We start from the raw sequence: 57,671 nt of genomic DNA, 5'->3' as shown, positions 1-57,671 counted from the left end.
CGACCGGCAATTGTTGAACCATGCGTGTGGTCTGACTACCGCCGTCTCACGTCCCACGGCACGTGCGGATCAATTGTCGAAGGCGGAGATTCAAGCCGCCGCGGCGCAGTTCGAACTGAAAATTCGACACTATGCGCCGAGGTTCATAGCGTTTCTTGGCAAGGTGGCGCTCTGCGAAATGTCCGGCCAGCGCAATATCGAATGGGGCTTGCAAGCCCGTGATTTTGGCGGCGCACGCGCTTGGGTCCTGCCAAACCCAAGCGGCCTGAACCGGTCGTTCAGCCTCGATGCACTCGTGATTGCCTATCGCGAACTCAGTATTGCGGCGGAGTCATCGAACCTCGACTAGGCGAGCGTCGTTGCCGTGCGCTTTGTTGCCTTTAATCTGCGCGCACTGGCCTTCGGGTGTCACCTCGTTCGCACATCGAAGGTGGGTGTTCTCGCGCAGCGTAGCTCTTCGAGCCTCCCTAAGCCGAGTCTGTCGCTTCGGCCAGAACACATACGGGTCGATTCCAGGCAGCCTGGTTCGGCTGGTCGCGCGTCAGCGTTTCGATTCACTCAAAACAGCGCATAAATGGCCCGTGACGAACCACTCCGGTTTGTCGCGGCGCACTGTTGCGTCGATGCCCGGCTCGCCGCGCGCAACCGGTGAACACAGCGCGGCCTGGCAAAATTTTCGTATTGGATGGCCCAAAACCCGACAAGCCGAAGCTTTAAGAAATCGGGTTCATCTCTGACAATAAAGCACTTGCTGAACAGCAGCAAACAGCGGTGAGCCAATGGCCGACTATCCACATCGACCAGTACAGCTAACTAAGCGACAGCGGTCGAAATGTCTTCCGCAAGCAATGCCTGGCTCAGCATGAGTATCTGATTCCTATGACCACGAACTCTATGACGACTGCAACGCAAGCGCCGAGTGTCCCACAATCGCTGGAGCAGGGTCTGTTGCGCGTGATAGCGGCGCCGGCCCAGCCGGCTCCCGCGCGGGTGACTTTTACGGCGCGCATTGCGGTCGGGCTCGTCGGCATGTTGTTCGCGTCGTTACTGGCGATCCTCAACGAGCAGGTCACTGCCGCCGCGATGGCCGATATCCAGGGCGCGTTTCTGATTGGACATGACGATGGCACCTGGCTTACTGCGCTGTTCGAAGCAGCGAACGTCGCGACGATGGTGTTTGCTCCATGGTTCGGCATCACGTTCACGCTGAAGCGATTCACGATCGGCGCCGTGCTCGCGACGATGTTCTTCGGCTTGCTGTGCCCGTTTGCGCCGAATTTGCCGACGCTCTATATGTTGCGCATCCTGCAGGGAATCGCGGGCGGATGTCTTCCGCCGATGCTGATCATCGTGGCGCTGCGCTATCTACCGCCCGATCTGAAGCTGTATGGCCTCGCCGGATATGCGCTGACGGCGACCTTCGGGCCGGCCCTCGGCACGCCGCTCGCCGCGTTGTGGACCGAGTTCGTCAGCTGGCGCATGGCGTTCTGGCAGATCATTCCGCTCGGCGTGTTGTGCTGCGTTGCGATTCAGCAGGGGCTTCCCGCGGATCCCGTGAAGCTCGAGCGGTTTCGCTCGTTCAACTGGATCGGCTTCGTGACCGGGTTTCCCGCTGTCGCGATGCTCGTGACCGCTCTTTTGCAAGGCGATCGACTCGACTGGTCCAATTCGGAGTTCATTCGCGTGATGTTCTGCGCGGGGGCGCTGCTGCTCATCGCATTCCTGGTCAACGAATGGTTTCAGCCTGCGCCGTTTTTCAAGCTTCAACTGCTTGCGCGCAGGAATTTCACGCATGGACTTTCAACCTTGCTCGGCACGGTGATCCTGCTGGTCGGCATTGCGGCGATACCGGGCCAGTATCTCATGAGAGTCCATACATACAGGCCGCTGCAGACGGCGCCGCTGTCGCTGTTGCTGGCCGTCCCGCTGTTGATCACGCTGCCGTTGACGGCCGCTCTGCTGAATACGCGCCGCGCCGATCACCGCTGGGTGATCGCGACGGGTCTTGCGCTGATGTTCGCGACGTGCGCGATGGGAAGCTTCATGACGTCCGAATGGATTCGCGACAACTTCTACCTGCTGCAAGCGTTGCAGATCATCGCGCAGCCGATGGTGATCATGTCGATCCTGATGGGTGTGACGACGGGTCTGCCGCCCACCGACGGTCCGTTCGCTTCGGCGATGTTCAATACGGTCAAGACGTTTTCCGCGGCGCTGGCAACCGGGCTCATCGAAGGGGTGGGGACCGTGCGCGAGCATTTTCATTCGAGCATGCTGGTCGACCAACTGGGAAACCGCGCACTGGTGGCGAACCAGGGCGTCGATGCGGCCTACGGTCTGAATCAGCTCGCGCACCGGATTCACGAGCAGGCAATCGTGCTGACTTCCGCCGATCTGTATCGCGTGATGGCGTGCGTTGCCGTCGCGCTTCTTCTGCTGGTTCCCGTGCTGCCGGTGCGCATCTATCCGCCGTGGAGCACTACGCCGTCCTCTTCGCATTGAAAAACGAATCCCATGTCATCCACCACTCCATCCCCGTTGAAAATCTTTCGCATAGCCGCAGTCATCGTCGTCGGCCTGGCTGCATGGGCGTGCACGAGGCTCTTTGTCAGCCCGAATTCGGAATCCACGAACGACGCCTACGTCACCGCGGACTTCACGCTCGTTGCGCCACGAGTCCCAGGGCAGATCACGGGCGTATTGGTCAATGACAACGAGGACGTGAAAGCGGGCCAACTGCTCGTGCGCATCGATGACCGCGACTTTCGCGCCGCATTGATGAGCGCCGAGGCGGAAGTGGTCGCGGCGAAGGCGTCGGTTGCGAACTTCGAGGCGCAGATCGCGCGTCAGCCGTCGCTGGTCGAACAGGCGCGCGCCACGCTGCGCTCCGACGACGCATCGATCGGTTTTGCGCGGGCCAACGCGGCGCGCTACCAGAATCTTTCCGACGCCGGCGCGGGCACGGCGCAGGAACAGCAACGGGCATCGAGCACGCTCGCGCAGCAGCTCGCGCAGCAGTCGCACGACCAGGCTGCGTTGACGGCCACCGAGCAGAACCTGGACGTGCTGCGCACGCAGCGCGACAAGGCCTCGGGCGCACTCGAACACGCCGAGGCGGCGCTCGAGCAGGCGAAGCTCAACCTGTCCTATACGGAGATCCGCGCGCCGGTCGACGGCAAGGTTGGCCGCCGTTCCGCCCGGGTTGGCGCGTTCGTGACGCCCGGCGCGCCGGTTCTGGCAATCGTCCCGCTGTCGGATGCATATGTGATCGCCAACTTTCAGGAGAGCCAGATCACCAACATGCGACCGGGTGAAAGCGTGCGCGTGACGGTGGACAGCCTGCCCGGCGTCGTGATCCGCGGCCGTATCGATAGCCTCGCGCCGGCGACGGGCGTGAGCTTCGCGCCGATCGCGCCCGACAACGCAACAGGCAACTTCACGAAGATCGTGCAGCGTGTGCCTGTGAAGATCACGATCGATCGCGGGCAGGCGGCGGCACCGGTATTGAGCGTGGGGCTCTCGGTCGAAGCGGAAGTGGCGATGGGCCGCAGCGGACAAGCGACGGCCGAGGGAGCGGAAAGGCAATGAACGCGAGCCAATACTCTGTCCGCGCGATCGTCGCGGCGGTTCTGACTTGCGTCGCGATGACGGGGTGCACGGTGGGTCCCAATTTCGCACGTCCGCAGACGGCCACGCCGCAGGTCTTCGACCGAACGCAAGCCGCGCAGTCGCCGAGCAAAGCCGTGGAAGCTCAGTTCGGTCCGGATTGGTGGACGCTGTTCAACGATCCGGTATTGAACGATCTGGAACAGCAGCTGGCCGACGCAAACCTCGACGTGGCGGCGGCCTCCGCGCGTTTGCTGCAGAGCCGTGCCGAGCGCCGCGTGGCCGGCGCGGCCGAATATCCGACGCTCGACGGCGCCGCGTCGTACAACCGCGAACGCGGCAGCGAAAACGGCATCCTGTCGCTGCTCGGCGTCACGCCGACGCAAAGCCAGCCCCAATCGGCTTCCGGTAGTGCGCCGCTCGGCGTGGCCCCGTTGCCGGGCTCCGCGGGCTCGCCGGCCTACAACCTGTATCAGGCCGGTTTCGATGCGTCGTGGGAGATCGATCTGTGGGGCCACGTGCGACGCAGCGTCGAAGCGGCGACCGCGCTTTCCGAAGCCTCATACGAGGACCGCAATGCGGTGCTGTTGAGCGTGCGCGCGGAGCTGGCGCGGGACTATATCGAGTTGCGCGACACACAGGATCTGCTGCAGATCACGATACAAAACCTCGAGATCGCCAACGATGTGCTGAAGCTCACACGGGTTCGCGCGCATGAAGGCGTGACGACGGATCTCGACGTGTCGAACGCTGCGGCGCAGGTGGAGAACATCGAAAGCCTGATTCCCACGCTGGAGTCGCACCGCGACACGACGATCAACGCGGTCGGGCTGCTGCTCGGCCAGCAACCCGGCGCGCTGCGGCAGACGCTTGCCGAACCGCGCGAGGTGCCGGTGCTGCCCGCGCAGGTACCGATCGGTTTTCCGTCCGAGCTCGTGCAGCGCCGGCCGGATATCCGCAAGGCGGAGGCGGAACTGCACGCGGCTACCGCGACGATCGGCGTCGCGAAGGCCGATTTCTATCCACGCATCACGCTGAACGGCAGCGCGGGCTTTCAGAGTCTTCAATTGTCGAACCTCGGCAGTTGGGCGTCCGGGCAGTTCGTCGTTGGGCCTTCGATTACGCTGCCGATATTCGAAGGCGGCCGTCTGAAGGGCACGCTTGCCCTGCGTGAGGCACAACAACAGGAAGCCGCGATCGTCTACAGGCAGACGGTGCTGCATGCGTGGCGCGAAGTGGACGACGCGCTCGTCACCTACGATGCCGAACAACGTCGCCGCGATCGGCTCGTCACTGCCGTCAGCATGAACGAGCGAGCGCTCGCGGTCGCGCGGGAACGCTACAAGGGGGGCGCGCTCGACTATCTCGACGTGCTGAATGTGCAGAGGCAATTGCTCGAAGCGCAGAGCAATCTCCAGAAAAGCAAAGCCACCGCCGCGACGAATTTGATCACGCTCTGTAAAGCGCTGGGTGGGGGTTGGGAGTCGACCTACGGCCGGTAGCTCGCGATGGCCTGAAACGAGCCAGAAATGTCCCCAAAGCGACGCAGCTAGCCCATTCTCGCAAAGCCATAAAACGTAGACTGTTCTCGTCGGCGATTGATGTGCCGATGCTGGCGGGAAAGTCACAAACATGACCAGCCACCCGAGTTGATGCGTGCTGTGACGCGGGACTCTGCAGATGCCGGAGTGAATCACCAACAAGGAGATTGCCGTGCGCGGCTCAACTACCTCAACCAACTCAATCACCTCGACCGATAGTCCCGCTACGCCCGCGGTCGCATCGCGCGGCAAGATCGTCATGATGGCGATCATCGCCGGAGCGGTGATCACCAACATCTACTGCACGCAGCCAATCCTGCCGTTGATCGCCGCGAGCCTGCGCGTCAACGTGACGACGGTCGATCTCGTCGCCGCCGCGGCGCTGCTCGGTTTTTCGACCGGGCTCGCGTTGCTGTTGCCGCTCGGCGACCGCTTCGACCGCCGCAAGCTGGTGCTGATCCAGATCGCGCTCGCCTTCGTGTTCGGCGTGGCGGCGGCCTTTGCACCCGGCATCTGGGCGCTCGTCGCGGCGTCGTTTGGTCTTGGCATCGTGAGCTGCGTTCCGCAGCAGCTGGTGCCGTTTGCCGCCGTCATGTCGTTGCCGAGCGAGCGCGGGCGTAACGTCGGGACCGTCGTGAGCGGGATCATGGTCGGCATCCTGACCGGTCGTACGATCGCCGGCGTGATCGGCGCGGCGTATGGATGGCGCGCGGTGTACGGCGCCGAAGCGGCCTTCATGGTGCCGGTCTGGATGGCCGCCGCATCGCTGCTGCCGCGCGGCGTGCCGTCGACCAACCTCTCGTATTGGCGCCTGCTCGCTTCGCTGTGGCCGCTCGCGCGGGACAATCGGCCGATCCGCGAATCGATGCTTATCCAGGCATTGCTGTGGGCCTGTTTCAACGCGTTCTGGGTCAATCTCGCCGCGCTTCTCGCGAGCGGACCCTGGCATCTCGGCAGCGCGTGGGCGGGCGGCTTCGGCATTATCGGCGCGGCCGGCGCCTTTGCCGCTTCACTCGGCGGCAATGCGACCGACCGCGTCGGATTCCGCAAGGTGATCGGTGCAAGTATCGGCATCGTCACGCTCGCGTACGTGCTTCTGTCCGGCGCCGCGACTTCGCTGACGCTGTTGATCGTGGGCGTGATCGTGCTCGACATCGGCGTGCAGTCCGGTCTCGTATCCAATCAGACGCGTGCGTTCGCAGTCGATCCGAAAGCGCAGGGTCGCATCAATAGCCTCTATATGACGGCGACCTTTTTCGGCGGCGCGGTCGGTGCGACGCTCAGCGGCTGGTTGATGACCCGCTTCGGCTGGACTGGCATCGTCGCGTTCGGTATTGCGCTGGGCATTCTCGCTGCCGCGATTCACTGGGTCGGCGCGCCTCGCCACACGGCGGTCCGGGTCGCGGCAAGCCCGGATTGAGGTGAGTCTGGGGATGCCGGAAATCGTCGTTTGTTCTGAGCGCCGATAGCATCGGCACCCGTTTCCATGGGAGTCAGGTATGACCCAAAACCCGAAAATTGCCCTACCGAAAATTCAGCGAGCACCGCTGTCCGGTGAATCGATGTCGGGTGCCGATATCATCTTGCGCGTGCTCAGCGAACAGGGCGTCGACACCGTGTTCGGCTATAGCGGCGGCGCGATCCTGCCGACCTACGACGCGGTGTTCCGTTTCAACGAGCTGCATGCGGACGAGCCCGGGCGGCAGATCAATCTCGTCGTGCCCGCCAACGAACAGAGCGCCGGGTTCATGGCCGCGGGCTATGCGCGTGCGAGCGGAAAAGTGGGCGTATTCATGGTCACGTCCGGACCGGGAGCGACGAACGCAGTGACGCCGATCGCCGACTGCAATGGCGATTCGGTCCCGGTCGTCCTCATCTGCGGACAGGTGCCGCGCGCCGCGATTGGCAGCGATGCGTTCCAGGAGGCGCCGGTGTTCAACATCATGTCGGCGTGCGCGAAGCAGGTGTTTCTCGTCACCGATCCGGACAAGCTGGAACAGACGCTGCGCACCGCATTCGAAGTCGCGCGCAGCGGGCGTCCCGGCCCCGTTGTCGTGGACGTGCCGAAAGACATCCAGAACTCGACGCTCATGTGGCAGGGGGCCGGCACGCTTGCGTTTCGGGGTTACTCGGAGCGTCTTCGCAAGGTGGCCAAAGGCGCGCGTCTCGAAGACAGCAAGCGCAGCGAATTCTTCGCTCTGCTCGCCCAAAGCAGGCGTCCTCTGTTGTACGTCGGCGGCGGCGTCATCACGGCCGATGCGACCGACGAGCTGCGCCAGTTTGGCGAACGTTATCGGATTCCCGTGGTGAACACGCTGATGGGTCTCGGCACGATTTCGGTGAAACACGAGCTGGGCCTCGGCATGCTCGGCATGCATGGGGCAGCGTGCGCAAACTACGCAGTGGAAGATTGCGATTTTCTGATTGCGGTGGGCGCACGGTTCGACGACCGGGTCGCAGGCGGTCGCCCGCATGCCTTTGCGCCGCGAGCGCGCCACGTCGCGCACATCGATATCGATGAGGCGGAAATCAACAAGGTGAAACGGGCGCACTGGAGCCATGTGGGCGATGCGAAGGATACCTTACTGTCGTTGATGAAGCACGATGCGCATGTCGAGGCTCCGTCGATGTGGCTCGATAACATCAGGGAACTGAAGCGGCGCTACGGTATGAACTACGACCGCAACAGCCCGCTGATCCAGCCACAGTTCGTCGTCGAAAAGCTCAGCGAGATCACTGGCGGGCGGGCCATCGTGACCACTGGCGTCGGCCAGCACCAGATGTGGGCTGCGCAGTTCTTCGACTTCGTCGAACCACGCAGCTTCCTGAGCTCGGGCAGCATGGGTACGATGGGCTTTGGGCTGCCCGCCGCGATCGGCGCGCAGATGGGCCGCCCGGATGCGCTCGTGATCGACATCGATGGTGATGGCAGTGTGCGCATGAATATCGGCGATCTCGAGACGGCAACCACGTATCGCGTACCGGTAAAAGTGCTGCTGCTCAACAACGTCGGTGACGGAATGATCCGGCAGTGGCAGCGTCTCTTTTACGACGGACGGTTGTGCGTGAGCGACAAGTCGCTTCATCGGAAAGACTTTGTGATGGCGGCACAGGCCGACGGTTTCGAGTTCGCGCAGCGTGTCGAATCGCGCGCCGAGCTCGAACAGAAACTGAGGGCATTCATCGAATTCGCGGGACCGGCTTTCCTCGAAGTCATGATCGACCAGAACGCCGATGTGTTTCCGATGGTCGGGCCGGGACAAAGTTTTTCGGACATGATTACCGGGCCTTTCATACCGTCTCGCGATGAGCGCGAACCTGGCGGCAGGCATGCAGCGCATCAAGCGGCATCGGACATGTTCTAGATTCAGTGTATGAACAGGCTTTGGGTCGCTTAACGGTCGCTCGCGACACGACCGGTGCCGATGTCAGCATACAGGCGAGGGGATGCCTCCAGGCGACCCGAAACTGCCTTGAGCGCTACTGTTGGAACAACGGCCACTTCGGACGGGTACTGTTGAAAAAGTCGCTGCGTGGCTTTTTTCAATTCGTTCGCGGGAAAATCGTTATTGGTTCAGGAGGAAAAGCGAACGAACAGGGCACGGGCACACTTGTGCAGACGATTGCCGCTGCGAAAACGCTGCAGCCCGCCTCCGGAACCTCGAAGCAATGAAGCGCGCAAGCGATGGGTTTCAATGCATCAGCAACATGCATGACCGATCGCACGATCGCGCTCGAGAACCAACCTGTATTTCCATTGCCATCCGTATTCACGAACCACCGTTCGTGTGTGTTGAGTTGGAAGACACCGATGCGCACGGCCTCGAATCATCGAGACGCGTGCGTGCGCCGATTTTGCAAGGAGGTCACCATGAGCAACCACAGTAGCTTTTTCCGCTGGGTCATTTCGACCTGTGTAGCGCTCGCGGTCACCCCGGCACTTGCAGACGTGTGGATCTCGAATGTGCGATGTCCCCCCGCGGCTAGCCTGGCGAATGAGCAGCGGGCCCTTGTCGGCGCGAGAATAAACTATCGAACCCAATCTGCCGCGCAACTGCAAGTCTGGGTAGAGGAATACCCGAGCGGGTCCGGCTGCAGCGGATCCGCCCACCACACAAACGGCGGCCGAATCATCCAGGTTAATCCTGGGGATAGCTGGGCGGATGTCGGGGTGCCCTGGTTCGGACACAGCAATTATCCGGGAGGGTTTCTGCAGGTCGGAGCGCGCCTGAACGGCTCTACTTCCTTTGCGATGTCATGCTGCCGGTTTGGATCGGAAATCCGGTGAATCGCCGAGTTCCGAGTGGGCCGACTGTACGCGTTTAGCCCCGGTGACGAAAAATCAATAGCCGAAAACATTCGCCCTGCGCCGGCCGCAGCTTTGTTCCGGCATACCTCAGCGGGTGCAACCGGTCGTGAGACGTCATTGGCTTTGAAAGAGAAGTATCGCTCGATGGCGAACGCCAACTGACGGGCGATGGAGCCTCCCTGACAATCACGACGCTGCACCACAACTAGGGGAAATCCACGAGACAATAACATCAGACGTCTAATGTAAATTGACGCTCAACATAGCCACCAATGGCAACCACGCGCCTGAGCGTATGATTCCCCACGGCTTGCCCACGCGCGTGCATGGCAAGTGCGCCGTCGTCAGACAGATCGCGCTGAAGCTGCAAGGCGGCCTTGATGATCTGATGTCCGTGACGGACATGATCCGGAGCGTCGGCGCGGGGCCTTCCACGAACCGTCTGCAGGTGAAGACGATGGTAGCTTCCGCGAGTCTCCCGCAGAGGCTCGGTCTCGCCAAGGCGATCCCTGCGTGCGGCTGGAGCGTGTGCGCGGCGCGACTTGCCGGAGCTGTAGGAGAGCCTCGTTCTCTTTCTGCTGATCGACGAAATGGATTTCCATGACAATGGACGCGCGGTCTGCTACAGCAACGACTACCACAACGTCAGCACCTTCAGGTTCGATGTCGCACGCGAACGAGTCAGACGGGCCCGCGGGTCCACTTTCCGGACGAAAAAACTATGCACTTCGAGGCGTTCAGCTCTTCCGAACTGGCGGAATACCTGAGGGGTATTCCAGCCGTCAATGCACGGCTCGGCGACGACAGCGAACTGCAGGTCGTCGAAGTGGGCGATGGCAACCTGAACTACGTCTATTTCGTGAGCAGCGTGCGCGACCCGCGGCGCAGCGTCGTCGTCAAGCAGGCGCCGCCGTTCCTGCGGCTCGTGGGCGAAGCCTGGCCCTTGCCGCGCGAGCGCATGGAGCGCGAAGTGGCGGCGTTGCGCCGCTACGGGACGTTGTGCCCACAGCACGTGCCGAGCGTCTATCACGCGGACAGCGAAAAGTACCTCATTGTGATGCAGCGGCTCGCCTCACATCGTGTGTTGCGCCAGGGGTTGACCGAGGGCATCGTCTATCCGCACCTTGCCGATCACATCTCGACCTTTCTCGCGCGCACGCTCTTTCACGGTTCCGACCTGTATCTTTCGCCCGAGGCGAAGAAGGCGGCGGCAAGCGGCGGCATCAACACGGAGTTGTGCAGGATTACGGAGGATCTTGTTTTCACGTATCCGTTCGAAGATCACGCATCGAATGTGTACAACGCTGCGCTGCCTGCGGCCGCAATCGAGCGGCTGCGCACGAATCAGCCGCTGCGCCGCGCGGCAGCCGAGATGAAATGGGCGTTCATGAACCATGCGGAGACGCTCGTGCACGGCGACCTGCATACGGGCTCAATCATGGCGAACGAGCACGAGACGTACGTGATCGACCCCGAGTTCGCGTTCTACGGGCCGATGGGCTTCGACACCGGCGCGTTCATTGCGAACCTGCTGCTCGCGTATTATTCGCTGGACTGGCACGATCGCATGGCCGGCCGTGAACCGATCGCGTTTCAGCGCTGGCTGCTCGAGCAGGTCGAAGCGGTGTGGAACGGCTTTGCGCAGAAGTTCGCGCAGCTCTGGCGCATGCACGAGCGCGAGGCTGGCCGTGCCTGGATCGGCGGACCCGCCGACTCGTGCGCGGCCGATGCGTTCCGCGAAGAATTCATGCGGCGGCTCCTTGCGGATACGCTAGGCTTCGCGGGCTGCAAGATGATCCGACGCATCGTCGGCATGGCGAAGGTCGCGGAGATCACCACGATCAAGGACGAAGCGGTGCGCGCAAGCGTGGAAGTGCGCTGCCTGCGCCTGGCCGAAGCGCTTCTCGTACAGCGGGGCGAACTGGCTTCGATCGAAGCGGTCACCGCGCTTGCCGCTCAGGTGCTCGCGCAGACGGTGGACCTCTGCGCGAGCCCGCGTAACTGAAACAATCCGCCGCCTAAGCGGCATGGTCCGGCTTACCGGAATCGACGGAGATCCTATGGCTTTGCAGCCACTCAATTCGAGTCTGCCACCCACCATCGAGTGGCACGACGACACCCTTTATCTGCTCGACCAGACGCGTCTGCCGCAGGTGTGCGTCGTCGAGGCGGCCGACAGTGTCGATGCGGTGTGGCGAGCGATACATGAGTTGCGCGTGCGGGGCGCGCCCGCAATCGGCGTTGCGGCGGCGTACGGTCTGTGCGTGGCGATGCAGCAAGAGCGGCAGGCATCGCGCGACGCGTTCCTCGCGCGGCTCGAACATCACGCCGCCTATCTGGACAGCGCGCGGCCGACAGCAGTGAATTTGCGCTGGGCGCTCGAGCGGATGCGCGCGCACGCGCGTGGCGTTGCGGCCCAGACGAGCACAGAGCTCTACGCCGCGCTCGTTGCCGAGGCAATGCGCATTCATCGCGAGGATATCGAACTGTGCGCGCGGATCGGCGAACAGGGGCGTGCGCTGATTGCGGCCGGCAGCGGCGTACTCACGCATTGCAATGCGGGTGCGCTCGCGACGACGGGCATCGGCACCGCGACCGCGCCGCTCTATTGCGCGCATCGCGACGGCGAATCCTTCCGCGTCTATGCGGACGAGACGCGTCCGCTCCTCCAAGGCGCCCGGCTCACCGCGTACGAGCTGCAGCAGGCCGGGCTCGACGTCACCCTGATCACCGACAGCATGGCACCCACGCTGATGGCGCAGGGGCTCATCGATCTCGTGATCGTCGGCACCGACCGCGTGGTCGCGAACGGCGACGTCGCCAACAAGGTCGGCACGCTCGGCGTGGCGATCGCGGCGAAGCACTTTGGCATTCCGTTCTACGTGGCGTGTCCTTCGTCCACGCTGGATCTGCGCACCGCATGGGGCGCGGACATCGTGATCGAAGAGCGCGGCGCCGACGAAGTGGCGCAGTTCGCGGGCCGGCGTATCGCCCCCAAGGGCATACAGGTGCGCAATCCGGCGTTCGACGTGACGCCGCATGCGCTCGTCACGGGCATCGTGACGGAGCTGGGCATCGTGCGTGCGCCGTTCGAAGCGAATCTGGCGGCGCTCTTCGCGAAGGGAGAGGACGCATGAGCGACACGAACGAGGGAGTCAGCCAGTGCCGTGCAGGCGAAGCGGCGGCGCGTGCGCACGACGCGCGGGCCGAAGCCGAATTGCGTCAGCAGATCGTTGATGCCGTTCTTGAGATGGAACGCCTCGACATCAATCAGGGGACCTCGGGTAACGTCAGTGTGCGCTGGCGTGACGGGCTCCTGATCACGCCGAGTGGTGTGCCGTGCGCGGCGCTCACGCGCGATCGTATTGTCTGGATGCCGCTCGATGTGCGCGAGGACGATCCGCTCTTCGAGGCGCACGGCCCGTCTTCGGAGTGGCGCTTTCATCGTGACATCCTGCGTGCGCGGCCCGATGTGAGCGCGGTTGTCCATACGCATTCGAATGCGGCGACGGCACTGGCGATCCACGGCCGCGGCATTCCTGCGCATCACTACATGGTGGCCGCGGCGGGCGGTAATTCGATTCGCTGCGCGCCGTATGCGACCTTCGGCGGCCAGGCGCTCTCCGATCATGCGCTGGAAGCGCTGCGCGACCGGCTCGCGTGCCTGCTCGCGCATCACGGTGTGATTGCACTGGGGCGCGATCTCGCTCGGGCCCTGTGGCTCGCGAACGAAGTCGAGGTGCTGGCGAAGCAATACCTGCTCGCGTGCCAGCTTGGCGAGCCACCGCTGCTGTCGGACGCGCAGATGGACGAGGTCATCGAGAAGTTCAAGGGCTACGGCCTGCGCAAATGATCAAACGGAGATACAGGGCACACGGGTGACCGCAGCGGGAGGCTCGCTTCTCATCCCGCCTCGAATTGGGCACGGGCTTCGGCATGCACCCACTACGACTGGTCAGACTCGCATGCACACTTTGCTAGCCTTGGCTAGCGTCTAACGGTGGGTTGCCGCTCGTTGCTGCTGCTGAATGGATCGCATGGCCAGCGGCGAGCCTCCCACTGCGCCGGCTGCGCTGACCATGGCCGCCACGCGGGAACGGATTTCCGGATACTCGACCAGCGCCTCGAGGATGTCGGGGGAGCCCTTCGAGTAACCGATCAGCACGAGGCGTGGTGCGCCGGATTGTTCGGGCATGGCCATCACCTCGTCGCGTATCTGGCGCGCGTTGTGAGTCGAACTCGATAGCGCATCGACCGGAAGCAGCATCGCGTCATAGCCGAAACGGCGCAAATGGAGGGCGACCGTGCCCGCCGGATTCAACCAGTTTTCGAAACAGTCGTACCCGATGCCCGGCACGATTGCGGCGACAAGCCCGTGCCTCGACGGGCCCAGATCGACAGGCTTGCCATTGCCGGCCGGTTCGTGACCCACGCGGGTCAGGGCGTCGTCGCATGGCCTGCAGTCGGACAAGTCACGGCCATGCGAGTCCAGCACCGCACAGTAGATCTCGCGAAAGCGCCCTCGTTGATCGAGCACGCTCGCCTGCGAGGCCGGAACGAGTACACGGGTTAGAGACAGTTATTGATGGAGCCGGCTGCACTGCTGCTGCCTCCCCGGAAGCCGACCGAGGACCCGGGACCGCTGGTGGCGGGCCGCACGACGGCCGCCGCACCGCTCGGCGGTTGCTGGCCCGGTGCGTAGACGTCAAACGCCCGGTTATTGGCGAGCACGTACTGCATATAGACAGTCTGACCGGAGCTATTTGCCCAGTTCGATGCGATGCATTGCGCCACCGCCGCTGGCGTATGTCCACTTTGACCAACGGACTGAGTATTTTCCGGCATTGGCGCAGCGCACGCAGCGAGCGCAAGTACAGGGATAACAATAAGATGTCTCATTGCAGAGGTCCTCCTTCAATTATCCAGACACAAAGTCCCTTCACGCTCTGAGACAACGATCGAGCCCTGGTGTCGTCTCTTGCATGTCGATCCCGCCAGACCGAGTCAATTCAGTTCATCATCCGCGTAGTACTTCGTGCATTTGGAAGTCAATTCAACCGCAGGATCTTTGCCGGTCAGCTGATGAAGCCAGACGCGCCGTCCAACCGCTATCGCACCCCGGTACGCTCTTCCTGTGTCTCCTGTAGGTCATACCCTTGGGCTTGTTGACGTCGATCCCTTCACCTTTGCCGCCGCCTGCCAGCAGGAGCTTCATGTCCAAGTTGCTGAACGCGTCGTAGCCTGCCGCTGATTCCACAGCCTTGCGCGCCGACGGTTGCGCCTGATAGAGAGCGTTCAGCACATACGATCCGGACGCTGGGTAGCCAGGTCGAATTCAAAACCGGGAGTTGTATCTTGTCACGCGTGCACTGAAGCACAATCAAACCTTTGTTCCACAGAGTTTAGGTCAGCGTTGTACCGACGTATTACTTTGTGAGGCTGGCGGTAACGTATTCTTTCCACCTCTACTTTCTGGAATGCGAACCAGCCTCTTTCAACAAGGCCACATAAGCGTGTCCGGTGCCTCGGTGACGGACGATTGCGGCATCTTATATCGTTTGGTTTCCAAACGATATGATCGTGAACAAGACGTAGCCGATATGCGCCATGTCCATTCATCCGTGTCCGATAAAGCGGCGTACTGGCCAACAACAGGTCGGCAATAGCGCTTATCAGCATCCCGTGAACCAGGGAGATCAGGTTTTCCCGACATGAATCGCTGATACGATCATCCATACGCAGTCGATAACACTGCAATGAATCGAAGATGGTGCGGAGGGAGAAATTGGTTATACACTAAGAATACATCACGGCAGTGCTTGAATGCGCCCAATCCATGGAGAACATATCATGCTCAAACGTCTGATGTTGACGCTCACAATCCTGCTGTTGTTGCCTGTTTCTGCTGCTCGGGCCGACGACTATACGGCCGCACTCAACCTGTTCAGGAACGCGGGAGAAAGCGGCAGTCTTCTGCAGAGTGCCTATGGCTACGCTTTGTTTCCGAAGATTGCCAAGGGAGGGGTCGGTATAGGCGGTGCCCATGGCAAGGGCCGCGTCTATGAGCAAGGAAAACATATCGGCGATACGTCGATGACTCAGGTCACTGTGGGCTTGCAACTAGGCGGCCAAGTGTACAGTGAACTCATCTTGTTCGAGGACGAACGAGCCCTCAAAGAATTCACCGCTGGCAACTTTGAATTCGGCGCAGATGCCAATGCGATCGCGATCACTGCGGCAGCCGGCGCTAAGGCAGGCACGACGGGCACGTCCGCTAACGTCAGTGGTGGACAGAAAGACGCCAAAACTGCGGGTGACTATCGAAAAGGCGTGGCCGTATTTACAGTGGCCAAGGGTGGGCTGATGTACGAGGCAAGCGTCGGCGGCCAGAAGTTCTCTTACAAGCCGCGGTGATTTTCGCCGAGTGTTCACGTACGCCCTTGAAGCAACCGTTTTCGTACAGTGATTCTTGTGTCGAACGTGGATATACCCTCGTCTACAACGAGAAGGCATCTTCCGAGGTTAGGAACGCGGTTCGGGCGTTGGTCATCGAAGTCCTGAAACCGCACTAGCGCAACTGAATACTGAGCTAGCCACACAGGGGCGGCCCTGCGTTGGCCAGGGTGGTCGAGCAAAGGCTGATGCACCCTCGAAAGCGCCCGTTGGGATGGCGCTGGTCGAACGGCCGCAGTGGGTCGAGAGTACGCATTCGCTCGAAGCGAGCGCGACATTCGCCACCGCCGACATGCGAATGCTGTTATGAGCAGCTCGATCGTAACAGGCACCTTTCGGCCTTCCGGCTTCTGACATCTCACGACCATCAAAAGGCCGGGGGTATTAGCCGCACCGATAGTCCGGCTCAAAACGATGACTGCCTATCGCGGGGCACTCGTTTGCATGCTCTGGCGACAGAGTTCGAAGCGCCGCTGGAAGTGGCACTTGCATGGACGGCTTCTATTCTTCATCAGCAATGACCACATGCTTTCGCGGCGCTTATGCCGCCGCGTTGACGTGAGATGCCTTCGCGCCGACGCTCGATTCCCTGACGACGAGTTCCGGCACCGCAAAGTATTGCACTGGCGGCTTCTCGTCTTCTGATGTTTCACTCAGTCGGGCCAACAGTGTCTCGCTTGCAATGGTGCCGAGCTTGTCCGCACCTGCGAACAACGTCGTCAAAGGCGGATTGGTGTGCTCAGCCGCGATGATATTGTCACAACCCACGACCGCCAGAGCCTTACCCGCGCGCTTGCCCATTCTGTCGAGTTCGTGCAGCACGCCGATTGCGACCTGGTCGTTGTAGCAAACCACCGCCGTCGGCCGCGGCTTCATGTCGAAGATCGCACGGACCGCATCGCGCCCACCCTCAGGTGTCAAAGGGACATCGATGATCCAGTCGTCATTGACAGGCAATGAGTGCTTCGCCATTGTGGACAGATAACCCTGTCTGCGTTGGTTGGCGACTGCATAGCCCTTCCGGTTGCCGGCGAAAGCGATGCGCGTATGTCCTTGCCCGACCAGATGCTCGGTAGCCAGCGCAAATCCGTAGCTGTTGTCGACACCGATCGTATCGACGTCGGGCCCCATCGGACGCATGACGAGTACGAGCGGAATTCCCCACGACTGGATCTCGGCAGGCAACTCATCTGTCGTTCCTAGCGCGGGGGACATGATCAGGCCAGCAACATTCTGCTCACGCATGGATCTCAGAACCCTCGTCTGTGTTTCGAGACTTTCGGCTGTGTGGGCCATCAGCGTCGTATATCCGGCCTGGGCCAGCACGCGCTCGATTGCCACCAGCAGTTCGACAAAAAACGGGTTGGTCAGATCATTGATCACCATTCCGATCGTCGTGCTGCGCTTTCCCCGCAGGTTGGCCGCCCCGCGGTTGTACACGTAACCGAGCGCGCGAGCCGCCTCGCGCACCTTTTCCGCAGTCTCGGCCTTGATGAGCGGACTCTCCTGCAAAACTAGCGACACCGTCGATTTCGATACGCCAGCGGCGGCGGCTATGTCCTGTATGGTCGGGCCTGATTTCATGTTGCTATGCACAATTGGAACGTTCCAAAAAGTGTTTGACACCGTGAAATGAGTCTACTACAGTTTATTGGAACGATCCAACGAGCGCTAATTGGAACGTTCCAATTGAGAGACATGAGATCCACAATCCGCTGGGCGCTGATCGGCGCCAGGGCGGGCACGTGACGGTGCCGTCCCGTTTCGCTGCATAAAAGTTTGAGGAGACTGACTGTGCGTTCCAGCAAGGTTGTTTCATTGGCCCATGCGGCGAGCCTGATTGATGATGACGACACTGTCACTGTCAGCTCGTCGAGCGGTCTGGGTTGCCCCGACGCGATGCTTGCCGCTATCGGCGCACGCTTCGAGGCGCAAGGCCATCCGCGCAATCTGACGATGCTGCACCCGATCGCGGCCGGCGACATGTACGGCATCAAAGGCATCGACCATATCGCGAAGAAAGGGCTGCTCCAGACGGTCATCGCCGGCTCGTTTCCGAGCGGCCCATCGAGCCTGCCGATGCCCGACATCTGGCATCTGATTACCGATAACGACGTCCGCGCATACAACCTGCCGAGCGGCGTCCTGTTCGACATGCATCGTGAAGTCGCGGCAAAGCGTCCGGGCGTGCTGACAAAGGTCGGACTCGACACGTACGTCGATCCCGACCGCCAGGGTGGCGCGATGAACGCACAGGCCGCCGAACATCCCATCGTTGAAAAAGTGACGTTCGCGGGTGACGAGTGGCTGCACTACAAGAATTTCGTGCCGCGCGTTGCTATCGTTCGCGCAACGACGGCCGATGAACGCGGCAACCTGTCGTTCGAACATGAAGGCGCGCTGCTTGGCGGTCGCGATCAGGCGCTGGCCGTGCGCAATAACGGCGGGATCGTTATCGCTCAAGTGAAGCGCGTCGTGAAGGCCGGTTCGCTGCATACGCAGCGGGTGCACATTCCGTGCAATCTCGTCGACTACGTGGTCGTCGCTCCTGAGCAGAAACAGACGACGCAGATCGAATACGACCCGGAGATCAGCGGTGAAGTGAAGCTGCCCGACAGCGCGTTCGCGTTCGCCGAATGGCACGCGGACAAGGTCATCGCCCGCCGGGCAGCGATGGAACTCGCGCAGAACGATGCGGTGAATCTGGGCTTCGGCATCTCTGCAAACGTGCCGCGCGTTCTGCTCGAAGAAGGCTACCGTGATGACGTCACGTGGGTCATCGAACAAGGTGCTGTCGGCGGCGTGCCATTGCTCGGCTTCGCCTTTGGATGCTCAGGCAATGCCGACGCGATCATGCCTTCGCCTTCGCAGTTCGTGTACTTCCAGGGCGGCGGGTTCGATGTATCGCTGCTGTCGTTCCTGCAAGTGGACCGATTCGGCAACGTGAACGTGTCGAAGCTGCCGAGCAAGCCGTATCTCACTGCCGGTTGCGGCGGCTTTATCGACATCACGACGCACGCGAAGCGCATCGTCTTCTGCGGCTATTTCACGGCAGGCGCAAAGATCGAAGTGGGCGATGGTCGTCTGAAGATCGTGAAGGAGGGCAAGAAGAAGTTCATCGCCGATGTAGATCACGTGACCTTTAGCGGACGCATGGGACAACAGCGTGATCAGGAAGCGCTGTATGTCACGGAACGCTGCGTGATTCAGCTCAGGGACAAGGGTCTCGAAGTGATTGAGATTGCGCCCGGCATCGATCTGCAAAAGGACGTGCTCGATCAGTGCGATATCGAGCTGGCCGTGTCTCCCGCTCTGAAGACTATGGATGCGTCCATTTTCACTGACTCACCCTTCGGTCTGAAACTGAAGGAGGCGCGTCATGGCTGACCAGAGATTGATCCAGATCGAAAAGACGAATGCCATTGCCGTCGTCACGCTCAATCGCGCGGAGAAGCTCAATGCGCTGACGCCGGAGATGCTCGATCAACTCGAAGCCGCGGCGGCCCAGCTTGAGTCGGATGCAAACGTGCGCGCTGTCGTGCTGACAGGCGCAGGCGAACGCGCATTCTGCGTGGGCGCCGACATCAACCAGTGGTCGGCACTCGCACCGCTCGACATGTGGCGAGTATGGGTCTCGCACGGCCATCGCATCTTCGACCGCTGGGCGGCATTGCGTCTGCCTGTCGTCGCGGCGATCAACGGTCCCGCGTTCGGCGGCGGTCTCGAATTGGCAGCAGTGGCTGATGTACGTGTCGCCGACCCGATTGCCACGTTCGCGCTTCCCGAAGCGAGCATCGCAACCTGTCCGGGCTGGTCCGGCACGCAACGGCTGGTTTCGCTGCTTGGTCCGAGCCACGTCAAGTCGCTTGCGCTCACCGCGAAGCGGATCGATGCGCAACGCGCATACGCGATTGGTTTGATCGACGAAATCTCCCCGCCGAAAGAGTCAGTCACTACAGCTATCGCAATCGCTGAAAAGATCGCGACGCTCGCGCCCGTCTCCGTGCAACTGACGAAGCAACTGATCAACGCCGCCTCGGGATTCGGGGCTGGCGCAACCCTGGAAGCCATGGCGGGCGCGCTGTCCGCGTCGACGCACGATGCCCGCGAAGGCATGGCCAGTTTCCGCGAACGGCGCACGGCGCAATACGAGGGTCAATGACATGACGTACGACACTGCAATTCCCGCTGCAACTGCGCTTCTGACAAGCGATAGAGCACCCGCACACGAAGCTTTCAACGGCCGCATGTACATCGACGGAGCGTGGACCGAATCAGCGGACCAGCAGCGCTTCGAGCGCCGCAGCCCCGCACATGGTCACGTTGTCAGCTCGTTTCCTGAAGCGACGCCGGCAGACGTCGAGCGAGCGATCCAGGCCGCTGATCTCGCCTTGCGTCACGGTCCATGGTCGAAGCTCAAGGGCGCAGAACGTGCGCGGATTCTTCTCGCGGTCGCTGACGGCATCAAGGCACGCGTCGACAGGATGTCGTTGCTCGAATCGCTCGAAACGGGTAAGCCGCTTGCGCAGGCGCGAGGCGAAGTCGCCGGCTGCATCGATCTGTGGCAATACGCGGCGAGCCTTGCCCGCACGACGAGCGGCGACGCATACGACACGCTCGGCGAAGACATGCTCGGCATCGTGCTGCGCCAGCCGATTGGTGTCGTCGGACTCATCACGCCGTGGAATTTTCCACTCTGGATTCTTTCCCAGAAGCTGCCGTTCGCACTGGCAGCAGGCTGCACGTGCGTCGTCAAGCCAAGTGAACTCACGTCGAGCACGACCGTCATGTTGATGGAGATTCTCGAGCAGGCCGGTGTGCCGGCGGGCGTCGTCAACGTGGTGACGGGAAAAGGTCCGTCCGTCGGCCAGCCGCTCGCGCAGCACGACGCCATCGACATGCTCTCGTTCACTGGTTCAACGCGCGTGGGTAGCCTGCTCGGCGGACTTGCATCGCAGAAGTTGAAGAAGGTCGCGCTCGAACTCGGTGGCAAGAATCCGCAGATCGTCTTCCCCGATTGCGACTGGGACGCGATGATCGATGCCGTCGTGTTTGGAGTGTATTTCAACGCGGGCGAATGCTGTAACAGTGGAAGCCGAGTGCTCGTGCACGAATCGATTGCAGAGCGCTTCGCGCAGGCGGTAGTCGAGCGCGCACGCCGGGTGCCCGTTGGCGACCCGCTGCATCCCGAATGCAAGATCGGCGCAATTGTCAGCGAGAACCAGCTGGTCGAGATTCTCGGCAATATCGACAAGGGCGTCGCGGCAGGCGCGCGGCTGCGCCTGGGCGGCAAACGCTATGAGGCGAACGGTCTCTATCTGGAGCCGACTGTCATCAGCGGTGTTGCGCCCGACATGAGCATCGCCCGCGAAGAAATATTCGGCCCTGTGCTCGCGATCATCCCCTTCTCAGATACGCAGAACGCGATCGATATTGCAAACGACACGGCCTATGGGCTCTCTGCCGCCGTCTGGAGCAACGACATCAATACTTGCCTGACTGTCGCTCGCGGCGTCGATGCGGGGACCGTTTGGGTCAACACCTTCCTCGACGGTTACCCCGAACTGCCGTTCGGCGGCTTCAAGTCGAGCGGCGTCGGACGCGAACTCGGCAAGCAGGCCGTCGAGGACTACACGGAGACGAAGACGATCCAGCTTCACATCGGAGAGCGCAAGAACTGGTGGCTGCCGCGTCAAGCCGCCTGATCACGAATCCACCCGGATCGCTCCACGGCATGCCCGCCGTGGAGTCCACATAAAAGCTCGCGAAGAGAGCCTCATCAAGGAGACGAAAATGTTCAGGAAGCGTATTACTGCAGTTGCAGTCGGCCTCGTTGCCTGCCACGCGCTGTGCGCTGCTGCAGCCGACACGAAAACTGTGGAAGTCATGCACTGGTGGACTTCCGGCGGCGAAGCCAAGGCACTCGCGGTCCTCAAAGACGGCCTGAAAGCAAAGGGCGATGCATGGAAGGACAGCCCGATCGCGGGCGGCGGCGGAGAAGCCGCGCGCACGGTGCTGAAGGCCCGCGTCGCATCGGGCAATCCGCCTGATGCGATCCAGATGCTTGGCTTCACGATTCCCGAATACGCGCAGGAGGATTATCTGCAGAACCTCGATGCGGTTGCATCGAAGGAGGACTGGGACAAGCTCGTGCCCGCACCGATCCAGAAGTTCTCGAAGGTCGACGGACACTGGGTTGCCGCACCTGTCGATGTGCACCGCACGAACTGGGTCTGGGCGAACAAGAAGATCTTCGATCAATTGAAGCTCACGCCGCCGAAGACATTCGATGAACTCGTCGCGGACGCCGACAAGATCCGCAAGGCCGGCTACGTTCCGCTCGCGCACGGCGGCCAGGCGTGGCAGGAAGCGACGATCTTCGATAGCGCGGTGATGTCGGCAGGCGGTCCGAAGTTCTATCAGCAGGCGCTCGTCAAACTCGACCCCAGCGCGCTCGGCTCGAAGACGATGGAGAAGGCTTTTGACCAGATGCGTGCGTTGCGCGGCATGGTCGACCCGAACTTCCCCGGCCGTGACTGGAATCTCGCCACCTCGATGGTGATCACCGGCAAGGCAGCTATGCAGATCATGGGCGACTGGGCGAAGGGCGAGTTTGCATCGGCAGGCAAGCAGCCGAACGTCGACTATCTCTGCTTCAACTATCCCGGAACGGATGGTGCGTTCATCTTCAACACCGACCAGTTTGCAGGCTTCAAGAAGGGCGACGCGAGTCTTCCGGGTGAGTATGCGTTCGCGTCGACCATCATGGACAAGGGTGTCCAGGCGAAATTCAACCAGATCAAGGGCTCGATTCCTGCGCGGCTCGATGTGCCACAGGACGGCTTCGACGAGTGCGGCAAGAAGTCGATGAACGACATGCGCGCGGCGCTCAAGACTGACTCGATGGTCGGCAGCTTCGCGCACGGACATGCGATGCCCGATGGTCCAAAGAACGCCGTTTATGACGTCGTCACACACTTCTTCAATTCGAATCAGTCGTCCGCGGATGCCGTGAAGTCACTTGTCGCGGCAGTGAAGAACTCGCAGTAAGCCAAATGGTCCTCATGCGGATGCCGCGCCGTACGCCGCGCTCCGCGAGGCCCGTCATCTCCGACGGTAGGTGTTCCATGCTATTGCACAATCGCGCCCATGCGGCGACCAGTCTTGAAGATCTGACCAACGGCTCGAGCGATAGTCCGACGCGAAAACGATCGACGTTGCGAAACCGCTTCGAAGCGGTTTTACCCAGGATCGTGCTGAGCCCGACGCTGATCATCACATTGATCTTCGTCTACGGCTTTATCGCCTGGACGACGGTGCTCTCGTTCACCCGGTCACGCGCCTTCGCCAATTTCCACTGGGCAGGTCTGCTTCAGTACGGCCGCGTGTGGGAGCACCCGCGTTGGCACGTGGCGATCGGCAATCTCGGCATCTACGCGTCGCTCTATGTCGTGCTGTGCATGGCGATCGGTCTCGGGCTCGCCATTCTGCTCGATCAACGGATTCGCGCAGAAGGCGGTCTGCGGGCGCTCTTCCTCTATCCGATGGCGCTTTCGTTCATTGTCACCGGTACCGCATGGAAATGGATTCTCAATCCGGGGCTGGGCCTGACCAGGCTATTCCATGACTGGGGCTGGTCGAACTTCCAGTTCGACTGGATCATCAACGACGACATGGCGATCTATACCGTCGTCATCGCCGCCGTCTGGCAGGCGTCGGGTTTCGTGATGGCGATGTTTCTGGCCGGGCTGCGTGGCATCGACCAGGAACAGGTCAAGGCCGCTTCTATCGACGGCGCCCGCATGCCTTCGATCTACCGGCGAATCATCATCCCGCAGTTGCGGCCCGTGTTCGTATCGGCGTTCGTGATTCTCGTGCACCTCGCCGTCAAGAGCTATGAGCTCGTGATTGCATTGACGGGCGCCGGCCCCGGCTACTCGACCGAATTGCCGTCGACGTTCATGTATTCATTCACCTTCACTCGTAACGAACTCGGCATGGGCGCCGCGAGCGCAGTGATGATGCTGTGCACGGTGGCGGCAATTATGGTGCCCTACCTCTACTCCGAAATGAGACCACGCCGAAAGAGCGGCGGCCATTGAACTTAACCGATAGCCCTTAGAAGACAACGATGGCTACCAGAGCATGGGATTCACCGCAGATGGTGGTGGGCAAGCATAACTACCTCTCCCGGATCGTCATTTATTCGCTGCTGGCAATAGTAGCGGTGGTCTACCTCGTACCGCTGCTCGTGATGCTGCTGACGTCGTTCAAGCCGCTGCCCGAAGTCTATTCAGGCAATATCCTCGCGCTGCCTCACCAGTGGACGGTCCAGGCGTGGGAAAAAGCCTGGGGATCAGCGTGCGTAGGACTTGAGTGCTCCGGTGTCAAAGGCTTCTTCTGGAATTCTTTCCGGATGGTCTTCTCAGCCGTAGCGATCTCCACACTGCTCGGCGCATTGAACGGCTACGTGCTGACCAAATGGCGCTTCAAAGGCGACAACCTGCTTTTCGGACTGGTCCTGTTCGGATGCTTCATCCCGTTCCAGATCGTGCTGATTCCGATGGCGTCGTTCCTCGGCAAGGTTGGTCTCGCGCAATCGATCAGCGGGCTGGTGTTCGTGCACGTCGTCTATGGCCTGTGCTTCACGACCTTGTACTTCCGGAACTACTACATCGCGTTTCCGGATGAACTCGTGAAAGCCGCGATGATCGACGGCGCGCGCTTCTTCCGTATCTTTTTCCGCATCCTGCTTCCCAACTCAGTGCCGATCATCACGGTCACGGTGATCTGGCAATTCACGAACATCTGGAACGACTTCCTGTGCGGTGCCTCGTTCACGACGGGCAGCTCCGCGCCCATCACCGTCGCGCTGAACAACATCGTCAATACATCGACAGGCGTCAAGGAATACAACGTCAACATGGCCACGGCCATGATCGCTGCGCTGCCGACACTGCTCGTCTATGTGATCGGCGGTCGCTACTTCGTGCGCGGTCTGATGGCCGGCTCGGTCAAGGGGTAAATCATGTCTTCTCTGCACGTATCCAAGGTTCGCAAAGCCTACGGCTCCACCGAAATTCTCAGGGAGATCAACATCGATGTCGAAGATGGTGATTTTCTCGTTCTCGTCGGGCCATCAGGCTGCGGAAAATCGACGCTCCTTTCTCTGATCGCCGGACTCGACACGCTCTCGGGCGGCGAAATCCGTATCGGCAACGATAAGGTCAACGACCTGCATCCGAGCGAGCGCGATATCGCGATGGTGTTTCAGAGCTATGCGTTATATCCGAACATGTCCGTCGGCCAGAACATCAGCTTCGGCCTGGAGATGCGCAAAGTATCGAAGCCCGACCGCGAGAAAGCTGTGCAAGATGCCGCGCGTCTGCTGCAGATCGAGCATCTGCTCGACCGGCGTCCGGGCCAGCTATCCGGTGGTCAGCGCCAGCGTGTCGCGATGGGCCGCGCGCTGGTGCGTCATCCGAAGATCTTCCTGTTCGATGAACCGTTGTCGAATCTCGATGCAAAGCTGCGCGTCGATATGCGCACCGAGATCAAGAAGCTTCATCAGCGTCTGGGCGCGACCATCGTCTACGTCACGCATGACCAGATCGAAGCGATGACGCTCGCCACGCGTATTGCCGTGATGAAGGGCGGCGTCCTGCAGCAGCTCGGCACGCCCGCCGAGGTCTACAACACGCCGGCCAACACGTTCGTCGCGACCTTCATGGGCTCACCTTCGATGAACCTGATTCCGGCGCGCATCGAGCGCATGAATGGCGCGCTGCATCTGCAAGTGGGTGAAGGTCAGAAGGCCATCGACGTCGAGTTGCCGCCGCAACCCGCTGCTGTCGAGCGCTACATCGGCGAGAAGGTGATCGCGGGGTTGCGACCCGAAGCGATCGGCGTGGAAAACGAGCGTGCCACGTCGGCGCTGCGCACCGTGCCCGTCACGATCAACGTGCTCGAACCGACGGGCCCCGACACGCTGGCCGTGCTCGACTTGGGCGGCATTGAAGTCTCCGCGCGGCTTGGCGCCGACATGCCGCACGCGCCCGGCGAACCATGCGAACTGCGTGTCGCCCTGTCGAAGCTCGTGCTGTTCGACACCGATACCGAAGTCCGGATTCACTGAGCGGGACTCACTGAGCGCCCAGCGCAACGACAGATGGTGCAACCATGAACAAGCTAGCTGGAAAGTTTCCAACCGCGTTGGTAACGGGTGCGCGACGCGGCATTGGCCGTTCGATCTGCGTCGCGCTTGCGCGGCGAGGTTTCGACATTGTGCTGACGGACGTCGTGAACGACGAGGATGCGGCAACGACCTGCGCGCTCGTGCGCGACGAAGGCCAGCAAGCGCTGTTCATTCAGAGCGATCTCAGTGACATCGGTTCGCATGAAAGCGTCGTCGAAGAAGCCGTACGTTCCAGGGGAAGCATTGAATGCCTCGTCAACAACGCGGGCATCGGTTCGCCGCGCCGCGGCGATCTACTCGACGTATCGCCGCAAGCATTCGATGCCGTGCTCGGTGTCAATCTGCGCGGCACTTTCTTCATGACGCAGGCCGTCGCTCGCCACATGGTCTCGACGTGCTCCAACTTTGCACGTGCAATAGTCACTGTCTCCTCCGTTTCAGCTGAGATGGCATCGACCGAGCGTTCCGAATATTGCCTGTCGAAGTCGGCGCTCCCCATGTTCACGAGACTTTTTGCCCTTCGACTTGCGAAAGCGAATATCGGCGTGTTCGAGGTGAGGCCCGGCATCATCCGCACCCCGATGACAGCAGGCGTTGCGGAGCAATATGAGGCGCGATTCCGCGAGGGCCTGGTGCCAGCCGGACGCTGGGGCGAAAGCGACGAAGTGGGCCAGGTGGTCGCGACGCTTGCCGACGGTCTGCTGCCCTTCGGGACGGGCAGCGTGGTCAACGTGGATGGCGGCCTGTCCATCCCGACATTCTGAGCCAAACGCCATGAAAGCGACGACATATGACTACGTGATCGTGGGCGGCGGCTCGGCCGGTTGTGTTTTGGCCAATCGCCTGAGCGCCGATCCCTCGATCAAGGTTCTGCTACTGGAGGCTGGCGGTTCCGATCGTCACCCGTTCTTCTCGATGCCCGCCGGATTTGCAAAAATGACGCGCGGCATTGGTTCGTGGGGCTGGTTCACGGTGCCGCAGAAGCATCTGAACAATCGTGTGCTGCGCTTCACGCAGGCGAAAGTGATTGGCGGCGGATCGTCGATCAATGCGCAGATCTACACGCGCGGCGTGCCCGCCGACTACGATGATTGGCAACAGAAAGCCGGAGCGACGGGATGGTCTTATCTCGACGTGCTGCCTTACTTCAAAAAATCGGAGAATAACCAGCGCTTCGCGAACGAATATCACAGCTATGGCGGGCCGCTGGGCGTATCGAATCCGATCAGCCCATTGCCGATCTGCGAGGCGTTCTTTCAGGCCGGTCAGGAACTTGGTATTCCTTTCAATCCGGACTTCAATGGTGCAACTCAGGAAGGTCTCGGCTACTACCAGCTCACGCAACTGGATGCGCGGCGGTCATCGACGGCAGCAGGATTCATCCGCCCCGTGCTCGGACGGCCGAATCTGACGGTTTGCATGCGGACGAGGACCCTGCGCGTGATCGTCGAAGGGACCCGCGCGACAGGCGTCGAATACGTGACTGGTGATAGCCGCGATCCGCAGATCGTGCGTGCGTCGCGTGAAGTCATCGTGTCGTCGGGCGCGATCGGCTCGCCCAAACTGTTGATGCAGTCGGGCATTGGTCCCGCCGATCATCTCCAGTCAGTCGGTATCAAGCCAATCCACGATCTTCGCGGCGTCGGCTCCAATTTGCAGGATCACCTCGACCTCTTTGTGATCGCCGAGTGCACGGGCGATCACACATACGACAAGTACAACAAGTTGCACAACGCTGCGTGGGCCGCACTGCAGTATCTGTTGCTGAAGAAAGGCCCGGTAGCGTCGAGTCTCTTTGAAACAGGCGGCTTCTGGTATGCGGATCGCGACGTGCGCGATCGCTCTCCCGACATCCAGTTTCATCTCGGCCTTGGGTCCGGAATCGAAGCGGGCATGGCGAAGCTGAACCATGCGGGTGTCACCCTGAACACTGCGTATCTTCGTCCGCGCTCGCGCGGCACGGTCCGCCTTGCCAGCGCGGACCCCGCCGCCGCGCCGCTGCTCGATCCGAACTACTGGGCCGATCCATACGATCGCGACATGGCGATCAAGGGTCTGCGAGTGGCGCGCGACATCCTGCGCGCCCCTGCAATGAGGCGCTATGTACAAAGCGAAGTTCTGCCGGGAGCGCGCGTCAATACCGATCATGAACTGTTCGAATACGCATGCGCGAATGCAAAGACTGATCACCATCCTGTCGGCACCTGCCGCATCGGACGAGCCGATGACCCCGACAGCGTGGTCACGCCGGACCTGCGTCTTATAGGAATCGATGGCATGAGGGTCGTCGACGCGTCTGTCATGCCGTATCTGCCCTCGTGCAACACCAATGCGCCGACGATCATGGTCGCCGAAAAGGCCGCCGACATGATCATTCAACCCTCAACATTGAGAGAACCGTATGAAGATCAAGCTGCCCACATCGGACGGAACAATCCTGGAATACGCGATGCAGCAGCAGGAAGACCAACTTCCGCCGTCCACCACGCCGGCTTTTAACCGCATCGCCTATGCGGCGGCTCACGTCGTCGTCGACCCCGCTTACACCTATGAGCCTTGGGGTGATGTGCCACGAGTCGACTGGGACGCCACGCTTGAATTTCGCAGCTACCTGTATGGCTTAGGGTTCAAAGTGGCCGAAGCGATGGACACCGCGCAACGCGGCATGGGCATCGGCTGGCCAACAGCCGCCGAGTTGATCCGCCGCAGTATCGCTCACGCGCGCCGCATCCCCGGCGCGGACCTGGCTTGCGGCGCTGGTACCGATCAACTCGATAGCGCACGCAGCCATACGCTTGCCGACATTGTCGCGGGCTATAAGGAGCAGTTCGAGGTGATCGAATCGGCAGGCGGCCGTCCGATCATGATGGCGAGCCGCGCGCTATGTGCAGCAGCGCGCTGCGCCGACGACTACAAACATGTCTATGACGCCGTGATCTCCGCCTCACGTAACAAGGTCGTGTTGCATTGGCTCGGCGATGCGTTCGACGCTTCGCTCTCAGGGTACTGGGGCAGCCGCGACGTGCCGACTGCGATGGCGACAGTACTCGACATCATCCGTCTTCATCAGGACAAGATCGAAGGCATCAAGATTTCGCTGCTTAACGCGCAATACGAGCGGCAACTCAGGTCGCAGTTGCCCGAGAGCGTCGTGATGTTTACCGGCGACGATTACAACTACGGCGAACTGATTGCAGGTGACAGCACCGGTCATTCGCACGCGTTGCTCGGCATCTTCGATCCGATCGCGCCAGTCGCATCGCGTGCGTTGTCAAAGCTCGCGGCTGGAGACACGGATGCATATCGTCGGCTTATCGATCCGACGGTTGCACTCTCGCGCGAGCTGTTCCGCTCGCCCACGCAGTACTACAAGGCGGGCGTCGTGTTTCTCGCATGGCTCAACGGACATCAGGATCATTTTTCGATGGCGGGCGGCATGGAGTCCGCACGTTCCGTGCAACATTTTGCGGAGGTGTTCCGCAAGGCAGACGCGGCGGGCGTGTTGATCCGGCCGGAGCTGGCAATTGAACGTATGGCGCGCTTCTTGAGCGTGCGCGCGGGTGTGTAGCAGTGGAATCGGCTGTTAAGCCGTTCTTTGCGCCAGAGACGCGAGGTTGCGATCTCGCCGAATGATTTGACGTGGGGGCACGCATTCGCGCGCACCACCATACTGTGAATTGCCGTAGCGCCTGAATGACGCCTACTGGTGCTTTTCCAGCGAAGGCGACCTGGTTTCCAGGGATAACGAATCCTCCGGTGCCGGGTTCGTTCCCGCAAACGCTTCACGATAAGCGGCTGGCGTCGTCTGCTTCACGGCGCGGAATTGCCGGTTGAAGTTGGCGACGTTCGGAAACCCGGATCGCGAAGCAATGACGGCGACAGGCCACGACGTCGTGACGAGCATCCGGCACGCGTGGCCGATGCGAACGCGATTCAGGTACTTGCCGACGCTCTCGCCGAGATGCTGAACGAAGTACCGGTTGAGCGTGCGCTCGGACAGCGTCGCCGCTTCGGCCAGTTCCTGCAGCGTCAGGTGTTCGGCAAAACGCGCGTCGATGACACTCAACGCGCGATTCAGGCGTTCGGGTTCGTGGCCCGACGGCCGGCCTACTTGCCCCTGGTTGAATGCGGCCGGGGAGGCGAGTGGCGTCGCGTCCCTGTCTGCCAGTTCGCACAACAGACCGAGCGCGGCGCTCAAGCGCTGCCTCGGCGATTTCGATAGCAGCGCTTCAAGCTGCTGACTCATGGCCAATCCGGCTTCCGGTGAAAAGGCGAGGCCGGATGCGCCCCGGCGCAAGAGCGTGCGTAGCGGTTCGTATTCGGGGCAGCAGTCTGCGATGCGTCTGGCCCAGTCGCCGCTAAACCAGATCACGATCGCCACCTGCGGTGCCGCAGCGTCGATCGACTTGTTCGAGGCCCATGTATGTGGCAGATCCGGCGGAACGAGCACGAGGTCGTTGCCTTCGTAGTCGGCAACCGAATCACCGATGTAGCGCTTGCCATGGCTATTCATCGTGAGCGTAAGTTCGTACTCCGGATGGTGATGCCATTCGAACGGGATGCGGGCAAGCTTACGGTGGTAAACCCGGATGGAACACCCAGCATCCATTGTGACGTGTTCGTACGCTGGTTTCATGGCCGGATACGCGAAGAGATTGTCCAAATTGTATCTCTTCTTGGACGCGACGAGGGCTAAGATCTGGACACTAGAGCACATACGGAGACGCATCATGGAATCCCTGCACATTGAAGATCTGCCGTCGGCGATCCGCTCAGTGAAGAAGCAGTTACGCCAGAGTCTTCCCAACTACAAGGAAGTGTTCGAGCAGATCGACGCCGAAATCAGGCGCAAGGTCGAGGTGATTGCGCAGGAGCGCCAGCACGGCGCAGCGGTGATCCCCGAGATCCAGTATGCGGACATTGCCGAAGCACGCGTGAGCGCACAGACGATTGCGACGATCAAGGAGCGCGGCGCGTGTGTCGTGCGCGGTGTGTTCAGCCCGGAACGCGCCGGCGCATGGGACGACGAAATCGCGCAATACGTTGAGCGTAATCGCCTGGACGACAAACTCGCCCATCGCGCCGAGGACAAGTTTTTCGGCGCACTCGCATCGAGCAAGCCGCAAATTTACGGCATTTACTGGTCCGGTCCCCAAGTGGAGGCGCGACAGTCTTCCGAACTCACCGAGACACGCGTCTTTTTGAACAGGCTCTGGAAGTGGGAGAGTGAAGGTCGGATTCACTGTGATCCGGACAGGGTTCCGGTCTACGCGGATCGCCTGCGTCGGCGTCCTCCGGGTTCCGAATCGTTGGGGCTCTCCGCACATTGCGATGGCGGGTCGGTGGAGCGCTGGCTCGATGACAACTTCCGGCGTGTCTATCGTCACGTCTTCAGCGGTGAGTGGTGCCAGTATGATGCCTTCGATGCGGCATGGCGGCCGCAAGCCCGAGAGATTCGTTCACCGACTGTATGTTCGATGTTCCGCACTTTCCAGGGGTGGACCGCTCTCACTCCCCAGGGGTTTGGCGATGGCACCTTGCAGCTGGTGCCGATCGCGAACGCAATGGTGTATGTGTTGTTGCGGGCGCTTCAGGACGACGTCGCAGACGACGATCTGTGTGGCGCAATGCCGGGCCGCGCCCTGTCGATCGACGCAAAGTGGCATGCACCGCTGCACGAAGCGCTTTCATCGATTCCATTGATGCAGGCCGGCGACACCGTCTTCTGGCACTGCGATGTGATTCATGCAGTCGAAGACGCCCATCGTGGGACCGGATACAGCAACGTGATGTATATCGCAGCGGCACCCGGTTGCGCGAAAAATGACGAATACCTGAAACGGCAACTGCCGACTTTCCTGAGAGGCGAAAGCCCGCCCGATTTTCCGGCCGATAACTTCGAGACCGATTTCGTCGACCGGGCAACCGAAGCCAGCCTGACGAATCTGGGCAAAAAGCAGCTCGGGTTCGACCTCTGATCCGGTAACCCGGTGCGCAGCATCCCACGCGTGGTGACCCGCGCGAGGTCAGACTCGCACCATGAAATCGTCAGGTCGAGCGCGGCGAGATCGATAGAAGGTATGGAGACTGCAATGCACGCCGACGTCGTCATCATCGGTTCGGGGGTAGGAGGGAGCGCCGTTGCATGGCAACTGGCGCAGACGGATGCGCGTGTGCTGGTCATCGAACGCGGCGAAAATCTGCCGCGGGAGTTGGAGAACTGGGATGCCGAGGCGGTGTTCGGGCAGCTTCGTTACCGGACGCACGAAACCTGGCTGGACCGCGCGAACCAACGGTATCGCCCGGGTCAGTACTATTTCGTCGGTGGACACACGAAATTCTTCGGGACTGCGATGTTTCGATTCAGAGAGGCGGATTTCGGGGAGGTGCAGCACGAAGAGGGTATTTCGCCGGCATGGCCGATCTCGTACGCTGACCTGGAACCCTACTACGACCTTGCCGAATCGCTCTTTGGAATCAGGGGAGACGTGAGCGGGGACCCGACCGAGCCGCCCCATTGCAGCCCATATCCGCATCCTCCGGTACCGGACGAACCGGCGATTGCGAGGCTGCGTCGCGACTTCGAACGCCAGGGGTTGCATCCCTTCCATATGCCGACCTCTATCGATCTGGGCTCCGGGGGAGGCTGCATTCGTTGTGGAACCTGCGATGCCTTTCCTTGCCGCATCGATGCAAAGGGCGATGCGGAAAAATGCCTGTTGCGTCCGGCCCTCAGGCGCGGTTCAGTCACGCTCATGACAGGCGCACGCGTCACGCGCCTGGTCACGGACGCGACGGGGAAAAGGATCGTATCGGCGCAAGTCGAATCGCGCGAAGGGCGAAAGACTGTGACCGGCGACACCTTCATTCTCTCAGCCGGCGCGGTCAACAGCGCCGCGTTGCTGCTCGCGTCGGCCAATTCACGCATGCCGCGGGGACTCGCGAACTCGTCGGGTGCTGTGGGGCGGTATTACATGAACCACAACTGCACGGCAATACTGGCGATCGATCCGCGCCGTGTAAACGACACCCGATTTCCGAAAACGCTCTCCGTCAATGACTTTTATTATGCGAGCGAACACGACGAGTGGCCGCTCGGCAATATCCAGATGCTCGGCAAGATTCGCGAAGCGATGCTGCGTGGCGCGATGCCATACATGCCGAAGCGGGCGCTTCGATACCTGAGTGAGCACAGTGTCGATCTGTATGCGATGTCCGAGGATCTGCCGGATCACGATAGCCGGATCGAACTGACGGAACAGGGCGAGATCAGGCTCGTGTGGAAACGCACGAATCTGAAGCCACATGCGCGGCTTGTCAGTAAAACGAAGGAAATATTGCGTCGCTCAGGATTTCCTTTGGTCGTGAGCCGCCGATTTGGTGAAGACACGCCGTCGCATCAATGCGGCACAGTGCGCTTTGGCGTCGATCCGGCGTTGTCGCCGCTGGATCCGCTGTGCAAGGCATACGACCATGACAACCTCTATGTTGTCGATGCCGGCTTCTTTCCATCGTCCGCCGCCTTGAATCCGGCGTTGACGATCGCTGCCCAGGCATTGCGCGTCGGGGAATCGCTGTGCCGCAGTCTTGGGCCGCCGGCCATTGCGAATCGGATTGTCGAACCAACCTGAAAGGAGACGGAAGATGAAAGCCACTGTTCAATGGGCGCTAGTCGGCGCCAGCACGATTGCAGAAGAATGGATGATCAACGCCATACGCGCTCAACCTGATGGAGCGATCAGGGCCATTGTCAGTGGCGAGCTTGCGCGCGCCCGGCAATTTGCGGACAAACATTCCATCCCGCAAGCGAGCGCGGAACTGAACGAAGTACTCGCAGACCCGCATATCGACGCGATTTATATCAGCAGCACCAACGACAAGCATTTGCCACAGGTTCTCGCAGCGGCTGCTGCGGGCAAGCATGTCCTCTGTGAGAAGCCTCTCGCGCTTACTACCGACGACGCACGGCAGATGATCGAAGCGTGTGCCCGCCATAAGGTCATTCTTGCAACCAATCACCATCTGCGCTGCGCGGCCACGCATCGACGCATGCGCGATCTGATCCGGGCAGGTGCGATTGGCACACCGCTGTTTGCGCGCGTCTTTCACGCGGTCTCGTTGCCGCCGCATTTGCGCGGCTGGCGTATCGAACGGCCAGAGGCTGGCGGCGGCGTCGTGCTCGACATCTCGGTACACGATGTCGATACGTTGCGTTTCCTGCTCGACGCCGAACCTGTCGAAGTGAGTGCCATGACCACGTCCGCAGGCCTGGGAAAAGCGGGGCTCGCGGACGGCGTGATGGGCATCATCCGCTTTGACAACGGCGTGCTCGCGCAGATACACGATGCGTTTACCGTTCCCTTCGCGCCGACGGGACTTGAGGCGCATGGCGCCGAAGGCTCACTCATCGGGCGTGATGTGATGACCCAGCGGCCCGTCGGGGAAGTCACGCTGCGAACCGCACGAGGCGAGGAACGGATCGAGGTCTCGCATGGTGATCTGTATGTCACGGGGGTTGCCCAGTTTCATCGCGCCGTCACGGCAAACGAGAGTCCGGCTGCCAGCGGCCGTGATGGATATCTGTCTCTCGCTACGGCGCGCGCCCTCGAAGCGTCCGCCGTAACCCGTAGTCACGTGAGCGTGGAATCTTCGGACTTGCGATAACCAATCTGCTGGTCTGATTTGATGATACGGGCGGCGCAAGGCCGCCCGATAAGCGCGAACCGCGTGGATTTGCGGGGCAATGCTTTCCTCGCGGCTGGGATCGGCATCGTATCGAGACAGCCTGTTTCACAATGTCGATTTGATCAATCTGGTAACGCCAGAATTTCGCGAGCATTCTTGTTCAGTCGTGCAGTTTCAAGCGTCCGCCTCTGAACGACCGAATTGTTTACTGCTTCCACGGGCATTAGCGCAACGAGCTTCGCACGCTCTTTGCACTTGATCAGTTTTGCTTTGTACTTCTCAAAAAAAAGTTCAGCATCAGGCTCTGTAAGATCAATATTATTCAACAACTGTTGGTACAAGGTAATCAAAATAGACTTTCCACGTTGCCAACTTTCGGCATCACCGGCCAGACCGCATTCGCACATCTTTTCGACCATGGTGTCGGTTGGCAGACTTGCTTCACTGCCGCGTGATTCTGTCCCCCACAGATTCAACAGGACATATTCGCGATCGGCAAGCGGTTCCCCGGACGCGACAACCAGAGATCCGTTTCTGACGTCCAGCGGTGGCAGGGACTTGTCGCTGTCGTTGACGAGCGCAACATATTGAGGCTGAAACCCGTCTTTCGGCGATGAATTGATCTCGAATCTTCGGCCCATGATTGGCACGCTATCGTTCATGTCGAACAAGGCTTCAATGGCGTCGGTGACGGTCTCTCCGATCTTGAAAGCGATCGATATATCTGCGGGAAAGCCGATAACGCCCGACAGCTTTTCAGCGAATTCCAAGACCCGTTTCGCATAGTTAGTATGCGCGACCTTGTAAAGCACCAGAGTGATGCCTACAGGTCCACCCCGATATGGATGTGGTCCTGCTATGCGCACATTTTTTACCACAAAGCCATGCGGGAGCTTGCCGTCTTTGTTTATCTTTTGCGCACCGAGGGCTGATGGCCCGACGAGCCGAGGAATCGTGACGCGCTGGGAACCGTATCTGAAATCGATCGCCAGATAGACAAGTGGGTCGTAGCTGACATGGAACTCTTGCCCGTACCGCAGGTGAATTTCATTGAGCGTGAGGCCGAAATAGTGTTCGCCTTCACGAATCTCGCTGGCCCACGCATCATCTCGAGACTGGTGTTTGAATGCCAGCTGAGCGGTCGCGGGCATGCTTTTCAGGCACAGCGACCTCGTTTTCTCAAACAGGTCGTTCCACATATCGCGGGGCATGTCTCTTCTCTCTGTTTAGTCGCTGCATGGTTGTGAGCGTAACGACCCGGGGAGCCGTTTGAGGTCATTTTCCTGCAACATTGGAGAACCGATGTTCGCTGCAATTGCACAGGCGTCGGCAAGCAGCCTGTCGGGATCGGCTTCACTTATTTGCTTTTGTCTTTCGTTCCTTAGATCCCAGGCATATACGATCACGCCATTGAATTGATGCTTTACAAACAGCAGTTCATTGCCATCGCTGCTAAAGCGAATCTTGGAGAAAGGATCGGCATCGCTCAATGTTGGGAGTAAAGCCGCGTTGTTACGCAATGGAGTCAGTCGTCTCGACGGCCCGGACTCGAATACCCTGATGCCATCCTTTGTTATCCAGGCGACTCGATACTGGTCTTCTATTGCAACGGCTGCCAGTAATGGTCGACCCCATGAGAACTGTGGTGGCACAGGTCGAAGCCCAGTCAGATCCGACGCGATCTGATAGACGGACGTAGCCGGCTCGGCAGCGTTTTTTCCTCGCGTGACGAACACGAAGCGGCCCGTTTTGTTGCGATAGACGAGCGAGCCGTCGTCGCTGGGCAAAAACGAAATGGACCACGGAAGCTGTTGGTCGGGATCTGCATAGTCCGCTCGAGCTTCTTTGACTGCAAACTCATCTGTGTCCGGCGTGTCTCTTGAGCGAACGACTACTCTTGTGCGATTGTCATCCGGCACCACATTGTCCGGTCTCGAGCTCTTTGCCGCGCCGGTGGCTGACGAACGACTTTGATGGTTCTGCGAGCGATCATCGGTAGTATCTGTATAGGCGAACAACTGGCTTGTTCCAGAGAAGACGGCACTATTTCTGCTGGGGATGATCGAGGTGGGTGCGCTCTTGAATCTAGGTTGAAAGCGCGACTGGTCCGCGTCAAAGGAGAAGTCATGAAATGTCTGCGTGTAACCACGAGTTGGATTGGGTTGCCACGCTGTCAAACGAAACAGTCCTGCCCCGAAATCTGCAGCGCGGGGCCTTTGACCAGACTGCGGAGTAACCAGGGAATTGAGGGGCGTCTGCTGGGTACCATCGCGGGTCGTATAAATAAGCTTGTCGTTCGAGTACAGAACCGGTGACGTGAGGTTGTCGACGAACCCTGTTGCACAGGGTTGCTGCTTGGGTAGATCCGGGTTCGGCGGCATGCGTTTCGCGGGCGGTGCTTTCCTGTCGGCGAGTGCGTGCAGGCTGATCGACTCTGTAGAATCGTCGCTTCCGGCCAGCGCAAGCCACTCGCCTGATGGGTTGAACCCGGCACATGCGGCGTCGGCCGAAAAAAATGGCGCACGTGTAAGCGTAGTGCGTAGTGCCGTTTCAATCCGCGTCATGGGTAGCAGCTTTCGGTCGAAAAAGTTGGCGTTTTTTTCGATCGCGGCGAGCAAGAGGATCCTCGAGCCCACGTTAGGCTCTGTTTCGACGCCTTGAAGAATGGCCTCAACCGCGGCTTTCTTGGCGCTGCTATATGCGGCATACCCCGCAAGACCGGTCATGCCGACAAACACCGCCATTGCCGCGGCGATCGCCCAGGATCGATTTCGAGCCGCCTTGATCTTGAGGCGATCCTTCTGCCCCTTCTTCCATTCATGCAGCGGAATCGCAAGGGCATCGTGGCCAAGGCTGTAGTGGACCGCGTGCTCGCCTGTTTCGGGATCTCGCAGGTCGACCGTGCGCAGCAGACGCAATTCGGCAGTGGCCATTGCGACCAGCGTGGCCTCAATTGGCTCGGGAGCGTTGAAGCTTGCGGCCTCCTCGACGAGATATGACTGAGGCAACAAAAGAGAGGTGAGCGCACCACCTTCTTGCATCGCAACAAGAAGCGAAAGAACGTCGCGCCATGCGTCGAGATGCTTGGCCTTGCCTTTTTCGCGCCGGCCCATTGCCTCGCAAATTGCTTTTTCGAAGTAACGGTCAATCGCACCTTGAACACCGTGGAGTTCCCTGTAAGCACTGCACCGAATCACGGTCTCCTTTCTGGCGAGCAGATCCGTGTACAGGTCGAGGCACACCAGCTGCACGATAGGAAGCGTGCTCGATTCGCCACAATGACACAATATGTCGTTCACGATGGTTGGAACGAGACCTTCTTCAAAGCGGAATTTGTACCTGCTGTACGGTGCACTCAGTCGTGGCAGCGGAGAGACTTCGAGCGTGGGACGCAGGATGACACTCTCGAGTCTCTTCGAGGCGTCAATGCCGTGCAGCATGAATTGCTCGAGACCCGAATGCACGGTGGATACCGACAGGTCTGGTCCAATCCGGAAGCTATCCGAAAACTGACCATAGTATTCCGTGCGCAATGCAAGAATGACCTTTATGTCGAAGCGGTCGTGGCACAGGTTATCGAGGAGGTCGAAATACGCTTTTCGGACTTCGATCGTTTCGTTGCTGCCGAGCGTGAAGACTTCTTCAGCCTGATCGACGGCGAGCACCAGGGTACCCGACAGCCGGGAAGTTAGAGACCGGAGCGCTGTCAACAACATTTCTGCGCGGACTCTTGCCGCTGTTCCGGGTGGACATTCGAGCGTCCTTCTGGTATTCAATTTTGCTTGTGGCGGGACCTCCACGAAAGCCTCGGGATCGCTTAGGCGATCGTGCAACCAGTCCATGATGCTTGTAATTGGATCGCCAGTTGAGCGAATCAAGGCCGGTTCGTCGCTGTTTGCACAACGTACGATGTGGAAGTGAGGGTTTGCCATCAGACGGGGAAAGAGCCCGGCTCGCAGGAACGATGACTTTCCAGTGCCAGTGCGCCCGTGCACCAGTAGCATTTTCGTTGCAAAGCTTCCCAGGAGCTGTGAGCAATCCTCGATCTCCTCATTGCGTTCACAAAATAGTGCGGCGTCCTTGGCGGTATAGAAGTTCAAGCCCTTGTAGGGAAGGAGTGGCCATTGCGACGCTCGCATTTTGTGTGGGGAATCGGCAAAACGTTTCGACTTGACGGAAGCTAAATTTCCCATGATTAGCGCTCCGATATCCGGAATCCGGGATAGGCGTAGCACGAGTACCAAAGACTCATCGGAAAGCAGCTTCTTCGGCTTTTTTCGTAAGCGCGATCCACCGAGCTACCTTTTTCAAGAAGCTCGGTAAGGAATTCGACCGCATAGCGCGTGGCACTATCGTTGGGAATTTCGGCTTCTGAGCCGATAAACCCCTGGAATCCGTGTGTCGAAGTCACGGACAAAAAGCCGTTTCCCCAGTCACCGTCCGCCGTGCGGCAGCCGTTAATAAAACACAACGTGTTGGTCGTGTTGCTTTTGTCCTTTTTGAAGCAGGCAGAGAAACCGTTGGGATCAAGCTGGTATCTATCCGGATCAGGGTACGGATCCGCCGGATTGTCGTCCCTCAATGTAAGCTTCTTGCCGTTCGAATGCGCGAATATATAAATGATGCTGTCGTCGTTCTTCACGTTGCGCCACTTCGATTTGCAGTCGAACCAGTTGTCCGCAAATCCGACTTCGTGGCCGAGAAGCTTGTCGATCTTCGCCTGCAGTTCTGGACTGTCCTCAAGCGCCCGGGTAGCGTCTCTGAACCGCTTTTCGTGAAGCGCTAACAGTGTTTTGACGCTTGATCGATGGATGGGTTGCTTCGGCGGCAGAGCGGCCTGGTGAAAGCGGGCGCGGATCTTGAACCGGTTAGCCCAGAACGAGTTGAAGTCGGATATCTCTCCGGTCGCCGGCGACATCGTTTCCGGATCGGCACTGAAAACAAAGTTCCACGGAAGATGGACGGTGGAATCGGAGTATATGCTTAGCGATGTACGGTGCTTTAGCGTACTCAGGAAGGCGCACACTTCTTCTCCGGGATCGCCTGCATCGCTCGAATCGAACAAGGCCGCATTGAGGCGCTCTCCGGCGCGTGCGAGCGTCGGAAGATAAGGCAAATATGACGCTTCGCGGCATACGTATTCGTTCGCGATGGTTTGAAGAACTCCGCGAACATCGCGCCCGGCGGCGTCGAGTCGTTCCCGGTCGACACAATAAGTCCGGCATATTTGACCCATCCACGCGAGCTTGATCCGAGTTTCTTGTACGGTCATCTGTAACTGCAAAATCGTCATTGCCGCCTCCGTTTTGCGGCCGCCGCCTCTCTCTATAACGTGCCACACACCTTGATTTTGAAATTCAAAGCGCGTTGGTCGTCCGCTTTTTCCCGCTCACTCGACCTCCGTCCTGACTGTCCCCGGGTTCACGACAGTCACCACACCTCCCCACATGCACATGCACTGCGACACGTTGTCGAGCGCCGGTATCCCTCCGATCATCACCGTCGGCGCGCCGGCGACCCAGGGCGTCGTCGTCGCGGGAATGCACGGCATCGGCGTGAAAACACCAAGCTTCGCGGCCGTCGCTGAAATGACCACCGGGTTCGCCGGCGACGCGCACATCCCGAATGTGCCGATGTTGACGAGCGGCACATGATCCTGAATCGTCGCGGCGGGCGGCCCTTCGGCCATCACGCGGTTGACGGGCAACACGGTTAGTGTGGCGGGCGTGAGCCCGAAGGTGCATTGGAGCATCGCGCCCATCGTCACTTGCTGCGGCATGATCCGGTTCTCCTTCGCGATGACCTCGTCATCGCAGCATGCTTCGTCACTGGTCTTTCCAGTCGTAACCCAGCGCTTGACAGCGCGGTAGCATCGTGTCGACGGTGGGCCGGGCGCCGTGCGCCGTGTACGCATCGTAATCGGCCGCCACGGCCTGGCGAACGGGCGCCATGTCCGGCACTGGGTCAACCTCGTTCAACGCATGCCGCACGGTCCACTGGTTAATTTGGGTCATCTTCTCGAACACGTCGCCGTACTCGCGTGCGCCGCGGCGCATGTTCTGGTCGTTGCGCCTGATGTTTCTCGTGAAGGTCTCGGAGAGGTCCGACTCGCCGGCCTTGTCCGAGATGGCCTTGCCGTTCTGGTTCTTCACTTTGAGCTGCTGTTCGCGGCACAGGATGTTGTAGTCGTGCGCCGCCGTATGAACCGCTTCGCGCACGACGTGCATGTTCACGACGGTCGCCTGCGCGACATAGACGCCCGCCGCCGCCAGCACGCACGCCGACACCATCACGTATTTCCACGTGCCTCGCCGTCGGTAGGACTCGATCGCCGCGATGAATTGCGGCCCGCCATGAAAGCGGTCAGCGGGGCTTTTCTGCATGGCGCGCCGAACGATCTCCGCGAGCCGCTTCGGGATCTTCGGGTTCACCGAACGTGGATTGGGCACAGGGCTCGATACCTGCTGCGCCTGAATCGACTGGAACGAGTCGCCGTTGAACGGCAATTGGCCGGTGAGCATCTGATAGAGCATGACGCCCGCCGAGAACACGTCGGAGCGATGATCGATCGCGGCGTGCCCGCTCAACTGCTCGGGACTCATGTACTCGGGCGTACCGATCACCTGTCCGCCGCGCGTGCGCGTCAGCCCGAGCGCATCGGTGGCGATGCCGAAGTCAGTGATGCGTGCGCGCCCACGCGCGTCGACGAGCACGTTCGACGGTTTGACGTCGCGATGCACGATGCCTTTCTGATGCGCGCAGTCGAGCCCGCTCAGCACGCCCGTGATGATCGAAAGCGCCTGCTTCTCGGGTAGCCCCTTGCCTTGCTGCGCCTCGATCATGTCGGAGAGCGGCTGGCCGTCGACATAGTCGAGCACGAGGTAGTAGTCGCCGTTCAGCTCGAAGTAATCGACCATCTCGACGATGTTTTCGTGATCGAGCCCGGCCTGATGTTGCGCTTCGTCGTGAAAGCGCCGCCTGAAGCTCGCGTCGCCGGTGAGTTCGGGGCGCAGCAGCTTGACGGCGAACTTGCGGGCCCGTGCTTTCTCCAGTTCGGCGAGGTAAACGCGGCCCATGCCGCCTTCGCCGAGCCGCCTGATCATGACGTACTTGTCGCGGATCGTTCTGCCGATCAGGCTCGCGTCAGTGGCGTCGCGTGCGTCGAGGGTGTCGCGGGTGTCGGACATGTCATTGACTCGCAGGTGTGGCGCGTGCGTACGCCGCCGTATCGGAGGAATGCGCAAGCGGGCGCGTCGGCGCGAGGCCGCGGCTGTCGAAGGCGAAGCCACGCGGCGTCGACATCGTGCCCGTGGTGAGGATCAGCGCCGAGCCGTCAGCCAGTTCCACGACATCCTGCCGCGTGCCCTTGCCGGCGCTCGGCTCGCCGATCGACACAGCAAGACCGTTGTCGACGAGTGCACCCGTCAGCACTTCGGCGGCGCTCGCGGTATGCGCGTCCTGCCAGATGTAGATCGGGCGCGGCCCGAAGTCCGGCGTGCGCGTGCTCGCATAGGCGCGCGCAGCGCTACGCTCGGTGACGGTGACGATCGGTGCGCCTTCCTTGAGAAAGAGCATCGCGGTGTCGAGCGCAGCGAAAAAGCTGCCGCCGCCGCAGCCGCGCAAGTCGATGACGACGGCTTCTTTCGCGTCCCAGCCCTTGATCGCTGCCGCGACGAGACTGCGCGTGCTGGTCGTGAAGCGCGCGATCCTCAGCACATGCAGGCCGTTTTCGCCGGACTCGGTCACGTCCGGATGGTCGATATGAGCGCGCACCACGCGCACCGGCCGCCGCGCGCCGTCCGCGCCCGCCACGACCAGCTCGACCGGCGTGCCCTCGCGACCGGTCGCGAGCGCGGCGACAAGAGCGAGCGGCTTGCCGCGCACCGCCGAGCCATCGATGGAAACGAGCGTCTCGCCCGCGCGGATGCCCGCCTTTGCGGCCGGGCCGAGCGGCTCGGGATAGCAAAGCGTGTCGCCGTCGTGCAGCCGCTCCAACTCCATATCGATGCCGCCAAAGCCGCCGTCGTTCACGGCGCGGTAGCGCGCGTATTCGTCGCGGGTGAGACGGCCCGACCAGGGATCGCGCGAGGTCAGATAGGCGTTCAACGCATCCTGCGCCACCCGCTGCGGATCGGCCGGCGCATAGAGAAAGCGGGCCGCGATCACGTTGAGCGCGTCGTCATACAGACGCGTTGCGTTCGCGAGCGTATCCGGCGAACTGGCGGGCGAGGCCGTGCTCGCGATGGGCTTGTCGCGGCCCGGGCCGCATGCGCCCAACACGAGCGCGAAGGGCAGGGCGAGGAGCGTTGTCGTGTTCATTGCTCGAACGCACGCCGCCTGTTCAGCCGCCTTGCGCAAGGGCGAGCAGGCGCGTGCGGATGCGTTGCTTCAGTTCATCCAGCTGCCTTTGCTGGGCTTCTTGTGCCGCCTGCGTCCTTGCACCCGTCGCCGCAGTGTTCGCCTTGATCGCCGCATTGTTTGCGTTGATCGCGGCAACCTGCGCGCGATAGTCCGCGAGCTCCTTCGTCAGCGCGTCGCGTTGCCTGCGCTTGTTCTCGTTGTCAGTGGCCAGCTGCTGGTTTTGCTTTTGCAGCGCTTCAAGGCGCGCGTCGAGCTGAGCGCTCGTCAGCATCTCGTCGGCGAGATCGTCGCTTAGCTTCTTCATCTTCGCCTGAAGCTGCGAATGCGTCCCTACCTCCTGCTGGAGCTGTTCCGTCTTGACGGTGACCCGGTCTTCGGTCGCGTGGATGTCCTTGTACTGCCCGGCGATCGTGCAGCCCCACGTCGCGCAGACGAACACGCAACCGAGTGAAGCAATGAAGCGATTCATGATCGTGTGTCTCATGATAACCATCGATGAAAGCGCCTCAGACGTTCTGCCGCAGATTCGCGAGCGCGTTGGCCTGGCGCTGCGTTTCCTCCAGGATCGCTTCCTCGCGCTTGATTTCCGCCGCGAGACTTGGCGATGTGCTCGCATGCTGTGCCTGGAACGCGTGCATGTCGGCGAGCGCTTTTTGCTGTTCGTCGATGCTGCTTTTCGCGTCGTTGAGCGCTGCGTTGATCTGCTTGCGTTGATTGGTGAGCTGCGTCTGTTCGCCGCTTGTTTGACTGATCTGCTGCGTGGTGGCGGACGAATGCCGAGAGAGATCCGCGACCTGCTTCCTGAGCTTTTCGTTGTATTCCGACATGGTCGCGTTCACATTGCGCACATAGGTGAGCCGCGCATCGAGATCGTTCTCGTGGCCCGCGAGCGCATCGCGCTCCTTCTTCAATTTCGAGGACCACGCGTAGCAGCCCGCAGCGCTGATTGCACCGACGCCACCGCCCGCCGCCACGCAGTGCGCGTCGCTGCCGCCCGCGAGCTTGCAGATGAGAAACGCCGCGCCCGCGCCGCCTGCGCCGCATTCGAGCGCCGCGGTCTGCTCGGTGGTGGCACATCCCGCGCTGATTGCGCTCAGTAAAATAATGCTGAACGGTTTGATCATCATGTCCTCCTGTGTGTGTTGCAATTGATTGGCAATCCTGATTCATTGGCGTGCGCACATCGCGCTGTTGCCGACCCTCATGAGCTCATGACGGCCATCGCGCCCAGCACGGCCGCCGCTGCGAACGCGATCGCCGCCGCGATGCCGATCGGCGAGCGCAGCCAGTCCGGCACGCGGCTGCGCCAGTTGGTGGGCGCGTTCAGAAGCCGCTTGAACTCGGCGCAGCCCGGCACGCGGTGCGCGGGATCCTTTTCGAGCGCGCGCATGATCAGCTCGCTCACGTGATGCGGAATCGTGAGCACGCGGCGATGCGGCGGCACGGGCTTTTTCGTCATGTGCATGCCGAGCACTTCGGCGCGGGCGGTGGCGTCGTCGGTTTTGGACGCGTCGGCGCCATCGGCGACGAAGGGCGGCCGGCCGGTGAGCAGTTCGTAGAGCACGCAGCCAACGCTGTACACGTCCGAGCGAAAGTCGATCGTGCCGGTCGCTCGAATCTGCTCCGGACTCATGTACGCAGTGGTGCCGACCGATTGCCCCGCACGCGTGCGCCTTCGCTCGCCCGCCGCCAGCGCGATGCCGAAGTCCGACAGCAGCGCGTGCCGCTTTGAGGCATCGAGCAATACGTTCGACGGCTTCACGTCCCGATGCACCATGCCCTGTCGATGCGCATAGTCGAGCGCGTCGAGTACTTCGCCGATGAGCGGCAGCGCTTCGTCAACCGGCAGGCGCCGGCCGTCGCGCTCGTCGAGCAGCGATGCAAGCGAGCCGCCGGGCGCGAGATCCATCACGAGGCACGGCTGCCCGCCGACGCTGAATACGTCGAGCACGGTCACGATGCCCGGATGACGCAGCAGCGCGTGATGGCGGATCTCGTCGAGGAAGCGCGCGGTGAGCTGGCTTTGCGCGTCGATCGCATCGGCCATGATCTTGATGGCGACGTTTTGCGCGCGCTTCTCGTCGTACGCGAGCCAGACGCTCGCCATGCCGCCCGCGCCGAGCTTGCGCTCGATCACATAAGGGCCGACGCGTTGTCCCTGGCGAAAGCTCATGACCGTGCCTAGCCGATGCGCGAATCGTCACGCGACGGCCGATGCGGGTCGCGCGGCTCGTTCCATTCGGAAGCCTGGCGAGGCGCCTCCTCGCGGCGATGGTCTTCGTGGCCTTCGTTGCGGACGTGGCCCTGATGCGCGGGCGCGTCGTCGGACTCGATCTTGCGGAACAGCCATACCGTCTCGCCGGTCTTGATACGCGCGCCGTCGCGCAGCATCACGCCCGCACTTTCGACGAACTGGTCATCGGCGTAAGTTCCGTTGGTGCTGCGGCTGTCGAACAACTCGTGGCGGCCCGCGCGGCAGAGGATCACGGCGTGCTCGTTGGACATGGTCGCGTCGACTGTGAGCAGCACGTCGCAGGGCCGTCCGCCTTCGCTTTCCACAGTGCCCGTGCCAATCACGTTGCGGCCTTCGTAGAGCACGAAGAGGTCGCCTTGATGCTCCCAGGTGAAGGTCACGAGCACGCCGGTGATCTTGCGGCGCGACGAGCGGCGCGTGCTCGCGGATGAGCCGTGGGACGGGCTGTCGTAACCGCTATCCTGCCGGGTGGCGGATGCGTCGGACGAGGTGCCGCCGGGGACGACGGTGTGTTGGCGCGATGACATGGTGGGGCTCCTGGTGTCGGGATCGTCGAAGGAATGGTGGGAAGACGTTGCGCCCGAGGGTTCATTGGCTCGGCTCTCCGCTTCGCAGCGCGGACAGTGCGTCCAACTCGGGTCCATCGGATGTCCTTTCGGGCACACGGTTTCGGAGCCGCTGCCGCCCGTGGACGACGAGCCTTTGCCACCCCGGAACAGACCGACGATGTCCTTGATTGACTTGTTGCTCATTGCTTGATCTCCACTGTCTGGCCGTCGCTGTCGGCGGATTGCGGTTCGTTTGAGGCATTGGCGGCGCTCGCGGGCTGCTCTTGCGCGACGGCCCTCGGCGTGGGGCGCTGCGCGCGTTTCGCCGGGGGCTTGTGCGCGATGGCCGCGGCGGGGTGGCGAGTGGTGTTGGATTGCGCCCTGGTCGTCGAAGTGTCGTTCGATGCCCTCGATGCGCTTGCTCCCAGCGTCGGGTTCACGCCTTGCACGGCGTTGGCTGCGACTGCCGCATTGCGCGCGCCCGCAGCGCTCACTTCATGCGCTTCGCTCGCCACTTTCGCGGGCACCAAAGCGCCCGAAGCTGCGGCTGCGGCTGCGGCGTCACCACGCGCCGCATCACGCTCTTTGAGCAGCGCATCGAGTTTCTGCATCAACAGCGCGTCTTCGTGAAGGAAGCGCTCGGCGATCGCTTGCCGCGCACGCTCGAGCGCGGCGATTGATGCATCGCGCGAGGCGGCGGCGCTTGCCGCTGGAGCAGTCACGAACCGGCCGGCTCGCGCCGCGGCCGTCCCCGCTGCCTGCACCGGGCCGCCGGCTGTGTCGTCCCGGCCGGCACTGAATCCCAGCCACCCGCTCCATACCATTGCGGCCGCCGCCGCGCAAAGCGCCGCGAGCGCGCCACGCCCGATCCAGCGCCGCCAGTTCGCCCGATGCTCCTCGCCGCAGCGAAGCACCTGCACTGTCACGTTGTCCTCCCCACCAGCATGTAGCGCGAGCAGCACTAGCCGATCGGCAATCGTCTGCGGCGCGCCGCCTTCGCGCATTGCCGACGCGATCGCGTGGTCGTCGACATAGCCGCATAGTCCATCCGAGCACAGCATGCAGAGCTCGCCGCGCCGCACCGTGATCCAGCCACTCACGTCGACCGTCACGTGTGGCGCCTGCCCCAGCGCGCGCTCCAGCAGGCTCGCGTCCGGATGATGCTCGGCGTCGCGGCTGCTGAGCGTGCCGGCATCGACCATCCGCTGCACGACGCTGTGATCCTTCGTCAGCCGATGCAGCACGCCGTGCCGGTCGAGTCGATACGCACGGCTGTCGCCGACGTGCGCGAGCATGATCCGCTCGCCCGCCGCGAGCAATACGACGGCAGTCGCACCCATGCCCGCGAGCGCCGGATTCGGCGTCTGGCCGCGTGCGTGCACCGCCGCGTTGGCCGTCTGCAGCGCGCGTACGAGCGCCTGATCCGCCTGCGCGAGTGAGTCCAGCGCTTGCAACTCGTCCTGCAGCACCTGCACGGTGAGCGTCGCTGCGGTCGCGCCACCGGCATGACCACCCATGCCGTCGGAGACCACGAACACGTCGGCGGCGCTCGTGCGGATCCAGCTCATGCGATCCTGGTTCTCGCTGCGCACGTAGCCCGTCTCCGAGCGCTGCCCGACCGACCACCGCCGCGCGTGGGTACTCGTCACGCGCGGCCTCTCGCGCGCCTGCACGCCCGCGTCATGACCTGCATCAGCGCTTGCATCAGCGCCTGCATCAGCGCCGTGGATCCCGCTCGTTTCGTGCACGTCCTGCTCCCGTATCCGGCTCACGGCACCGGCCGCTCGACTCTCTCGCCCGAGTTTCGAGGCTGATTTCTCGCATCGTCGGCGCGCAGCACTTCCCAGGTCGTGTGGCCAAAGCGGATCCTGTCGCCGGGATTGAGCGTCATCACCCGCGACACACGCTCGCCGTTGAGAAACGTGCCGTTGCTCGAGCCGAGATCGCTGAGATAGAGCGTCCCCGACTCGAAGCGGATGTTGGCGTGCTTGCGCGACACGTAGTAATCGCGCATGACGAGATCGTTCGCTTCGTCCGCGCCGATGCGCACATTGGGCTTTTCGATCGCATACGAACTGCTCGCGCGCCGCGAGCCTTCGTTGACGAGCAGCGCGGCGGGACGGCCGGGCGAGGGCGACGGAAACATCGCGCCGATGCGGGTGGCCTGGCGTTGCTGCTTCGGCTCCGGCGCACGCGGTTCGTCGGGCGGCGGCACGCGGGTGCGCTTCCTGCGCAGCGCGTAGGCGAGAACGGAAAGCGCCGTCGCCAGCCCGACCAGCACACTGAAGCCGATCTTGACGTCGATCTTGACCGAGCCGATCGTGATGAAGCTCCCGCTCGTGGAGGATGTCGGGTTCGCGGATTCCGTCTTCGACGCTGCCTCGCGCACGCTCGCGGGCGCGGCTTGCTCGGCCGACGCAACGGCCGACGCAACGGCCGACGCAACCGCCGACGCAACGACCGGCGACGGTGACGGTCGAATCGCGGCCGACGACGGCGACGCTCGAGTGGCGGCCGGCGCGGGTGCGGCAAGCCCGGCGCGAATCGATATCAGCGCGGGCGGCGCGCCTGCGCCTGCCGCGTAGACGAGTTGGGCCGATTGCAGCGGTGGCACGCCCGGCGCCGCATCGTAGTGAAATCTGACCTCGTAGGCCGGCGCAGGCGCGGTGCCGAGATCGTCGCGCAGCGCTTCGGCGAGACTCGATGGACTCGTCGCGAGCACGAACGCGCCGCTGCTCTTGCTCGCGAGCGTCGCGAGTCTTGACGATGCGTTTTGCGCCGATTGCCCGAACGCGATCGCATCCATCGGCTGGCCGCGTCCCTTCAGGAGCACTGAGAGCACATCGAAGCGCGTCTGGCTGCCTTCGTCCTTGCCGTCGGTGATGACGATAAGACGCTTCGGCCCTCGTAGCGGCGCATTGGCGAGCGCCGACATGCCGATGTTGAGCGCGTCGTAAAGGCGTGTCTTGCCGTCGCGTCCGGTCTCGGCTCGGATCGCGTCGACGGCTTGGATGACGGGCGTGGACTCGCTGTAAAAAGGCGTCGGCGCGGGCGTATCGGAGCCGAACGACATCAACGCGATGCGCAGGTCCGGGCGCGGCCGGGCGAGTACATCCTTCAGCGCGGCCTTGATCGCCGGCACTGCCGAATGCATCGAGCCGCTGCGGTCCACGCACAGCAGGACTGCGGTGGCGAGATCGGGCGGCAGCGCCTTGACCGCTTCGACGGACTGCGCCGCAACCCTGGTCGGCGCCGTGTCCGCACCCGGCAATTGCAAGGTGAAGGCGTCAGCCGAGGGCACCGCGCCCGGCGCGCGCACCGTCACCGTGACGTTGCCCGGTTCCGGCTGGCTGACCGCGACTGCCTGGAGAGGCGCGGCGCACGCGGTGGCGGTCACGAGGCCAAGAACGAGACCGGGAGCGCCCGAGCACAGCATGCGCAATGCTGATTTGATTCGTCGATGTGACACGATGCCTCCGCTCGTGGCCAGGGTGCGGATGAGTCGGGCGCACAAGGTCAATGCCTTCGCGCCTGTCTGTGCTTAGGTTCGCCGGGACGGGCGCGTCGGAATGAAGTCGTGCGATGTTCGGTTAAGTACTTTGGTTAACTAAACATTCGCTGAAAGATTTTCATGCCGCGCGCCAAACGGATCGGGACTGTGTGAAAGTGCAAAAGTACACTCAGCTTTTGCGTGTCCACTTACCCTTTCCGAGTTGCTACCATGCCAATGCAGAACGATCTTGGGGTGCGTGTTTTTCAATTGCGGCCTTCCACGTGCGTTTTACACACAAGGCGCTTCCAAACGTGATGCGCCGGGTTGCCACCATGACTTGCAAGTAGAGATAGAGCACATCGGATAGAGGTTGCCGGCATCGATACGCCGATCTCGGCCACGCATCCGCAGCTGCCTGGCTTCCGAAGGTGCGTCATCTATCTCTGCAATGGTTCGTCACTGGTTGGTCCTGAACGTAAAGTTAGGATACCGTACTACACGTCATGACGATGTGTGGCAGCAGTCGAAGCTCAAGCGAGAGGTAACCATGCTAGACGATCTCGACGAGACACTCGCCGCCTTGCTGAAGAGCGAACTGTCTCCCGGCCTCGCGCATCAGATCCAGGTGAGCTTCGAGGCACCCGACGATCAGTTCCCGCCGCAGTCGGTCACGACACCCGCCATCGACCTGTTTCTTTACGACGTGCGGGAGAACACCGAGTTGCGCAGCCACGAATTTCAATTCGATCGCCGCGAGGACGGCAGCGTGTTGCGCACCATGGCGCCCGTTCGCATTGACGCTTCCTATCTGATTACCGCGTGGCCGCGTGAAGGTCTCGCGAGTCCGGCGGAGGACGAGCATCGCCTGCTTGGCGAAGTGATGCGCGTGCTGTTACGGCATCGCGCGCTGCCGGAGAAGGTGCTGCACGGCAGCCTGAAGGACAGCGACATGCCGCTGCCCGTCAGCGCTTTGCAGCCGGGGCGCCTGCAAAGCCTCGGCGAGTTCTGGCAGGCGATGGGCGGCAAGCCGAAGGCCGCGATCAACTACACCGTTACGTTGTCAGTCGATGTGGGCAAGGTCACGAAGACCCAGCTCGTCAAGGAGCCGGTGTTCTACTACGACCCCCGCATGCGCGGCGAGTCGCCGCCCGCGCCCTGAACTGCGGCGGACGGCTTTCGATCCGCTTCATCTCAGGTTCTTCCCGTTATCGGCGAGTGTCGATTGCAGTATTGACTGAAAGAGGACTGCTCCATGTCAAGTGCTACCTATCAAACCCCGGGCGTGTACGTCGAGGAAGTGGCGTCCGCGGCGCAACCGATCGCGAGCGTTGGAACCAACGTGGTCGGCTTCATCGCCGTGATGCCGAGGAAGATCTATATTCCGGTGCCAAACCCGGACTACGACCCAGTGGTCGCCCGCGCCGCGCACGCGATTGCGGCGCTCGTCGAGCGGCGCGCGCAGTTGCAGAAGGCGGGCAAGCTCGACGCGAAGGCGGAGGAGCGGATTCAGCCTCAGCAAGATATGGCGACGCAGGCCATGAAGACCGCGCTCGACGCCAAGGATGCCGAGTTGGCGGAAGCGAAGCGCAAACTGACCGAGGCAGAGGCGGAGGTCACCACGACCAAAACTGCGCTCGACGCCGCCAACACCGCTGCGGAAGAGAAAAAAACCGCACTCGACAACACAACCGGCGACAAGAAGGACGCCAGGCAGGCGTCGACCGACGCCAATCGAGCGCGCAGCGGAGCACAGGATGCGCATCAGAAAGCGCTCGACAAGGCTGACGCACTAAACCGGTCCGTCGACAATATGACCAGGGCGCTGAACGAGGCGCGCGCCGAATTCGAAGCGGTATCGGCGTCGACACCCGCGTCGACACCCGCGCCGGCTCCGGCTCCCGCGCCTGGCGATCAAGCGAATCCGGGCGCGACGGTGGATGAGCCAATCGAAGCGCCACTGGACGACGAAGCGTTCGAGAATCGCGACGTCGATGCTGCCATGCTCGCGCCTTCGTTCCTGAGGCCCTACATTCTTCAGGAATTCGAAATCAAACCCGATCCACTTGAAACCAAGTTTTGTACCAACTTCACCGAATACACGCAGCGCTTCGGAACGTTCTCCGCGTATAAGAACGAGCCCGACCAGCCTTATTCGAATCCGGACAAGTGGATTTTCAGCCCGTATTTCCCGGGGCATCACGCACTGACGCACGCGGTCAACGGCTTTTTCAAGAATGGCGGAACGAAGGCGTATGTCGCGCGCATCGAGGATGCCGCGGACCTGGATAAGGTGCTGGAGAAGTTCAGGTCGATCGACGATCTCGCGATCATTACCGCGCCGGGGCTGCCGCGCAATTCCGACACCTGGGAAGCACTGATGTCGCACGCCGAGAACCGGGAGAACTGCTTCGCGATCCTCGATGCGCCAGACGTCGTCAACGACGGCAACGACGAGGACCTCTATCTTCAGAATCTGTCGTATTCGAGTACCGATTCGCTTTTGCCGCGCCCGAGCAAAAACGCCGCGTTCTACTTTCCGCACATCGAGGTGGTCGATCCGGCCAAACAGTTGCAGGACTCCGATTCGTCGCGCAAGGTCGGCCCGAAATACCGCGGACGCACGTATGTCGCGCCGAGCGGGCATATCGCCGGTATCTATGCGCGCACCGATGAGGAGCGTGGCGTGCACAAGGCGCCGGCCAACTGTGTGGTGCGCGGTGCGCTGGAGGTGAAGTACTACATCAGCAAGCCGATTCAGGCGGAGCTCAATCCGCAAGGCGTCAATGCGCTGCGACTCATGAACAACGCGGTCACCGTGTGGGGCGCGCGCACCATGGGCGGGGACGCCAACGGCGAATGGAAGTACGTGCCCGTGCGGCGCCTCTTCCTGTTCCTGCAGAAGTCGATCGAGATGGGCACGCAGTGGATCGTCTTCGAGCCGAATGACGAGGCGCTGTGGGGCAAGATTCGCCTCAACATCACCGCGTTCCTCACCAACGTGTGGCGTACGGGCGCGCTATTCGGCACGACGCCTGACCAGGCCTTCTACGTCAAATGCGATGCCGAGCTGAATCCGCCCGAAGTGCGCGACGTGGGACAGGTGATTACGGAGATCGGCGTGGCCATCGTGCGGCCGGCGGAATTTGTGATCTTCCGCATCACCCAGTCGACCGGCATCGGGCAGTCGTGAGCCCGGGTGACGAGAACGCGTAGCGATGAACGGCGGAACCGATCATGAAGCTTGAATCGTTGGCTGAGCAGGGCGCGCAGTCGCTGCGCACGCCGGGCCTGTACATCGAGTGGCGCTCGCAGGGGCTCGCGGGGCGGCACGGGCTGAGCGGCGGCGTGCCCGTGTTCATCGGCTTCGTCGCAGCGGGCGCGTTCCCGGCGGATGCGCCGCACGCGCTCTGGTTCGACCGCTGGGAACGCTTCGAGCGCGTCTTCAACGCCGATGTCGGCGCGAGCGCGTTCCTGATGCACGCGGTGCACGGGTTCTTCGAGAACAGCGGTGAACGCTGTCTCGTTGTGCCCGTGCAGGCGGCGCGCGGCGACGATGCCGCGCGCCTGCTCGCGGCGCCGCTCGACCACGGCGGCTTTCTCGAGGACGTCGAGGAGATCGATCTCGTCTGCGTGCCGGATGCGATGTCGCCGCTGCTCGGCGATCCGCCCGACTCGCGCGATGCGATTCTCGCGGTGCAGACGAGTGCCATGGAGCACTGCGCGCGCATGGGCAATCGCTTCGCGGTGCTCGATGCGATGCCCTCGGGTGAAGAGACGGGCGACATTGCCGTGGACGAACGCAAGCGCGCCTCGCTCGCTGCCGTCATCAAGCAATGGCAGACGCTGCCCGCGCAGCACGGCGCGCTGTATTTCCCGTGGATCGACATGAAGCCGATCGTGACGTTGCCGGCGCAAGGGGCCTGGCAGCCGACCGTGCGCGTTCCGCCGTGCGGGCACATCGCGGGCGTCTATGCGCGCTGCGACCGGCGCGAGGGCGTCTTCAGGCCGCCAGCCAACGAAGTGCTCGAAGGCGCGCTCGATCTTGAATTCGATCTCGCGGACACCGATCAGGCCGCGCTCAATCAGGCGGGCATCAACTGCCTGCGCGAGCGGCCGGGTTGGGGTTTGCGCGTGTGGGGCGCGCGCACGCTCTCCGACCGGCCCGAGCTGCGCTACGTCAACGTCACGCGGCTTCTGCTCGCGATCAGGCGCGAGCTCGAATATCACCTGCGCGATCTGATGTTCGAGCCGAACAGCCCCACGCTGTGGAAAGCCGTTGCCGAGAGGCTGGAAGGCTACTTCAGCGATCTGTTTCGCGCGGGCGCGCTCAAGGGCGGCGATCAGGCCGAGGCGTACTTCGTCAAGTGCGACGCGGAAACCAATCCGCCCGAGGAGCGCCTGGCGGGTCGCGTGAGCGCGATGGCGGGGCTCGCCGCCGCGGCGCCCGCGGAGTTCGTCATCGTGCGCATCACGCAGAGCGCCGATGGCGTGAGCGTCGCGGGACCGGAGTTGCAGGTGTGAGTCGGATGGACTTTCAATCAACGCAGGCGGTGTGAAGGAGAGAGGAACATGGCAACCGGAGAACGCAGAGACCCGTTTCGGGGCTTCAAGTTTCGCGTGCAGATCGGCGGTATTCAGCGGGCAGGCTTCAGGGAAGTGTCCGGGCTCGATGCGGCCACGGACTCCATCGACTATCGCGAAGGGGACGACAAGACGCTCACGATACACAAGCTGCCGGGTCTCAAGAAGTTCGCCAATATCACGTTGAAGCGCGGCATCACCAATGATCTCGACTTGTGGAAATGGCGCAAGCAGGTGATGGACGGCAAGATCAAGGAGGCGCGCCAGAACGGCTCGATCATCCTGATGGACGATGAAGGCAACGACGTCGCGCAATGGGACTTCGTCGCTGCATGGCCGACCAAATGGACCGGGCCGGGCTTCAACGCCACCGCGAACGAAGTAGCCATCGACACCATCGAGCTCACGCACGAAGGACTGGATCGCACCAAATGAGCATGCAGACCGAATTCAGCTTCACGCTGCCGCACGGCTTCGTGGATGCCGACGGCATCGTGCATCGCGAGGGCGTGATGCGCCTTGCGACCGCCAGCGACGAAATCGCGCCGATGAAAGATCCTCGCGTGCAGAGCAATCCCGGCTATCTCGCGGTGATCCTGCTCTCGCGCGTGGTGAAGCGTCTGGGCGACTTGCCACAGGTCAATCCACGCGTGATCGAAGAACTGTTCGCCGCTGACTTCGCGCATCTGGAAGATCTGTACCGGCGCATCAACACGCACGGCCATGACAGGCTGACCGTGGTGTGCCCCGGCTGCGAGAAGCGATTCGAGGTGGAGGTCGACCCCACGGGGGAGCGATAGGCTACCGCCCGGAGCAGTTGTACGAGGAGGTAGCCTACCTGGCCTATCACCTTCACTGGCCCCACGCGCAACTGATGACGCTCGATCATCTCGAGCGCCGGCGCTGGGTGAGCGAGGTCGCGAAGATTAACGAGCGGATCAACGACGAGGCCGAACGCCGCGAGCGCGATCCATGGGAGTAGCGTCGTGCTGAGCAGCAACACCACACCCGATGAGTTCTATCTGGCCTTCGCGTATTCGGTGATGATCGATCAGAAAACCGTCGCCGGATTCGCTGAAGTGTCGGGTCTTGCGATGGAGACGGAAGTCGAGACGTATCGCGAGGGCGGATGGAACAACGGCGAGCATCAACTTGCCGGGCCGACCAAATACAGCACGCGCATCGTGCTCAAGCGCGGCTTTGGCGACATTCCATATCTCTGGAAGTGGTACCTCGGTGTGATGAAGGGCACCATCCAGCGCCGCGACGTGACCCTCACAATCAACTGCGTCAACGGCGCGCACGGGGACGGCAGTGCTCCGCATTGGGTCTTCCGCAAGGCTTGCCCGGTGAAGTGGACGGGCCCCGAACTGCGCGCGGCGACCTCGGCGGTGGCGTTCGAGACGGTCGAACTCGTCCATCAGGGATTGATGCTATGAGCGACGACAAAAGCTTCGGCGCGTCGCTGTGGCGCCAGCACACGACGACAGCGCTGTCGGCGCAGGCGCGCGATGGCGCGCGGGCATCGTTCGGCGAGGCGCTTCATGCGCGTCATGCGCAGTTTTCGCAGATGCTGATGCGGCGCGCGGGCGGGCGTGAGCAGGGCGCAGGCGTACCGCGCACGTTCGTGGTGGCGAGGCGAGTGGCTTCGGCTTGCGGCGCCGGTGGGGATGATGCGAACGCGTCTGCTGTCGCGGATGAGGCCGGCGAACTCGCCACGAGTGCCGCTGCGGATGTTGCCGTGCCGTTGCTGCATGGAGGCTCGACGGCTGCGCGGCGGGACACCCCGTCAGCGAAGGACGAGCCTGCGGTCTCGAAGCATCTGGCTGATGCGGCCGCCGTCGGGTTGAGACGCGCGCCGGAATCGGGCGGCGCTGCCGCGCATGATTCGGACCTTGCCGCTTCGCATGAAGCGGCGGCGCGCGGCGCGGAAGTGTCAGCCAGCTATGCATCTGGCCATGCGGAGCCATCGAGCGCTCGTGTGATGTCCGGATCGCTCGTGCCGCGCGGCCCGGTTTCCTCATCCGGATCGATGCCGTCTGCCGGCATGGTCATGCGTTCGGCGCTTGAGACGAACCCCATCAAGCGAACAGCGCCGACGCCGCTTGCTGCCGCGCTCGCGCTCGCGCCCGTAGCTCGCATCGGCTCACCGATAGTGCTGCACGCCGCGCATGCTTTGTCCGGGCGCCCCGGTGCGCCCGAGCATGCGTGTGTCGAAATAGCGCCGGATATGCAGGTTCGTCGCGATGCGGCGTCCGCTGCAGCGGATCGCTTCATGGATCGGCAGATGCAATGCGGCCCGGCGATGCCGGGCGGCGCGCCCGGCATCGCAGCACACGACGCGACGGATCGTCTGCCGGATGCGCAAGTCATGCAGCAAGTGGCTATGAAGGTCACGCACAAACTGCCGATTGCATCGCTCATACCTCATGCCGCAAGTTACGCGACCTTGCCCGAAAGCGGTGGCGCATTGGCGCGTGCATCGATGGGTGGCGCACCCGTCGAAGGCGCTGTGCGGTCGGCTCAGCGGTTCGGTGCTTCGATCGGGCGTGCCGTGCCGCCCTTCACAGCTCGTCCGCTCGCGCGTGCGCTGCTGTCCGCGTCCGGTTTGACGCAGCTCGTCGCGGCGGGTCCGCTTGCGCCCATGCCAATGGTTTCGAAGCAGGCACTGTCTTCGTTATCCGCGCCGTCTGCCAGCGTGGATCGGGTGGCTCGGGCGCACGAAGCTGTTGCGGCGACGAATCACATCGCTGATCGCGCTGCGTCGAAGATACTGACGACGGATGCACGCGTGCCTTCGAGCCGCGCCCAAAAACCGACGACGCTGCACGTAACCCGCAGCGCCGCCGAGCCGCTGCCCGAACCTGCGGCATTGGCTTTGCGACGCGCGGTCGTCGCGGCGACGAGCGTGCCTGATGTGTCGAGTGCATCGAACGCGAAGAGCACGAACAGCGGGTCAAACGCGGCTCACGTATCGAGGACGGAAGATGCGTCGCGAACGGCTGCTGCATCGGACACGCCGGGCGTGTCGACAACATCGAGCGCGTCAAGTGGGTCTTCGGCCCGATCCTGTGCATCAGAAGCATCTCTGTCGCGCATCTCGATCGCAAGCGCCGCTCACACCGCGATGATGCCGACGCCCCTCGCACGCGCATTCGAGCGCTCCGATCGCATCGAAGCGCCGCAAGGCGAAGCCATAGCGCGCCCCGAACCGAAGGCGTTCCCGGTGCGAGATGCCGCCGTCTCGCATCGATCGCAATCGTTCGAATCCCCGGCAGCCGCATCGATCAAGATGAAAAAGACACCGATTTCCAGCGCGATTCGTCTTGCCGCCGACGCCAGCCGCCAACCGCATCCAATGACGCCCGCGCACGACACCACATGGCGGCCGTCGAGCGTAATTGGCCGCTTCGGCGATATCGACCGCGAAACGCGCCCGCGGCTCGCGCACGTCACGGCAATGCCGACGAGCGCCGTCGACGGCCAAATGCAACTGCCGCTCACGCACGCCACGGCAACAGCCGCGAATGCCACCGGCTGGGAAACGCAACTGCCGCTCATGCACGCCACGGCAACAGCCGCGAACGCCACCAGCCGCGAAACGCAACTGCCGCTCACGCGCGCCGCCGCAACAGCCGCGAACGC

49 protein-coding genes (1 of these 49 running past the window's edge) are annotated in these 57,671 nt (G+C 61.9%); 32 read left to right on the top strand and 17 right to left on the bottom strand.

Going from position 1 to position 57,671, the window contains the following annotated elements:
• The 10 genes from mug to BN2475_RS19320 all read left to right on the top strand — a co-directional run.
• On the top strand, nucleotides 1–349 hold the 3' portion of the coding sequence (mug, locus tag BN2475_RS19370; protein ID WP_094781114.1) for a G/U mismatch-specific DNA glycosylase. Its footprint begins 233 nt before the window's first position; only the last 349 of its 582 coding nucleotides appear in the window; its start codon lies off the left edge, out of view; it ends in the stop codon at nucleotides 347–349.
• 530 nt (nucleotides 350–879) lie between these two features.
• Entirely contained in the window at nucleotides 880–2,502 is a 1,623-nt protein-coding gene (locus tag BN2475_RS19365; protein WP_094781113.1) for an MFS transporter, read from the top strand.
• 12 nt (nucleotides 2,503–2,514) lie between these two features.
• Nucleotides 2,515–3,588 (top strand): HlyD family secretion protein, encoded by a 1,074-nt coding sequence (locus BN2475_RS19360; protein WP_094781112.1) that lies wholly within the window; start codon nucleotides 2,515–2,517, stop codon nucleotides 3,586–3,588.
• Complete coding sequence (locus tag BN2475_RS19355) at nucleotides 3,585–5,108, top strand: efflux transporter outer membrane subunit (protein ID WP_094781111.1); 1,524 nt, start codon at nucleotides 3,585–3,587, stop codon at nucleotides 5,106–5,108. Before BN2475_RS19360 ends, BN2475_RS19355 begins: the two co-directional genes overlap by 4 nt.
• A gap of 211 nt (nucleotides 5,109–5,319) precedes the next feature.
• Complete coding sequence (locus BN2475_RS19350) at nucleotides 5,320–6,567, top strand: MFS transporter (protein ID WP_245841411.1); 1,248 nt, start codon at nucleotides 5,320–5,322, stop codon at nucleotides 6,565–6,567.
• Between the two features lie 79 nt (nucleotides 6,568–6,646).
• The gene (gene ilvB, locus BN2475_RS19345; protein ID WP_094781109.1) at nucleotides 6,647–8,512 is read left to right on the top strand and encodes a biosynthetic-type acetolactate synthase large subunit; all 1,866 of its coding nucleotides are present in this window, start codon (nucleotides 6,647–6,649) and stop codon (nucleotides 8,510–8,512) included.
• 152 nt (nucleotides 8,513–8,664) lie between these two features.
• Nucleotides 8,665–8,820, top strand: coding sequence for a hypothetical protein (locus BN2475_RS34295; RefSeq protein WP_159444578.1), 156 nt, complete (start codon nucleotides 8,665–8,667; stop codon nucleotides 8,818–8,820).
• 1,357 nt (nucleotides 8,821–10,177) lie between these two features.
• The gene (mtnK, locus tag BN2475_RS19330) at nucleotides 10,178–11,461 is read left to right on the top strand and encodes an S-methyl-5-thioribose kinase (RefSeq protein ID WP_094781106.1); all 1,284 of its coding nucleotides are present in this window, start codon (nucleotides 10,178–10,180) and stop codon (nucleotides 11,459–11,461) included.
• Nucleotides 11,462–11,516: 55 nt separating this feature from the next.
• Nucleotides 11,517–12,593: an S-methyl-5-thioribose-1-phosphate isomerase gene (gene mtnA, locus BN2475_RS19325; RefSeq protein WP_094781105.1), complete on the top strand. Its 1,077-nt coding sequence runs from the start codon at nucleotides 11,517–11,519 to the stop codon at nucleotides 12,591–12,593.
• Nucleotides 12,590–13,309 carry a class II aldolase/adducin family protein gene (locus BN2475_RS19320; RefSeq protein WP_094781104.1) on the top strand — a complete coding sequence of 240 codons (720 nt, stop codon included), beginning with the start codon at nucleotides 12,590–12,592 and terminating at the stop codon, nucleotides 13,307–13,309. The genes mtnA and BN2475_RS19320 overlap by 4 nt, the downstream gene beginning before the upstream one ends.
• A 141-nt stretch (nucleotides 13,310–13,450) precedes the next feature.
• Here the strand turns inward: BN2475_RS19320 and BN2475_RS19315 are convergent, their stop codons facing one another.
• The 3 genes from BN2475_RS19315 to BN2475_RS35030 all read right to left on the bottom strand — a co-directional run bounded on the left by BN2475_RS19315 (nucleotide 13,451) and on the right by BN2475_RS35030 (nucleotide 14,758).
• Complete coding sequence (locus BN2475_RS19315; RefSeq protein ID WP_143325819.1) at nucleotides 13,451–13,993, bottom strand: lipase family protein; 543 nt, start codon at nucleotides 13,991–13,993, stop codon at nucleotides 13,451–13,453.
• A 32-nt stretch (nucleotides 13,994–14,025) separates the two neighbouring features.
• Nucleotides 14,026–14,355 (bottom strand): hypothetical protein, encoded by a 330-nt coding sequence (locus BN2475_RS35625; RefSeq protein WP_094781102.1) that lies wholly within the window; start codon nucleotides 14,353–14,355, stop codon nucleotides 14,026–14,028.
• Nucleotides 14,356–14,509: 154 nt separating this feature from the next.
• On the bottom strand, nucleotides 14,510–14,758 hold the full coding sequence (locus BN2475_RS35030; protein WP_094781101.1) for a hypothetical protein: 249 nt from the start codon (nucleotides 14,756–14,758) through the stop codon (nucleotides 14,510–14,512).
• Nucleotides 14,759–15,306: 548 nt separating this feature from the next.
• On the opposite strand from BN2475_RS35030, the gene BN2475_RS19300 reads away from it, so the two are divergent.
• Nucleotides 15,307–15,870 (top strand): YSC84-related protein, encoded by a 564-nt coding sequence (locus BN2475_RS19300; RefSeq protein WP_094781132.1) that lies wholly within the window; start codon nucleotides 15,307–15,309, stop codon nucleotides 15,868–15,870.
• A gap of 579 nt (nucleotides 15,871–16,449) precedes the next feature.
• Here the strand turns inward: BN2475_RS19300 and BN2475_RS19295 are convergent.
• Nucleotides 16,450–17,493 carry a LacI family DNA-binding transcriptional regulator gene (locus BN2475_RS19295; protein WP_094781131.1) on the bottom strand — a complete coding sequence of 348 codons (1,044 nt, stop codon included), beginning with the start codon at nucleotides 17,491–17,493 and terminating at the stop codon, nucleotides 16,450–16,452.
• A 210-nt stretch (nucleotides 17,494–17,703) separates the two neighbouring features.
• Between BN2475_RS19295 and BN2475_RS19290 the strand changes: the two genes are divergently transcribed.
• The 10 genes from BN2475_RS19290 to BN2475_RS19245 all read left to right on the top strand — a co-directional run bounded on the left by BN2475_RS19290 (nucleotide 17,704) and on the right by BN2475_RS19245 (nucleotide 29,672).
• Nucleotides 17,704–19,296, top strand: a complete 1,593-nt coding sequence (locus BN2475_RS19290) for an acyl CoA:acetate/3-ketoacid CoA transferase (RefSeq protein ID WP_094781100.1) — start codon at nucleotides 17,704–17,706, stop codon at nucleotides 19,294–19,296.
• Complete coding sequence (locus tag BN2475_RS19285) at nucleotides 19,289–20,071, top strand: enoyl-CoA hydratase/isomerase family protein (protein ID WP_094781099.1); 783 nt, start codon at nucleotides 19,289–19,291, stop codon at nucleotides 20,069–20,071. The genes BN2475_RS19290 and BN2475_RS19285 overlap by 8 nt, the downstream gene beginning before the upstream one ends.
• A gap of 85 nt (nucleotides 20,072–20,156) precedes the next feature.
• The gene (locus BN2475_RS19280) at nucleotides 20,157–21,614 is read left to right on the top strand and encodes an aldehyde dehydrogenase family protein (RefSeq protein ID WP_245841410.1); all 1,458 of its coding nucleotides are present in this window, start codon (nucleotides 20,157–20,159) and stop codon (nucleotides 21,612–21,614) included.
• Nucleotides 21,615–21,702: 88 nt separating this feature from the next.
• The gene (locus BN2475_RS19275; RefSeq protein WP_094781097.1) at nucleotides 21,703–22,959 is read left to right on the top strand and encodes an ABC transporter substrate-binding protein; all 1,257 of its coding nucleotides are present in this window, start codon (nucleotides 21,703–21,705) and stop codon (nucleotides 22,957–22,959) included.
• Nucleotides 22,960–23,036: 77 nt separating this feature from the next.
• The gene (locus BN2475_RS19270; protein ID WP_094781096.1) at nucleotides 23,037–24,011 is read left to right on the top strand and encodes a carbohydrate ABC transporter permease; all 975 of its coding nucleotides are present in this window, start codon (nucleotides 23,037–23,039) and stop codon (nucleotides 24,009–24,011) included.
• A gap of 29 nt (nucleotides 24,012–24,040) precedes the next feature.
• Complete coding sequence (locus BN2475_RS19265) at nucleotides 24,041–24,934, top strand: carbohydrate ABC transporter permease (RefSeq protein WP_094781095.1); 894 nt, start codon at nucleotides 24,041–24,043, stop codon at nucleotides 24,932–24,934.
• 3 nt (nucleotides 24,935–24,937) lie between these two features.
• Entirely contained in the window at nucleotides 24,938–26,044 is a 1,107-nt protein-coding gene (locus BN2475_RS19260) for an ABC transporter ATP-binding protein (protein WP_094781094.1), read from the top strand.
• A gap of 44 nt (nucleotides 26,045–26,088) precedes the next feature.
• Nucleotides 26,089–26,868, top strand: a complete 780-nt coding sequence (locus BN2475_RS19255) for a 3-ketoacyl-ACP reductase (protein ID WP_094781093.1) — start codon at nucleotides 26,089–26,091, stop codon at nucleotides 26,866–26,868.
• Between the two features lie 10 nt (nucleotides 26,869–26,878).
• Nucleotides 26,879–28,603 carry a GMC family oxidoreductase gene (locus BN2475_RS19250; protein WP_094781092.1) on the top strand — a complete coding sequence of 575 codons (1,725 nt, stop codon included), beginning with the start codon at nucleotides 26,879–26,881 and terminating at the stop codon, nucleotides 28,601–28,603.
• On the top strand, nucleotides 28,506–29,672 hold the full coding sequence (locus tag BN2475_RS19245) for a dihydrodipicolinate synthase family protein (protein WP_094781091.1): 1,167 nt from the start codon (nucleotides 28,506–28,508) through the stop codon (nucleotides 29,670–29,672). The genes BN2475_RS19250 and BN2475_RS19245 overlap by 98 nt, the downstream gene beginning before the upstream one ends.
• A gap of 132 nt (nucleotides 29,673–29,804) precedes the next feature.
• Here BN2475_RS19245 and BN2475_RS19240 read toward each other — a convergent pair whose 3' ends face one another.
• The gene (locus BN2475_RS19240) at nucleotides 29,805–30,740 is read right to left on the bottom strand and encodes a helix-turn-helix domain-containing protein (protein ID WP_094781130.1); all 936 of its coding nucleotides are present in this window, start codon (nucleotides 30,738–30,740) and stop codon (nucleotides 29,805–29,807) included.
• A 94-nt stretch (nucleotides 30,741–30,834) separates the two neighbouring features.
• On the opposite strand from BN2475_RS19240, the gene BN2475_RS19235 reads away from it, so the two are divergent.
• The 3 genes from BN2475_RS19235 (at nucleotide 30,835) to BN2475_RS19225 (ending at nucleotide 34,768) form a co-directional block, all read left to right on the top strand.
• On the top strand, nucleotides 30,835–32,082 hold the full coding sequence (locus BN2475_RS19235) for a DUF1479 domain-containing protein (protein ID WP_094781090.1): 1,248 nt from the start codon (nucleotides 30,835–30,837) through the stop codon (nucleotides 32,080–32,082).
• Nucleotides 32,083–32,196: 114 nt separating this feature from the next.
• Nucleotides 32,197–33,735 (top strand): FAD-dependent oxidoreductase, encoded by a 1,539-nt coding sequence (locus BN2475_RS19230; protein ID WP_094781129.1) that lies wholly within the window; start codon nucleotides 32,197–32,199, stop codon nucleotides 33,733–33,735.
• 13 nt (nucleotides 33,736–33,748) lie between these two features.
• On the top strand, nucleotides 33,749–34,768 hold the full coding sequence (locus BN2475_RS19225; RefSeq protein WP_094781089.1) for a Gfo/Idh/MocA family protein: 1,020 nt from the start codon (nucleotides 33,749–33,751) through the stop codon (nucleotides 34,766–34,768).
• A gap of 143 nt (nucleotides 34,769–34,911) precedes the next feature.
• On the opposite strand, the gene BN2475_RS19220 is transcribed toward BN2475_RS19225, so the two are convergent.
• The 12 genes from BN2475_RS19220 to BN2475_RS19165 form a co-directional block, all read right to left on the bottom strand.
• Nucleotides 34,912–36,000: a hypothetical protein gene (locus BN2475_RS19220; protein WP_094781088.1), complete on the bottom strand. Its 1,089-nt coding sequence runs from the start codon at nucleotides 35,998–36,000 to the stop codon at nucleotides 34,912–34,914.
• A 15-nt stretch (nucleotides 36,001–36,015) separates the two neighbouring features.
• Nucleotides 36,016–38,982: an nSTAND1 domain-containing NTPase gene (locus BN2475_RS19215; RefSeq protein WP_094781087.1), complete on the bottom strand. Its 2,967-nt coding sequence runs from the start codon at nucleotides 38,980–38,982 to the stop codon at nucleotides 36,016–36,018.
• Between the two features lie 2 nt (nucleotides 38,983–38,984).
• Nucleotides 38,985–40,082: a hypothetical protein gene (locus BN2475_RS19210; RefSeq protein ID WP_143325818.1), complete on the bottom strand. Its 1,098-nt coding sequence runs from the start codon at nucleotides 40,080–40,082 to the stop codon at nucleotides 38,985–38,987.
• 96 nt (nucleotides 40,083–40,178) lie between these two features.
• Nucleotides 40,179–40,568, bottom strand: coding sequence for a DUF4280 domain-containing protein (locus BN2475_RS19205; RefSeq protein WP_094781085.1), 390 nt, complete (start codon nucleotides 40,566–40,568; stop codon nucleotides 40,179–40,181).
• 46 nt (nucleotides 40,569–40,614) lie between these two features.
• A complete protein-coding gene (locus tag BN2475_RS19200) occupies nucleotides 40,615–41,976 on the bottom strand; it encodes a serine/threonine-protein kinase (RefSeq protein WP_094781084.1) in 1,362 nt (453 codons plus the stop codon).
• A 1-nt stretch (nucleotide 41,977) separates the two neighbouring features.
• Nucleotides 41,978–43,108 carry a S41 family peptidase gene (locus BN2475_RS19195; protein ID WP_094781083.1) on the bottom strand — a complete coding sequence of 377 codons (1,131 nt, stop codon included), beginning with the start codon at nucleotides 43,106–43,108 and terminating at the stop codon, nucleotides 41,978–41,980.
• A 22-nt stretch (nucleotides 43,109–43,130) separates the two neighbouring features.
• A complete protein-coding gene (locus tag BN2475_RS19190; protein WP_094781082.1) occupies nucleotides 43,131–43,634 on the bottom strand; it encodes a hypothetical protein in 504 nt (167 codons plus the stop codon).
• A gap of 22 nt (nucleotides 43,635–43,656) precedes the next feature.
• Entirely contained in the window at nucleotides 43,657–44,277 is a 621-nt protein-coding gene (locus tag BN2475_RS19185; protein ID WP_094781081.1) for a hypothetical protein, read from the bottom strand.
• Between the two features lie 74 nt (nucleotides 44,278–44,351).
• Nucleotides 44,352–45,323 carry a serine/threonine-protein kinase gene (locus tag BN2475_RS19180; protein WP_094781080.1) on the bottom strand — a complete coding sequence of 324 codons (972 nt, stop codon included), beginning with the start codon at nucleotides 45,321–45,323 and terminating at the stop codon, nucleotides 44,352–44,354.
• Between the two features lie 8 nt (nucleotides 45,324–45,331).
• Entirely contained in the window at nucleotides 45,332–46,156 is an 825-nt protein-coding gene (locus BN2475_RS19175) for an FHA domain-containing protein (protein WP_094781079.1), read from the bottom strand.
• Nucleotides 46,153–47,601, bottom strand: coding sequence for a PP2C family protein-serine/threonine phosphatase (locus tag BN2475_RS19170; RefSeq protein WP_143325817.1), 1,449 nt, complete (start codon nucleotides 47,599–47,601; stop codon nucleotides 46,153–46,155). The genes BN2475_RS19175 and BN2475_RS19170 overlap by 4 nt, the downstream gene beginning before the upstream one ends.
• Before the next feature lie 119 nt (nucleotides 47,602–47,720).
• A complete protein-coding gene (locus BN2475_RS19165) occupies nucleotides 47,721–49,421 on the bottom strand; it encodes an FHA domain-containing protein (protein ID WP_143325816.1) in 1,701 nt (566 codons plus the stop codon).
• Nucleotides 49,422–49,992: 571 nt separating this feature from the next.
• Here BN2475_RS19165 and BN2475_RS19160 point away from each other — a divergent pair.
• From BN2475_RS19160 to BN2475_RS19125, 8 genes are all read left to right on the top strand, one after another.
• The gene (locus BN2475_RS19160) at nucleotides 49,993–50,604 is read left to right on the top strand and encodes a Pvc16 family protein (RefSeq protein WP_094781076.1); all 612 of its coding nucleotides are present in this window, start codon (nucleotides 49,993–49,995) and stop codon (nucleotides 50,602–50,604) included.
• A 93-nt stretch (nucleotides 50,605–50,697) separates the two neighbouring features.
• A complete protein-coding gene (locus BN2475_RS19155) occupies nucleotides 50,698–52,635 on the top strand; it encodes a phage tail sheath C-terminal domain-containing protein (protein WP_094781075.1) in 1,938 nt (645 codons plus the stop codon).
• Nucleotides 52,636–52,679: 44 nt separating this feature from the next.
• Nucleotides 52,680–53,966: a phage tail sheath family protein gene (locus tag BN2475_RS19150; protein ID WP_094781074.1), complete on the top strand. Its 1,287-nt coding sequence runs from the start codon at nucleotides 52,680–52,682 to the stop codon at nucleotides 53,964–53,966.
• Nucleotides 53,967–54,014: 48 nt separating this feature from the next.
• The gene (locus tag BN2475_RS19145) at nucleotides 54,015–54,461 is read left to right on the top strand and encodes a phage tail protein (RefSeq protein ID WP_008923366.1); all 447 of its coding nucleotides are present in this window, start codon (nucleotides 54,015–54,017) and stop codon (nucleotides 54,459–54,461) included.
• Nucleotides 54,458–54,826 carry a hypothetical protein gene (locus tag BN2475_RS19140; RefSeq protein ID WP_094781073.1) on the top strand — a complete coding sequence of 123 codons (369 nt, stop codon included), beginning with the start codon at nucleotides 54,458–54,460 and terminating at the stop codon, nucleotides 54,824–54,826. Before BN2475_RS19145 ends, BN2475_RS19140 begins: the two co-directional genes overlap by 4 nt.
• On the top strand, nucleotides 54,769–55,008 hold the full coding sequence (locus tag BN2475_RS19135; RefSeq protein WP_342744636.1) for a DUF6760 family protein: 240 nt from the start codon (nucleotides 54,769–54,771) through the stop codon (nucleotides 55,006–55,008). The genes BN2475_RS19140 and BN2475_RS19135 overlap by 58 nt, the downstream gene beginning before the upstream one ends.
• 4 nt (nucleotides 55,009–55,012) lie before the next feature.
• Complete coding sequence (locus BN2475_RS19130; RefSeq protein ID WP_094781072.1) at nucleotides 55,013–55,465, top strand: phage tail protein; 453 nt, start codon at nucleotides 55,013–55,015, stop codon at nucleotides 55,463–55,465.
• A partial coding sequence (locus BN2475_RS19125) for a hypothetical protein (protein WP_218023702.1) occupies nucleotides 55,462–57,671 on the top strand: 2,210 nt, incomplete at its 3' end. The genes BN2475_RS19130 and BN2475_RS19125, both read left to right, overlap by 4 nt.

This window comes from Paraburkholderia ribeironis (genome assembly GCF_900019265.1).
GTDB lineage: Bacteria > Pseudomonadota > Gammaproteobacteria > Burkholderiales > Burkholderiaceae > Paraburkholderia > Paraburkholderia ribeironis.
Note: the sequence above shows the minus strand (reverse complement) of the source record. Positions and strands in the feature narration are given on the sequence as shown.

What these genes read in the sequence shown, in the direction of transcription:
- BN2475_RS19355 (WP_094781111.1), top strand. Translation starts at nt 3,585, where the DNA reads ATGAACGCGAGCCAATACTCTGTCCGCGCGATCGTCGCGGCGGTTCTG.
- BN2475_RS19265 (WP_094781095.1), top strand. Translation starts at nt 24,041, where the DNA reads ATGGCTACCAGAGCATGGGATTCACCGCAGATGGTGGTGGGCAAGCAT.
- ilvB (WP_094781109.1), top strand. Translation starts at nt 6,647, where the DNA reads ATGACCCAAAACCCGAAAATTGCCCTACCGAAAATTCAGCGAGCACCG.
- BN2475_RS19210 (WP_143325818.1), bottom strand. Translation starts at nt 40,082, where the DNA reads ATGACGATTTTGCAGTTACAGATGACCGTACAAGAAACTCGGATCAAG.
- BN2475_RS19300 (WP_094781132.1), top strand. Translation starts at nt 15,307, where the DNA reads ATGCTCAAACGTCTGATGTTGACGCTCACAATCCTGCTGTTGTTGCCT.
- BN2475_RS19185 (WP_094781081.1), bottom strand. Translation starts at nt 44,277, where the DNA reads ATGATGATCAAACCGTTCAGCATTATTTTACTGAGCGCAATCAGCGCG.
- BN2475_RS19190 (WP_094781082.1), bottom strand. Translation starts at nt 43,634, where the DNA reads ATGAGACACACGATCATGAATCGCTTCATTGCTTCACTCGGTTGCGTG.
- BN2475_RS19140 (WP_094781073.1), top strand. Translation starts at nt 54,458, where the DNA reads ATGAGCATGCAGACCGAATTCAGCTTCACGCTGCCGCACGGCTTCGTG.
- BN2475_RS19175 (WP_094781079.1), bottom strand. Translation starts at nt 46,156, where the DNA reads ATGAGCAACAAGTCAATCAAGGACATCGTCGGTCTGTTCCGGGGTGGC.
- BN2475_RS19225 (WP_094781089.1), top strand. Translation starts at nt 33,749, where the DNA reads ATGAAAGCCACTGTTCAATGGGCGCTAGTCGGCGCCAGCACGATTGCA.
- BN2475_RS19295 (WP_094781131.1), bottom strand. Translation starts at nt 17,493, where the DNA reads ATGAAATCAGGCCCGACCATACAGGACATAGCCGCCGCCGCTGGCGTA.
- BN2475_RS19250 (WP_094781092.1), top strand. Translation starts at nt 26,879, where the DNA reads ATGAAAGCGACGACATATGACTACGTGATCGTGGGCGGCGGCTCGGCC.
- BN2475_RS19160 (WP_094781076.1), top strand. Translation starts at nt 49,993, where the DNA reads ATGCTAGACGATCTCGACGAGACACTCGCCGCCTTGCTGAAGAGCGAA.
- BN2475_RS19200 (WP_094781084.1), bottom strand. Translation starts at nt 41,976, where the DNA reads ATGTCCGACACCCGCGACACCCTCGACGCACGCGACGCCACTGACGCG.
- BN2475_RS19260 (WP_094781094.1), top strand. Translation starts at nt 24,938, where the DNA reads ATGTCTTCTCTGCACGTATCCAAGGTTCGCAAAGCCTACGGCTCCACC.
- BN2475_RS19180 (WP_094781080.1), bottom strand. Translation starts at nt 45,323, where the DNA reads ATGAGCTTTCGCCAGGGACAACGCGTCGGCCCTTATGTGATCGAGCGC.
- BN2475_RS19205 (WP_094781085.1), bottom strand. Translation starts at nt 40,568, where the DNA reads ATGCCGCAGCAAGTGACGATGGGCGCGATGCTCCAATGCACCTTCGGG.
- mtnA (WP_094781105.1), top strand. Translation starts at nt 11,517, where the DNA reads ATGGCTTTGCAGCCACTCAATTCGAGTCTGCCACCCACCATCGAGTGG.
- BN2475_RS19360 (WP_094781112.1), top strand. Translation starts at nt 2,515, where the DNA reads ATGTCATCCACCACTCCATCCCCGTTGAAAATCTTTCGCATAGCCGCA.
- BN2475_RS19240 (WP_094781130.1), bottom strand. Translation starts at nt 30,740, where the DNA reads ATGAAACCAGCGTACGAACACGTCACAATGGATGCTGGGTGTTCCATC.
- BN2475_RS19230 (WP_094781129.1), top strand. Translation starts at nt 32,197, where the DNA reads ATGCACGCCGACGTCGTCATCATCGGTTCGGGGGTAGGAGGGAGCGCC.
- BN2475_RS19270 (WP_094781096.1), top strand. Translation starts at nt 23,037, where the DNA reads ATGCTATTGCACAATCGCGCCCATGCGGCGACCAGTCTTGAAGATCTG.
- BN2475_RS19255 (WP_094781093.1), top strand. Translation starts at nt 26,089, where the DNA reads ATGAACAAGCTAGCTGGAAAGTTTCCAACCGCGTTGGTAACGGGTGCG.
- BN2475_RS19150 (WP_094781074.1), top strand. Translation starts at nt 52,680, where the DNA reads ATGAAGCTTGAATCGTTGGCTGAGCAGGGCGCGCAGTCGCTGCGCACG.
- BN2475_RS19245 (WP_094781091.1), top strand. Translation starts at nt 28,506, where the DNA reads ATGAAGATCAAGCTGCCCACATCGGACGGAACAATCCTGGAATACGCG.
- BN2475_RS19280 (WP_245841410.1), top strand. Translation starts at nt 20,157, where the DNA reads ATGTACATCGACGGAGCGTGGACCGAATCAGCGGACCAGCAGCGCTTC.
- mtnK (WP_094781106.1), top strand. Translation starts at nt 10,178, where the DNA reads ATGCACTTCGAGGCGTTCAGCTCTTCCGAACTGGCGGAATACCTGAGG.
- BN2475_RS19215 (WP_094781087.1), bottom strand. Translation starts at nt 38,982, where the DNA reads ATGGGAAATTTAGCTTCCGTCAAGTCGAAACGTTTTGCCGATTCCCCA.
- BN2475_RS19155 (WP_094781075.1), top strand. Translation starts at nt 50,698, where the DNA reads ATGTCAAGTGCTACCTATCAAACCCCGGGCGTGTACGTCGAGGAAGTG.
- BN2475_RS19220 (WP_094781088.1), bottom strand. Translation starts at nt 36,000, where the DNA reads ATGCCCCGCGATATGTGGAACGACCTGTTTGAGAAAACGAGGTCGCTG.
- BN2475_RS19365 (WP_094781113.1), top strand. Translation starts at nt 880, where the DNA reads ATGACCACGAACTCTATGACGACTGCAACGCAAGCGCCGAGTGTCCCA.
- BN2475_RS35625 (WP_094781102.1), bottom strand. Translation starts at nt 14,355, where the DNA reads ATGAGACATCTTATTGTTATCCCTGTACTTGCGCTCGCTGCGTGCGCT.
- BN2475_RS19285 (WP_094781099.1), top strand. Translation starts at nt 19,289, where the DNA reads ATGGCTGACCAGAGATTGATCCAGATCGAAAAGACGAATGCCATTGCC.
- BN2475_RS19145 (WP_008923366.1), top strand. Translation starts at nt 54,015, where the DNA reads ATGGCAACCGGAGAACGCAGAGACCCGTTTCGGGGCTTCAAGTTTCGC.
- BN2475_RS19195 (WP_094781083.1), bottom strand. Translation starts at nt 43,108, where the DNA reads ATGAACACGACAACGCTCCTCGCCCTGCCCTTCGCGCTCGTGTTGGGC.
- BN2475_RS19320 (WP_094781104.1), top strand. Translation starts at nt 12,590, where the DNA reads ATGAGCGACACGAACGAGGGAGTCAGCCAGTGCCGTGCAGGCGAAGCG.
- BN2475_RS19235 (WP_094781090.1), top strand. Translation starts at nt 30,835, where the DNA reads ATGGAATCCCTGCACATTGAAGATCTGCCGTCGGCGATCCGCTCAGTG.
- BN2475_RS19275 (WP_094781097.1), top strand. Translation starts at nt 21,703, where the DNA reads ATGTTCAGGAAGCGTATTACTGCAGTTGCAGTCGGCCTCGTTGCCTGC.